This window comes from Actinocorallia longicatena, assembly GCF_039534125.1.
Classification (GTDB): domain Bacteria; phylum Actinomycetota; class Actinomycetes; order Streptosporangiales; family Streptosporangiaceae; genus Actinocorallia; species Actinocorallia longicatena.
On sequence record NZ_BAAAUV010000019.1, the window covers coordinates 113155 to 153765 of the forward strand.

Sequence of the window (40611 nt, forward strand, 5' to 3'; positions counted from 1 at the left end):
CTCGCGCAGCCAGCGGCTGAGCGGCATCAGCAGGTGCTCGCGCTCGGGCGGGACCGGAGAGGCCGTGGACATGGCCGCCCACAGCGTCTCGAAGATCGGGACGAGCTCGGGCCCGCCGATCGGGGGCACGTCGACGATCTCGTGGCCGAGGCCGTCCAGGAGGGCCGACGCGTCCTCGTAAGCGGCCATGACGTCGGGATGGACGACCGCGCCCGGCACGATCGGCTCCGCCCACCGGGCGATCCGCAGCCGTCCCGGCGGGCGCGCGGCCGCCTCGGCATGGCTCCAGGGGGCGGCGGGCGCCCGGTAGAGATCGCCGGGAAGGTGACCGGTGAGCACGTCCAGGAGCGCGGCGGCGTCCCCGACGGTCCGCGCGAGCGGGCCGCTGGCCGACAGGCCGAAAAGATCGGGCATGACCGGCCCCTGCGACACACGGCCGCGTGAGGGCTTGAACCCGAACAGCCCGCAGACGCTCGCGGGGATCCGGATCGACCCCCCGCCATCGCTACCCTGTGCAACCGGTGCCAGGCCCGAGGAGACCGCCGCGGCCGCCCCGCCGGACGATCCGCCGGCACTTCTCGACAGGTCCCACGGCGTCCGCGCGGGAGCGGACACGCCGTTCTCCGTATAACAGGGCAGCCCGAATTCCGGAGTTGAGGTCAGCCCCAAATGCGGATTACCCGATTGCTCGAGAAGTGTCACGATGTGGTCGTCGGCGAATCCCACCAGATCATCGAAGGCCAGGCTGCCGAATGTGGTCGGCAGGCCGTTGACCATGTTCAGCCCCTTGACAGGCACCGGCACGCCGAACAGCGGCGGCAGCGAGGCGCGGTCCTCCGTCTCGCCGAGGATCTTCTCGGCGCGGCGCGCCTGCTCGCGGGCCCTGTCGACCGGCACGTGCGAATACGCTCCGACCTGCGGATTAAGGGCCTCGATCCGGGAAAGGTAGTAATCGAGGACCTCGACGGGCGAGAGTTCACGGCGGCGTACGGCGGCACCCAGCAGCAGCGCGGTCAGATGATGGATCTCGGTCACACGCCCGAATATGTCACGTGCAACACTGGTTAGGGCAGACAAACTTACCCACCAGTACGGGTAGTGAATCGCCGGAAACGGGCGACAAAACTAGTACCGAAGGTGCCTAGGCGGCCGTCCGGCCGGTGGTTACTCTGCGCAAAGAGGATCATGGCCGTGGAGCGCGTGAACGCGGTCCACGGAGTGAGCAGTGGGAGGGAAGAGCGATGGCCCTTATCGAGCGCGGCGAGGTAGGCAGCGCACGCGGTCAGCCACCGGGCAAGCCGGGCGGCGACGGGGAGACCTCCACGTACGGAGACGTGCTGGGAAACCCGCAGCTGCAGAGATGGGCGCTGCGCATCGGGGTCGCCACGGTGATCGGCGTGCTGTTCGCGATCGTCTTCGACCTCCGGGTCGGCGTGACGGTGGCGATCATCGCGGTCATCGCCGACACCGTCAGGAAGGCCAGGAGCGTCCCGTCCGACCAGGCCCACCGGAGAGCCTCGGCGGCGGAGCGCAAGACGGCCAGGCAGCTGCGCGGCCTCACCAAGCAGGGGTGGCACATCCTGCACGCCAGAGCCGTCCCGCGGGACAGCGAAGGCGTCAGCGACGGCAAGATCGACCATCTGGTGATCGGGCCGACCGGGGTGTACGCCATCGACTCCGAGCAGTGGGACAAGCGGCTCCCTGTCCGGACCCTGTCGCATCTCAAGCTGTTCCACGGTCCCTTCGAGAAGAAGGACCGGCTCGACGAGGCACGCTGGGAGGCCAACCAGGCCAGCCGGCTGCTGAGCAAGGCGATCGGGGTCGAGATCCCCGTTCAGCCGTCCGTCGCGATCTACGGACCCGCGATCCCCTGGCGGATCATGACGGTCCGGAACGTCGACGTCTACGCGGGCGGCACGGCAAGGAAGTACCTGCGGAAGAAGCCCAAGGTCCTCACCGCGGAAGAGGTCGAGCGCATCGCCGAGGTGGCGAGGACCGCTCTGCCCTCGAAATTCCCTGAATAGCGCTCAGGGCACCCCGCCGAAGTCGCCGGGGTGCCGCTGACGGGTAGGCTTGGTGACACCGTTTCGTCGCCAGCCCCTTCACCCCTTGGGGCCACCCACCATCTCAAGATCCACGGTTGGGAGAGTCCCCGTCATGCCAGCGCTCAGGTCTCGCACTGTCACCCACGGACGGAACATGGCGGGCGCCCGCGCCCTCATGCGCGCCACCGGTGTCGAACGCGAGGACTTCGGCAAGCCGATCATCGCCATCGCCAACAGCTTCACCGAGTTCGTGCCCGGCCACGTCCACCTGCGCGAGGTCGCGCAGGTCGTGGCGGCGTCGGTGAAGGCGGCGGGCGGGATCCCCCGCGAGTTCAACACGATCGCGGTCGACGACGGCATCGCCATGGGTCATGGCGGCATGCTCTACTCCCTGCCCTCGCGCGAGCTCATCGCCGACGCGGTCGAGTACATGGTCGAGGCGCACTGCGCCGACGCCCTGATCTGCCTGTCGAACTGCGACAAGATCACCCCCGGCATGCTGATCGCCGCCCTGCGCCTCAACATCCCGACGGTCTTCGTGTCCGGCGGCCCGATGGAGGCCGGGAAGGTGACGGTCGTCAACGGCACGGCCTCCCTGGTCCGCAAGCTCGACCTCATCGACCCGATGATCGCCGCCGCCGACGAGTCGGTGTCCGACGAGGACCTCGCCGAGATGGAGGAGAACGCCTGCCCGACCTGCGGCTCCTGCTCGGGCATGTTCACCGCCAACTCGATGAACTGCCTCACCGAGGCCATCGGCCTGGCGCTGCCCGGCAACGGCACCACCCTCGCCACCCACGCCGCCCGCAAGGCCCTCTTCGAGGACGCCGGCCGCGTGGTCATGGACATCAGCCGCCGCTACTACGAGCAGGACGACACCTCGGTTCTCCCGCTGTCCATCGCCACCCGCGACGCCTTCGAGAACGCGATGGCCCTGGACGTCGCGATGGGCGGCTCCACCAACACGATCCTGCACCTGCTGGCCGCGGCCCGCGAGGCGGGCGTCGAGTTCGGCCTCGACGAGATCGACGCCGTGTCCCGCCGTGTCCCCTGCATCTGCAAGGTCGCCCCGGCCACCTCGAAGTACCACATCGAGGACGTCCACCGGGCGGGCGGCATCCCGGCCCTGCTGGGCTCCCTCGACCGGGCCGGGCTCCTGCACCGCGACCTGCCCACGATCCACAGCGCGACCCTCGGCGAGTTCCTGGAGAAGTGGGACATCACCTCGCCGACCGTCACGGCCGAGGCGGTGGAGCTGTTCCACGCCGCACCCGGCGGCGTCCGCACCACCAAGGGCTACTCCCAGACGACCCGCTGGGACGACCTCGACGGCGACCGTGAAGAGGGCTGCATCCGCTCGGTCGAGGCGGCCTACACCAAGGACGGCGGCCTCGCGGTCCTGCGCGGCAACATCGCCCCCGACGGCGCCATCGTGAAGACGGCGGGCGTCGAGGAGGAGCTGTGGAAGTTCACGGGCCCGGCGATCGTCTTCGAGTCCCAGGAGGACGCGGTCGACGGCATCCTCGCCAAGCAGGTCAAGCCCGGGGACGTCGTGGTGATCCGCTACGAGGGCCCCAAGGGCGGCCCCGGCATGCAGGAGATGCTCTACCCGACCTCGTTCCTGAAGGGCCGCGGCCTCGGCAAGGCCTGCGCCCTGATCACCGACGGCCGCTTCTCCGGCGGCACCAGCGGCCTGTCGATCGGCCACGCCAGCCCCGAGGCGGCGGCGGGCGGCACCATCGCCCTGGTCGAGAACGGTGACGAGATCATCATCGACATCCCCAACCGCGTCCTGGAGCTGAACGTCCCGGCCACCGTCCTGGCCGAACGCCGCGCCAAGCTGGAGGCCAACACCGGCTACCGCCCGGCGAACCGCGTCCGCCACGTCAGCGCCGCCCTGAAGGCCTACGCCGCCATGGCGACCTCGGCCGACACCGGCGCCGCCCGCGACATCAGCCTGCTCGACCGCTAACGTCACTCCGAAACGGCGGCCCCCTCGGGGTGCCCGCCGTTTCGCCGTCCGCGCACCGTGGAGCCCGGGGGCAGGATGATCCGGCCCGCCTCGTCACGGAACCCGCGGTCCCGGTGGACGGCGGGCACCCGGGAGGATCTCCGTGAACCAGGGAGGCGGGCCGGCCGTCCAGGTGATGGCGGGTGGCCGGACGGCGGCGCAGATCGGGCGGCCCAGGGGATCGGTCAGGCTCAGGTGTGCGGTGAGCAGGCCCGTCTCCGCCGCCTCGGTGAGGGTCTCGCCCGGCACGGCGTCGAACATCAGCTTGGCGCGGCGGAAGACCGCGGCCACGGCGCCGGACCCGTCACCTAGCCAGGAGAGGTAGAGGAAGCGGTCGCCGGGCCTGCCCTGCACCTGGTCGCCGGTCACGTCGGGGCCCGCGGCCTTCGCGGTGACCCGGACCTCGATCTCCCAGACGGCCTCGGCGACGTCTCCCGGAACGACGCCCAGAAGCTCACGCGACGGCGCCTTGCGCTGAAGCCCCACCCTGACGTCGGTGTACCCGGGAAAGCCCGTCCCGGCCGGGCAGTCCCGCCCCGGCCCCGCCGTCCCGATCACCCGAACCCGCATCCCGTCCCCTTCCGCGATGGGTGCAGTTTTCCTACGATATGTCGGTGCAACGCGATCACAGCTGCGAATCCGGCCGCCACTATCTTCGGCACGGCCGATTCGAGCTTCGGACCCCGCATCCCTACGAGGAGGCGGCGGCGGTCTCCGCCATCTGCGACGACGAGGCCCAGAAGTGGCTCGGCTGGCCGCCCGAGCTGGTCGTCCCCGCGGAGCAGCGGGACCGGTGGCTGTCGATGGAGCTGCCCGATCCGCACTTCTACCGCGAGCCTCCGGGCAGCGGCGACACCTACGCGCTCGTCGACCGGGAGGAGGCCCGTGTCGCCGGGATCCTCATCCTCTCCACCTGCCCCGATCACCGCAGGTGGGAGCTCGGCGGCGGGCTGGCGCCCTCCCACCGGCGGCGCGGTTTCGGGGCCGTCCTCTTCCGGCTGGGCCTGACGCTGGCCCACGAGCACTACGGGCTGCCCACCGTCCACGCGGGCACGGAGGAGGCCAACGCCGGCTGCTGCGGCAGCCTGCTCTCCGCGGGGTTCACCGCTTCCGGGGCCTCGGCGGTCCACCGGCTGCCGGACGGGCGCGAGGTCGAGGCCCTCTGGTTCTCCAGCACCGTGCCGGATCCCGTCTCGTGCCGGCGGCGCCGGTTCGGATGGGCGTCCTGGCGCTGACCGGAGGGGGTCAGCCGCAGCAGCCGCCGCCACAGCAACCGCCGCCACCGCCGCCGGAGGGGCGGGGGACGGGGGCTCCGCCGGTCATGGCGACCGTCGAGAGGAGCTTGACGGTGTCCTCGTGGCCGGACGGGCAGGTGGCGGGGGCCGAGGAGTCGGCCATCGGGCGGGTGAGCTCGAAGGTGTCGCCGCAGGCTTTGCAGCGGTAGTCGTAGCGAGGCATGAGGGCAGTCTAAGCGGCGGGTTCGGTGACATAGGCGGCCCACTGCGGGTCGCCGTCGGTGCCGATCAGGCCGATGAGACGCCAGTGGGCGCCGCGCGGGACCGCGGGGGGGATGTCGAGGGTCCAGCCGAGCTCCTCGAGCAGCCTGTCCGCCTTGCGGTGGTTGCAAGGGGTACAGGAGGCGACGCAGTTCTCCCAGGCGTGCTTGCCGCCCTTGCTGCGAGGCTGCACGTGGTCGATCGTCTCGGCCTTCTTGCCGCAGTAGACGCACCGGTAGTTGTCACGGCGCATGAGCGCGGCACGGGTCAGCGGGATGCGGGTGCGAAAGGGGATGCGCACATAGCGGCGGAGGCGGATCACCGAGGGGATCTGCATCTGCACGTTGGCGGATCGGAGGGAGGCGCCCGAGGAGTCGTGATGGACCACCTCCGCCTTCTCCCGGAGCACGAGACAGACGGCCCGGCGGAGGGGCAGCGTCGTCAGCGGTTCGTACGTCGCGTTCAGGAGAAGGACCTGGCGCATCAGCGGGCCTCCTCCCATGGAGAAGGCGGGTGCGAGCACCCTATGTGCGGTGGCACGCTGAAGACAGCGTGCCATGGCCGGGCCCCTGGCTCGGCCGGATCCGATACAACCGCCACGAGGACCTCCTCTGGGCGTTGACGACCCCGAGCAGTCAACAGTGTGACCAATGGGATGCGCTTCGCGCTACCCCTATATGCCCCGATCCGGGCGTCCGCAGACACCCCGTGGGGGTGAGGCTCCCTTGACCGGGGAGCCTCACCGACACGTCAGTTGCCCGCGGGCGCGGAGACCACGGTCGGCGTCGTCGCCGCCGGGGCGGCCGCGACCGGGTCCGGGGCGACGTCCCTCCGCCAGACGATCCGGCCCTTGATGTTGACGGTGCCCATCAGGTTCTCGGGCAGCTCCGCCTTGATCACACCCCGGGCCGACCGGCCGCCGGCGAGGGTGGCCCACCGGCACCGGACGGTGTCGCCGGCCGCCTTGCACGGCCCCGACACGGAGGTGACCGGCAGCGCCGGGAGCAGCTTGTGCGTCATGACGACGTCGTGGGCCGCCCTGCTGCCGCGGTTGGTGACCGTCCACTTCCAGAGGACGTGGTCCCCATCCTCCGAGATCTCCGGAGCGGAGTAGCCGAACTCGACGTCCCCGGCGGCGCGCAGGTTCTGCTGCCGCACGGACGCACTGGCCGGAGCCGTGGACAGCAGCGCGAAAGCCACCGCCCCCAGACCCGCGGTAAGGATCCTCATCGTTTGCGCTCCCCGAATGGTTCAAGATCGTTCGAACAGGGACAGTGTTAGCGGAGCCCTCCCAGAGTTCCAAGATCATCGGCGTGCCCTTGCGAAATATGAGAAGTGGATCTCACCGCCACCGCACACGAGGGCCGCCGCGGCGACGGTTAGGCTGGCGGACATGGACTACCCGGTCGCACCCCGTCAGGACATCGTCGAAGATCTTCACGGCCACCGGGTGGCCGATCCCTACCGGTGGCTCGAGGACCCCGCGAGCGCCGAGACCAAGGAGTGGCTCGCCGCCCAGGACGAGCTCTTCCACGCCGAGGTCGACGAGCTTCCCGGCCGCGACCACCTGCGCCGCCGCATCGGCGAGCTGCTCGGCTCGGGCTACATCTCCTCGCCGATCCACCGCGGCGACCGCCGGTTCTTCATGCGCCGCACCGCGGAGCAGGAACTCGGCGCCCTCTACACGATCGACCCCGACGGCTCCGAGCGCACCCTGATCGACCCGATCGCGCTGAACCCCGCCGGGACGACCACCCTCGACTCCTGGCAGCCCGACAAGGAGGGCCGCCTGCTGGCCTTCCAGCTCAGCGAGGGCGGCGACGAGGAGTCCAAGCTGTCGGTCATGGACATCGCGACGGGGGCGACCGTCGAGGGCCCGATCGACCGCTGCCGGTACACGAGCGTGGCGTGGCTGCCGGGCGGTGAGGCCTTCTACTACGTCCGCCGGCTGCCCAAAGAGCAGGTCCCCGAGGGCGAGGACCAGTACCACCGCCGCGTCTACCTGCACCGCCTCGGCACCGACCCCGAGACCGAGGACGTCCTCATCTTCGGCGAGGGTCGCGAGAAGACCGAGTACTACGGCGTCGGCGTCAGCCGCGACGGCCGCTACCTCACCGTCTCGGCCAGCCGCGGCACCGCGCCCCGCAACGACCTCTGGTACGCCGACCTCACCGCCTCCGCGCCCGAGGCCCCGGACCTGAAGCCGATCCAGATCGGCGTCGACGCCCAGACCAGCGTCCGCTTCCACCCCAGCGGGACCGCCTACATCTGGACCGACCGCGACGCCCCCCGCGGCCGCCTCGCCGTCGCCGACCCCGCCGACCTGTCGGTGGAGAACTGGAAGGACCTGCTCCCGGAGGACCCGGAGGCCGTCCTCAGCGACTACGCCATCCTCGACGACCTGGACAGCCCGGTCCTGCTGGCGGGCTGGACCCGGCACGCCGTCTCCGAGATCACCGTCCACGATCTGGCCACCGGCGAGCGCACCGGCGAGGTTCCGCTGCCGGGCCTCGGCTCGATCGGCGGGATCGTCGAACGCCCGGACGCCGGCCACGAGGCCTGGTTCAACTACACCGACAGCGTCACCCCCGGAAGCGTCCAGCACTACGACGCCAGGACCGGCGAGACCACGCTGTGGGCGTCGCCGCCCGGCACCGTCGAGGTCCCCGAGGTCGAGGCCCGGCAGATCGCCTACGCCTCCAAGGACGGCACGACCGTCCGCATGCTGGTCATCGGAAGTCTCGAGGGCGGACCCAAGCCGACCATCCTGTACGGCTACGGAGGCTTCAACGTCTCCCTGACCCCGTCCTACAGCGCGGGCATCCTGGCCTGGGTCGAGGCGGGCGGCGTCTACGTGGTCGCCAACCTGCGCGGCGGCTCCGAGGAGGGCGAGGAGTGGCATCGCGCGGGGATGCTCGGGCACAAGCAGAACGTCTTCGACGACTTCCACGCCGCCGCCGAGCGGCTCATCGCCGACGGCTGGACGACGCCGGAACAGCTCGCCATCTCGGGCGGCTCCAACGGCGGACTGCTCGTGGGCGCTGCCCTCACCCAGCGTCCCGACCTGTACGCGGCGGTCGTGTGCTCCGCCCCGCTGCTCGACATGGTCAGGTACGAGAAGTTCGGCCTGGGCCAGACCTGGAACGTCGAGTACGGCTCGGCGGACGACCCCGAGCAGCTCGGCTGGCTGCTGTCCTACTCGCCCTACCACCACGTCCACGAGGGCACCGACTACCCGGCGACGCTCTTCACCGTCTTCGAGTCCGACTCCAGGGTCGATCCCCTGCACGCGCGCAAGCTGGCCGCGGCGCTCCAGCACGCCACCTCGGGCGGGCGTCCGATCCTGCTGCGCAACGAGGCGGAGGTCGGGCACGGAGCCCGGTCGCTGACCCGGAGCGTGGACCTGTCGGTGGACACCATGTCGTTCCTGGCCCGGCACACCGGTCTCAGCCTGTGAGATGAGCGGGAGGCGAAGCGACCCGGGGGGACGGCACCGCGCCGCCGTCCCCCCGGGCACGTCACAGGAACTTCTCGCCGTAGATGTTGACGATCCCGTTGATGATCTCTCGGCGGAGCTCGGTCCAGCCGTACTTGCGGTACAGCTCGATCGCGGGCCCCTGGAACTCCGTGGTGTCGCCGATCAGGCGGCGGTAGCCGAGCAGCCGTGCCCGTTCCTCCAGCGCCTGGAGCACGGCGGCGCCGTACCCCAGCCGCTGCAGATCCGGCCGCACCCGCAACCGCACCATCTCGGCGGTCGTGTCGTCGTGCCTGCGCAGCCCGCCCATCGCCACGGGCGGACCGCCCGTGATGGGCGTTCCGACGAGGAACTCGCCCGTGCCGTCCCGGAGATAGAGCTCTTCGAGCCGGTGCAGATCGTGTTCGTAGTAGACGCCGTCGCCGGGCCGCAGCCCGATCCTGGCCAGCCCCTCACGGTGCAGGGAGAGCACCGCGGGGTGATCGGCCGGCCGGTAGCGCCTCAGCAGGAGATCGCCGAATGCCCAGGTGGGCGTGGCGGTCGGGCGCCGGACCAGGGTCCTGGCGCCGCTCCCGATGGCCGCCACCCGGTCAGACCATGTCTCTCGGCGGATCGGACCTCGGCGGATCGGACCTCGGCTGGTCTGGTTTCGAAGCGTCGGACGGCGTGCCGCCCTGCCCGAGCCTGCCGTTGCCGAGCGGGCTCTGCACCGACGGACCGGCCAGCGCCTCGCGCAGATCCCGCAGTTCGGAGATCTCGCCGTGGTTCTGGACGACCGTCGCGGCGAGCTGCCGGGCGCGGAGCATGAGGATGTCGGACCGGTGCTCGGGGTCGAGCTCGTTGATGGCGTCCTTCGCCACCGTGGCCGCGCGTCCCGGCTCTCCCGCGTGCAGCGCGCAGTGCGCACGGTCGAGCTTGACGAGCGTCCGGTCGATGACCTCGCTGGGCGAGTACAGGGTGAGCGCGTGCCTGAGCACTTCCTCGCCCTTGGAGTGGTCTCCGAGGTTGGTGTAGGTGTCGCCCTCGTAGAAGGACATCTGGCGGTCGGTGAACCCGAACACCAGATCGGTGGTGTCGTTCTTGGACAGCTGCTCGAACACCGCGCGCCCCCGTACGAGAGCGCGGCGTGCGGTCGGTGCCGCGTCGGAACGCCCGCGCAGCGCGAGCTGGCCGAGCGCCCTCGCCTCGACGGCCGGAGCCATCGCGGCGGCGACGTTCGGCGTCCGTCCCGCCAGATCCTGGGCCTTGCGGGCCAGGTGGAGAGCCTCGCGGGGATCTCCGTAGTAGAGCGGGAGCAGGGCCTCCCTGACGGTCACCCACGCGCGCAGGCCCCGGTCGCCGGTCTCGTCGGCGGCGGTGCGAGCGGTGCGGAAGAACGACCGGGCGAGCCTGTGGTCACCGAGATTGATCATGATGAGGCCGGAGACACCGGAGAGCTGAGCCGCGATGCGGCACAGACGCTCCTGGAGCTCCACCGGCTGCCGCTGGTCACACAGGCGGCGCACCTCGCTGAAATCGAGCAGCACGTCGCAGAGCATGCGCAGGGAAGGCGTCGACTGGTACGACTGACCGTACCCGTGGATCGTCTCCTCCCACTGGTCGAGCATTGTCGGCGACACCGTCGCGTTGACGAGGGTGTCGTCCATCTTCCTGCGGAGCTGATCCACTGCTCCGAGGAACTGGCCGTCGAGCGCCACGCCCGCTCCGGCCAGCAGTTGCAGAAGGGTCCGGCGAAGCACGACGTCCTCCTCTCCTAGGTCAATAGATGGCGGCCTTGCCATCGACCCGGAACCGTCGGCGCGGTGAAGGTTCCCGTCGAGCTGATGGGCCATCCAACTCCGGTCGACGACCGAGCCGACCAGGGTCACGGGTTCGGGGGCCGGCACCGGAGCGGCGGCCGCCGAACGCTGGTCGTGGCCCCTGCCGCAGACGCAGGGGCCTTGATAGCCGAGCTCGCCGGGATCGACGCGATACACCAGGCAGAGGTAGTGCAGGTACTCAGGGCCTGGACGTTTGTAGCCGCTCTCGTAGGCGGACAGCAGCGTCTCCCCGATCTTCGGGGCGGGTTTGCCGTCGACCTCGTAGAGCGCTCGCATCTGGGCCACCACATCCGACAGGGCCACCCCTTGTGCCAGCCGGTGAGCCTTGACTCGGCTCGTACCGAACAGCGGACCGCACTGCTCGGCGATCTCCGTGGCGATCGCCGCGTTGTTCAGTCCTCTGGCCAGACCTTGCGCGCGGATCCAACGCGCCCGATCCGATTCCTTACGGGGGGGTTCTGCCATCGTGCCGGCCTCCTCACCAATCCGCCGGATGTGTGCGCAGTCACTACTGTGCACTCCCCCGGGACTTGGCGACCGGTTTTCTCGGTCAGGTTGCAGGATTTTGATCTGCCCACGGAGCGTAACTCCGGTATCGCGTCCGGCCAACCCATCCCCGGAGAGACCGGGAGTAACTCCACCCACTGGAACACAGCATCCGCACCCCAGGTAGGAGAATCCTTATACCGGGGAGGTGGAAGGTTCGATTTCCCGCCGCACCTCGGCCTTGACCGTCCCCTTTCGGCTTGCAATTCTCGCCATGCAGCCAGTCATCCGGAAGCGCGGATGGCACGGACAAGACGAGGAGGTGCTCCGGTGACCGGCGATCTGAAGGTCGGGTATCTCGAGGAGCTGGTCGGGGAACTGGACGCCTGCGGTCTCATCGCCCGGGTCGTCCGGACCCGTTCCGGTCCCGCCTTCCTCCGCGTCGTCAACCCCAGGGCCGCGAGCCTCACCGAGAACGTGACGTGCGCGCCGGCCCCCGAGTCCCGGGAACACTACTTCTGGTGGTCCTGGGGAGAACGCCTGCACCGGGTCGACGACCCGGGCGCCGCCGCCCGCAAGGTGGCGCGCGTCCTGGAGCCGCTGACCCCCACGAGCCGGGAGGGTTCCGCGAGGGCCTGACGAACCAGGCGCGGTGGCTCGAGCCCCCGCGGAACCCACCCGTACCACCCCAGACGCCCGGGCGGCGACCACGCCCAGTTCTCATCGCCCGGGCGCACCGCGAACGGACTTGCCGGCTCCCCGGAGGGGGGCGGGTCGGGAGGTCCGTTCACCAGACCCTCCCCGGAGACCGCTCCGGGACCGTCCCTCATGATCACCGCCGCGACCGTACAACCCGATCGTTACCGTCCCCTACGATCGGTTTCCGTACAGGTCGCACGTCCACGGTGGTGGTCCGGACGGTTCCCGTCTCGGTCCCGGGGAGGGTCTTCTCTTGTCTTTGTCCATGCCGTTCTCCGATCAGCAGATGCCCGGCGGCACCTGCGCGCCGACGGGCTACGAGGACAAGGCCAGCGTCGCCTGCCGGACGATCTGGAACGTCTCGCACAACCTCGAGGTGACGCGCTTCTTCCACAGCTGGCTCGACGATCTGGTCACCACGCTGCTGTGGGTGATCATGTCTCTGGTCATCGCGCTGGTGGTGAAGTCCTACACCCACCGGCTGATCACGAAGATCACGCAGAAGATGGCCGAGGGGACCATGTCGGAGAAGATCCGGGACCGCACCCGGACCATCTTCGACGGCAGCCCCGCCCTGCTCAGCGAGCGCCGCAAGCAGCGCATGGAGACCATGGGATCGGTGCTCCGCTCCATCGCCTCCGTTGTGATCTTCGGCACTGCCACGTTCACGGTCCTCGGCCAGATGGGGCTCAACCTGACCCCCATCCTCGCCAGCGCCACCGTGATCGGCGCCGCGGTCGGCTTCGGCGCCCAGAACATCGTCAAGGACCTGCTGGCCGGGCTGTTCATGCTGCTGGAGGACCAGTACGGGGTCGGCGACATCGTCGACACCGGGCCCGCCAAGGGCACCGTCGAGGCCGTCACGCTGCGGGTGACGCGGCTGCGCGACGTCAACGGGGTCGTCTGGTACGTCAGGAACGGCGAGATCACCCGGATCGGCAACGAGTCGCAGAACTGGGGACGGGCCGTCCTGGACATCCCGGTGGCCACCGACCAGGACCTCGACGCCGTGAAGGACCTGCTCCAGACCACGGCGGACGACCTGGCCCGCGAGCCCGCCTGGGAGGAGGTCATCACCGAGGAGCCGTCGGTCTGGGGCGTCCAGGCGCTCAGCAGCGACTCGATGATCATCCGGGTGACGCTGAAGACGCTGCCGGGACGCCAGAACGACGTGGCCCGGGCCCTGCGGATGCGCGTCAAGAAGGCTTTCGACGAGGCGGGCATCGTCCTCGGCACCCTGGCATAGGCTGTCTCCTGATGAGCCAACAGGTCACTTACTACGAGGCCATGGGCGGCGACGACACCTTCCGTCGCCTCGTCCACCGCTTCTACGAGGGCGTCGCCACCGACCCGGTGCTGCGGCCGCTCTATCCCGAAGAGGATCTCGGCCCGGCCGAGGAGCGCCTCGCGCTGTTCCTCATCCAGTACTGGGGCGGGCCCACCACCTACAGCGAGCAGCGCGGCCACCCGCGGCTGCGGATGCGCCACCACCCCTTCGTGATCGGCGAGAAGGAGCGGGACGCCTGGCTGCTGCACATGCGCGCCGGGGTCGACTCGCTCGACCTCCCGCCGCATCTCGAAGAGGTGCTCTGGGACTACCTGACGCGCGCCGCGCACAGCCTGGTGAACAGCGAGGGATAACCGGGTAGATCGTCCCCCATGACGACTTCCCCGCACTCTCCGCGTCCGTGGTGGCACGACGCCGTGGTCTACGAGGTCTACCCGCGCAGCTTCGCCGACTCCTCCGGGGACGGTGAAGGCGATCTCGAGGGCATCCGCTCCCGGCTGCCCTACCTCAGGGATCTCGGGGTCGACGCGCTGTGGCTGACCCCGTTCTACACCTCCCCCCTCGCCGACGGCGGCTACGACGTGGCCGACTACCGCGACGTCGACCCGCGGTTCGGCACCCTCGCCGACTTCGACGCCCTCATCGGCGACGCGCACGACCTCGGCCTGCGAGTGATCATCGACATCGTGCCAAACCACACCTCCTCGGCCCACCCCTGGTTCCAGGAGGCGCTGCGCGGCGCCGGCCGGGACCGCTACCTCTTCCGCTCCGGCGACGCCCCGCCCAACGACTGGAAGTCCAACTTCGGCGGCCCCGCCTGGACCCGGGTCGCCGACGGCTCCTGGTACCTGCACCTCTACACGCCCGGGCAGCCCGACCTGAACTGGCGCAACCCCGACATCCGCAAGGAGTTCGAGGACATCCTGCGGTTCTGGCTCGACCGGGGCGTCGACGGCTTCCGGATCGACGTCGCGGCCGGGCTGTTCAAGGACGCGAAGCTCGCCGACCTCGGCGGGCTCGGCACCCACGCGGCCGGGTCTCCGATGTACGGGCGGCCCGAGGTCCACGCGATCTACCGGGACTGGCGGGCGATCCTCGACTCCTACCCCGGCGACCGCATGGCCGTCGGCGAGGTGTGGACCGAGTCCCCCGACGACCTGGCCCTGTACGTGCGCCCGGACGAGCTGCACCAGGCGTTCCAGTTCGCGCTGCTGCTGGCCCCCTGGGACGCCGGCGCGTTCAGGGAGATCGTCACCTCGACGCTCTCCTCGGCGCGGGGCGCGGCGCCGACCTGGGTGCTGTCCTCGCACGACGTGATCCGGCACTCCTCCCGCTACGGCACGCCGGAGCGGGCACGGGCGGCCCTGCTGTTCCTGCTGGCCCTGCCCGGCTCCGCCTACCTCTACCAGGGCGAGGAGCTGGGCCTTCCGGAGGTCTTCGACCTGCCGGACGCGGCGCGCCAGGACCCGATCTTCTTCCAGGGGGGCGGGGTCGGCCGCGACGGCTGCCGGGTGCCGCTGCCCTGGTCGGGGGACGTCCCGCCGTTCGGGTTCTCCACCGCGGGGTCCTGGCTGCCCCAGCCGGCCTCCTGGGCCCCCCTGACGGCCTCAGCGCAGGCCGCGGACCCCTCGTCCATGCTCGCCTTCTACCGGACGGCCCTGGGCCTCAGGCGCCGTCTCAAGGGCGCCCTGCCGGACTCGCTGGAATGGCTGGAGGGCTATCCGCAGGACGTGCTGGCGTTCCGGCGGGGCCCGCTGACCTGCGTCGTCAACTTCGGCACCGAGCCGGTGCCGTTCGCGGGCACAGAACCGTTCACCGGCACGGTGCTGCTGGCGGCGGGCGACGTCACGGACGGTTCCGTGCCCGGCGGCGGCGGGGTGTGGCTGGAGGCCTGAGCGCGGCCCGGCCGGGACGCGGCCGGGCCCTTCGCCCTCCGGAGCCGCTCGGCCGGCCCGGAGCTACTTCACGGTCCAGCAGTCTTCCTTCTCCAGGTAGACGTAGTGCGGTCCCTTGATCTTGTAGTTCTTCGACAGGACCCGCTTCCCGCCCTTGAACGCCTGGACGTCGAGGATCCGGGGCCTGACCTTGGCCCCCTTGACGTTCGCGACGGCCTTGCGCGCCGCCGCCAGCGCCTTCTTCTTCGTCTTGGCGTGGATCTCCACGAACACCGCGTCGGGATCACCGCCCCAGTCGCACCGCTGCTTGATCCCCTTGCACGGCTTCGGCTCGACGATCTTCACGCACTTGGCCTCGCACGCCTGGGCGCCGGGCGAAACGGCCATGATGAGGGCGAACGCGGAAACGAGGGCGAGCAGAATGCGGCGCAAAGGTCCTCCAGGCATCCGGTGGGCTCTCACCCTACTCCGCACCGTCAAGCCCAAATTGCCTCTCAGAGAAGGCTTTAACCCTCCCTCAGGGCTCGATCGGCGGCAGCGGAGCCGGCTCCAGCCCGCGCGGCACCGGCGGTGACGTGGGGACGACCGAGACCGTGTAGGTCTCGTCCCCGTAGAGCGACTGGTACCGGATCTCCAGGGCGATCCGGCCCCTGATCAGCTCCCAGAACCAGGCGTCCTCTTCCGGCCGGTAGCCGCGGACGCCCAGAAGGAACTCGGCGTACCCCACCGGGAGGATCGTGCCGCCCGCCTCGTGGAAGGTCACGGCCGAGGGGCGCCGGGGCAGGCCGTCCCTGAGGCCGTTGACGTTCCGCTCCGTCCAGGGGCCGAGCGGACGGCCGTCGACCGTCAGGGCGGAGCTGATGATCACTGCGGGGCCGAGGCCGTGGTTGGCCAGGTGGAGGCCGGTCACCGCTGCGGAGTTCCGCTTGAACTGGAACTGGAGATGGGGCCGGACCGACTGGCGGTTGTGCCGGCGCGCCGCGCCGGACTGGCGGATCGAGACGACGAGGGAGGCGACGGCGATCACCGTCGCGCTGATGGCCGTGATGGTGTCGGCGTCCATGAGCCGTCCTGTCGGCGAGGGGATGTCCCCCTTCGACCGATCCGGCGGGCGTCCGGTTCCCTCGGATCGGTGAACCCGGCGAAGGCTCCGGCCGTCCTACGGGACATGGGAGGTCACGAGGTGTCCGGGCGCTACGGGCGGGGCAGGCTCCTGCTGCTCGCCGCACTGCCGCTGGTGCTGACGGTGGTGATGGTGGTCGTGCTGGCCGCCGAGGACGCGGGCTTCAGCGGCTTTCTGCTGCTGGTGCTGGTGGCCCTGTGGGGGCCGGTGGTGTTCCTGCTGGTCGCGCCGCCGGTGATCAGGGTGGAGAACGAGCGGCTGTTCGTCCGCAACGGCTTCGGGCGGGCGATCCGGTGCCCGTGGGCCGACGTGTCCGGGATCGAGATCCGGCTCAGGGCCGTGCGGACCGCACCGGATCCGGTCGGCTGGCTCATCGTCTCCTACAGGGGGCGCGGCTTCACCACCGACGTCGAGCTCTCCTGTTTCCCCGGCACCGCTCAGGAGATCGCGGCGGAGCTCGGCCCCGAGCTGCCCTCGTCCATCCCCTTCACCGCGCCGGAACCCTGACCCCGGCCGCCGACGGCGGGGGCCTTCAGGGCTTTTCCCGGGCGGGGACGAAGCGGGAGATGTATTCGCGCTCGGCCGGGGTGTAGCGGCGGAGGCGGGCGTTCTCCACGTCGAAGGCGACCAGGGTCGAGGTGGCGGTGGCGTAGACGTGTTCGTCGTCGCGGATCTCGTAGGCGAGCTTGAAGGAGGCGGCGCGGAGGTCGGTCACCCAGGTCTCGACGCGGATGGCGTGCAGGACGCCCGTCAGGGGGACCTTGTAGTCGATCTCGTGGCGGGAGACGACCATGCCGCGGACGGGTTCGAGGCCCGCGAGGACCGGGTCGGCGTGGAACATCACCAGGCGGGCGTCCTCGAGGTAGCCGAGGAACTTCACGTTGTTGACGTGCATCTGGGAGTCGATGTCGCCGAAGCGGATGTGGAACTCGTAGATGTGCCGGTGGGACCGGGAGGAGTCCTGCTGCGGGAGCAGCGTGGCGGTGTCTTCCATGTCCTGCCTTCTGATCGGGCGTACCGGGGCAGAACACAGGGTACCGGGCGGGGTCGGGGCCCTCGTAACCGCCGGAAGCCCACAAGATCCGTGGATCTTGTGGGCTTCCGGCAAAAAAAAGCGATCTTCGGGCGTCCTGGGAGGCCGTCCTAGTCGCGGGTGAGCTTGCGGTAGGTGACGCGGTGCGGGCGGGCCGCTTCGGCGCCGAGGCGCGCGATTTTATTCTTTTCGTAGTCCGCGAAGTTGCCCTCGAACCAGAACCAGTTGGACTCGCCCTCCCACGCCAGGATGTGCGTGGCGATGCGGTCGAGGAACCACCGGTCGTGCGAGGTGATCACGGCGCAGCCCGGGAACTCCAGGAGCGCGTTCTCCAGGGAGGAGAGCGTCTCGACGTCCAGGTCGTTGGTCGGCTCGTCCAGCATCAGGACGTTGCCGCCCTGCTTGAGGGTCAGCGCCAGGTTGAGGCGGTTGCGCTCGCCACCGGACAGGACCCCGGCCTTCTTCTGCTGGTCCGGGCCCTTGAAGCCGAACGCCGCCACGTACGCGCGGGACGGCATCTCGACCATGCCGACCTTGATGTGGTCGAGACCGTCGGAGACGACCTCCCAGACGTTCTTGGCCGGGTCGATGCCGCCGCGGCCCTGGTCGACGTAGGAGAGCTGGACGGTGTCGCCCAGCCGCAGCACGCCGGAGTCCGGGGTCTCCTCGCCGTTGATCATCCGGAACAGGGTCGTCTTACCGACACCGTTCGGGCCGATCACGCCGACGATGCCGTTCGGCGGCAGGTTGAAGGAGATGTTCTCCCACAGCACCCGGTCGCCGAAGCCCTTGGTCATGCCCTCGGCGACGATCACCGTGTTGCCCAGGCGCGGGCCCGGCGGGATCTGGATCTCCTCGAAGTCGAGCTTGCGCATCTTCGAGGCCTCGGACGCCATCTCCTCGTAGCGGTCGAGGCGGGCCTTGGACTTGGTCTGGCGGGCCTTGGCGTTGGAGCGGACCCACTCCAGTTCCTCTTCCAGGCGCTTCTTGCGCTTGACGTCCTTGTTGCCCTCGACCTTGAGCCGCTCGGCCTTCTTCTCCAGGTAGGTGGAGTAGTTGCCCTCGTAGGGGAAGCAGCGGCCGCGGTCGAGCTCGAGGATCCAGGTGGCGACGTTGTCGAGGAAGTACCGGTCGTGAGTGACCGCCAGGACGGTGCCCGGGTACTTCTCGAGGTAGGACTCCAGCCAGTTCACCGACTCGGCGTCCAGGTGGTTGGTGGGCTCGTCGAGGAGCAGCAGGTCGGGCGCTTCGAGCAGGAGCTTGCACAGCGCCACGCGGCGGCGCTCACCACCGGACAGCTGGGTGACGGGCAGATCGGGGGCGGGACAGCGCAGGGCGTCCATCGCCTGGTCGAGCTGCGAGTCGAGGTCCCAGGCGTTGCGGTGGTCGAGCTGCTCCTGCAGCTTGCCCATCTCGTCGAGGAGCTCGTCGGTGTAGTTGGTCGCCATCTCCTCGGCGATGGCGTTGAACCGCGCCAGCATCCCGATCGTCTCGGCGACGCCCTCCTGGACGTTCTCCAGGACGGTCTTCTCCTCGTTGAGCGGGGGCTCCTGCTGGAGCATGCCGACGGTGAAGCCCGGCATGAGCTTCGCGTCGCCGTTGGAGGGCTGCTCGAGACCGGCCATCATCCGCATGAGCGTCGACTTACCGGTGCCGTTCGGGCCCACAACGCCGATCTTGGCCCCGGGCAGGAAGTGCAGTGTGACGTCGTCCAGGACAACCTTGTCACCGTGCGCCTTGCGCACACGCTGCATCGTGTAGATGTACTCGGCCATGGTCCTAGGCTAGTGGGTTCTCCCGGCCGCTATTGACGTGCGCGAGATCACAGGTCCGGATCGCGGGTCCGCCCGGGGGCCCGGTCAGCCCGCTTTGCGGACGGCCGGGAGGCAGACCCGGTCGCGGCCCGACTCCTTGGCCCGGTAGAGGGCCAGGTCGGCGGAGGCGAGCAGCTCGATGAGGTCCTGGCCGTGGGTGCGGAACAGCGCGACGCCCACCGAGATCGTCACGCTGACGGTGCTCTCCTCGGCGGGGACGGCCAGCCGGCGGACCCTCGCCCGCAGCCGCTCGGCGACCCGGCAGGCCTCGACGGTGTCGGCGCCCGGGAGCAGGACGGCGAACTCCTCCCCGCCGAACCGGCCGATCACGTCGTAGTCGCGGAGCTGGTGGACCAGGGTCGAGGAGACGCTGATCAGGACCTGGTCGCCGATCAGGTGGCCGTAGGTGTCGTTGACCCGCTTGAAGTGGTCGATGTCGACCAGCAGAACGGCCAGCGGCTCGTGGGAGCGCTGGGCCCTGGACAGCTCGGTGTCCGCCTCGCGCTGCCAGGCGCCCGCGTTCAGCAGGCCGGTCTTGGCGTCGGTGCGGGCGGCGGCCTGGAGCTGCTGGTGCATCAGGCTCCGCTGGAGCAGCACCACCGGCGGCAGGGCCAGCAGGAGGAGCGCCGGGGAGATCACGCAGGTGATCGCGACGATCACTCCGACGCAGAGCTCCACGACGTCGAGGAGCAGGCTCTCGCGGGTCCACAGGACGTCGCGCCAGCGGCCCTCCTGGGTGGCGGCGTGCGCGGCGACCGCGACGAGCATGGTGTTGAGGACGATGAACAGGACCGCGCAGCCGATGGCGACCAGGATCGAGCGCTGGTCGTCGGTGACCCAGCGGCCCGGCCCGGCCAGGGGGTGCGGCACGGCCTGGTGGAAGACCAGCGAGGCCGCCGCGCCCGAGAGCCCGAGCGCCGCGGCGGCGAAGACCCGCCGGTGCGGCATCGTGGCCCGCACCCGGTACTGGAGCAGCATCTGGAGCGGCAGCGGCACCAGCAGGGCGTAGACCGGCGGCAGCAGCAGCGCGACCGGCAGCCACCACGCGGACAGCAGGTCCCGTGCCACGCCCGCGGGCATCCCGAGCCGCCGGGACGCCTCGATGCAGACCGCCCCGCAGAGCCCGAGCGCCACGAAGGTGAGCGCGTCCTCCCACCGCCAGGCGGTGTGCGCCGCGGCCCAGACCGTGATCCCCACGTATCCGGTCACGACGAGGAAGACGTACCCCACCAGCGGCAGCGGCTGGGCGAGCAGAGGCCACCGGGCGGGCCCGCGGCCGGGCTCACCCTCCCGGCGATGCTCGTCGGCGGCTGACTGGTGCACTGCCGTCATGCTTCCCCCACCCCGGCCACCTATCACTTTAGGTAACACGATAGTTGCAAGGCGTGCGCCGCGGGGCGGAAAGCGATACCTTCTTCGAGCACTTCCCGCGCACCCCTTTCCCCGACCCCACCGACCTCAGGAGGCCCTCATGCACGGCGTCTCCTGGATCTAGGGCCCCGGCCCCGGGGGCCTCGATCCCTCCCCTCACGGTGAAGTGGCGTTCGAGCCCGCCCACCCGGTCATGGCCGTGACCGGGTGACCGGGTGACCGGGTGACCGGGTGGGCGGAGGCTCGGCGGACGGCGGTGGAGGGGCCCGCCGCCTCGGGGCTCCGAGCCCCCGCCCCTGGAGGGTGGTCCGAGGGGATCGCGCCGTGGTCAGGCCGCTTCCTCAGCCTCCTCTCTCTCCACGGGCTCCGTCTCTCCGGGGGACGGGGCGGCCGGGCGCAGGGGGACGGCCCGGCCGGCCACCTGTTCGGTGAGTTCGGCGGCTTCCTCCAGGTCGGTGACGGTGGTGGGGGCGTTCTTGACGACGCGCTGGAAGTAGGCCTTGCCGCGGTTGAGATCGGGACCCAGGGCGATCGCCTCCAGTTCCACGGTGTAGCGGCGCTCGCCCGCGTGCTCGTATTCGCGGACGCGCAGCCGGCCCTGGGCGATGATCGGGGTACCGGGACCGAACTCCGAGGCGTTGACGTTCTCCGCCAGGGCCTTCCAGCAGCTGATCGCGACGAAGGTGGGCGGCTGCTCGGTCCACAGGCCGGTCTCACGGACGAAGCGGCGTGGGGTGATCCCGGCTCGTAAAGACAGGAACGGGACCCCGTTACTGGTGATCCGGTACTGGGGCTTCGCCGCCACCCAGCCGATCAGGGTCGTGTAGGCCTCGTCCATGACTCCTCCGGGGAGCCGGGGGTTCCCGTCGAACCCCGTCCACCCCCAACACTCGCCGACCCGCGAGATCATCGGGAGCCCGCTCCCGGATCTGTGGACAACTCCGCCGAGCCTCCGGCGGCCGCGACGAGGCGAGAGATCAGGAGCGGGCGGCGTCGAGGGTGGTGCGGTAGGTGGCGTAGGAGTCGAGCTCGTCGGCGACCGGGGCCAGGACCTGGGTGTCGGCCACGGTGGCGATGCTGTCGCGCATCCGGCGTTCGATGCGCTCGCCGTGGCGGGCCGCCGACAGGGCGACGACGTTGCGGCAGGCCGCGGCCGTGAGGGCGCCCATGCCGAACATGCAGGCCGTGAGGACGACGACCCACGGCAGGATCGCCCGGTCGTCGAGGAGGCTGGTCGGGGTGTCCCCGACGTCCACCAGCGCGAACGCGACCAGGAGACCCGTCCAGGTCAGCCCGAGCGCGGCCCCGGCGACGAGCAGGTACTGCCACCCCTTCACCAGCCACCACCAGCGCGGGACCTGGTTGAGCGACGGCAGCGTCTCGCGGAGCGCGGTGCCGAGCGCGTCGGGCAGATCGGCCGCGTGGACGCGCGCAGCGTCGCGGACCGAGCGCCGCCACGGCGCCGGAAGATCGAAGGCGACGCCGTCGGTCACCCCGTGCAGGGCGTTGTCCACATCGCCCTGCTGTGCCCCGACGGGCCCGGTGAACGAGCCCCTCAGCTCCTCGCGGAGCTCGGTGAGCCGCATCATCCGCAGCGGATCGCGGCGGAAGCGCCGCACCCAGCGGGCGAACGGCCAGCCGACGTAGTCGGAGGCCCGCAGCTCGTAGGCGCTCTCCATGGCCTCGGCCACGGCGGGCACGCCGGCCGCGACGGTCAGGGCGTCGACCAGCGCCTCGCGCCGGGAGTCCTCGACCTCGGCGGCCGGCTCCTCCTCCCCCGCGAGGTCGGCGAAGCGCTCGACGACCTTGTCGAGGTCGGCCCCGAGCCGTTCGGAGCGGGCGTTGCGCGTCGCGACGGTCGTGGACAGGACCGCGCGCAGCTCGTCGACCCCGCCGGGGGCCACCGCGGAGGTCGTGATGATGTGCGGATCGCTGAGGCCCTCGGCCTCCAGCAGGCGCCGCAGGTCGCTGACGCAGTCCTTGACCTCGGCCGGTCCCAGCCGGTCCACCTGGTTGAGGACGATCAGCGTGACGGCCGCGTGCCGGGCGAACGGCACGATGTAGTCGCGGTGCAGGGCGGCGTCGGCGTACTTCTGCGGGTCGACGACCCAGATCAGGAGGTCGGCGACGGCCGTGAAGCGGTCGACCTCGGCCCGGTGCATCGCCTGGATCGAGTCGTGGTCGGGCAGGTCCAGCAGGACGAGCCCGCGCAGGGAGTTCTCGGCCCGTGCGCCGTTGCGGTCCAGCGCACTGGCCCTGGCGTACCGGAACCGCTTGTCGACGGCCAGCCAGTCCAGCAGCGGCGCGGCACCGTCCAGGCCCCAGACGCAGGCGTGGGCGGCGGAGGTCATCGGGCGGCGCATCCCCGTCGGCGAGAGCTCGAGCCCGCACACGGCGTTGAACAGGGAGGACTTGCCGGATCCCGTGCCGCCAGCGAGCGTCACGACGGTGTGCTCGCCGGACAGGCGCATCCGCTCCCCTGCGCGCGACAGCACCGCCGTGGCCTCGTCGAGCAGTTCCTCGTCCACCCGGCCGAGGCCCAGGGAGACCAGCCGTTCGAGCGCTTCGAGCCGCTCGCCGACGTCCCCGCCTACGGGCGTCTCGTCCTTGGCCGCCCCGGCTTCCGGCGCTTCGTCCGTGGACGTCCCGCTCCCTGCCTTCTCGTCCCCGGATGCTCCGTCCTCGGGCTCATCATCCCCGGACGTCCCGGCTTCGGGCTTCTCGTCCTTCGATGTTCCGCTTTCGGCCTTCTCGTCCGTGGAAGTCCCGGGCTCTCCGTCCTGCGGCGTCTCGTCAACCACCTCGCCGTCGACGGACGCCTCACCCGGCTCCTCGACGGCCTCGGGCTCGTCGGCCTCGGCCTCCGCGAGCGTCGCGTCCTCGGCGGCGACGGCCGCTTCCGGGGCGTCGTCTCCGGGCTCCTCGACGATCTTCTGGTCTCCGGCGGGCTCCTCGGCCTCGGTCTCGGCACGGGCGTCGCGCTCGGCCAGCGCGGCCTGAGCCGCGAGCTCGGCGGCGAGATCGCCGGTGCCGTCGGCGACGGAGCGCTCTACGGCCGGTTCCTCCGGAAGCGAGGGCTCCTCCGCGGCGGACGCTTCGGGGGATTCCTGTTCGAGGGGCTCCGGTTCGAGGGTTTCCGGCAGGTCGCCGGGCTCGTCCGCGGTCTCGTCGGCGGCCGGTTCGTCCTCGGGACGCTCGGCGGGTTCGGGCTCGGGGGCCTCCTCCGGCACGACCTCGACGCTCCGCAGCGCGGCACGGGTCCGTCCGGCGGAGGCCACGTCGGTGGGCTTCTCCTGGCTGATGATCGTCTCCGCGGAGGCCGTCCCGTCCTCAGCCGCGGGCTCCTCGACGACGGGCTCGGCGGTGACGGGCTCGGCGGTGACGGGCCTCGCGGACGCGCCCCGGGTCCGCCGGGAGGCGGCCGGAGGGGCTCCCAGCCCCAGCGGATCGGCCGGGTCGATCTTGGAGGCGTCGAAACGGGGCCTCCGGCCCGGCCGAACGGCGACCTCTTCGGCCGGAGCGGCGCCCTCGGCGGAAGGCTCGGCCTCCTCGGCGGGCCCCACGCCGTTCCCCGACGGCTCCGCGGCCGTCTCGGCGGGCTTCACGACGCTCTTCCCCCGGGCCGCGCGACGTCCACCGCGGGCCGCAGGGCTCTCCTCGGCGGGCTCCGCGACGTCCGCGACGGGCTCCTCGACGTCCTCGGACGCCCCGACGAGGTCCTCGATCGGACGGGCGGCGTCCTCGAACGGCCGCCCGATCTCCGCACCGGAGGCCCGGGAATCCTCCTCGGCCTCACTCCCGGAAGCGGAGACGGAGGCCTCGGGCTCCTCGGCCACGGGAACGTCCTTCCCGGCCGCCGGAGGCACGGGAGCACCCAGGTAGGGGTCCTCGGAGGCGAAGGACAGGGCGGGAAAGATCTCGGTGTCGGCGTCCGGCCGCGGCGCGGACGCACGGGACAGGCCCAGGCCCAGCGGGTCGGCGGGGTCGATGGCGGACTCGTCGAAGGCCGCCTTGCCGGTGCGCGGCAGCGGTGACCACTCGTCGGAGTGCTCGGCCTTCCCGAGCTCTTCCTTGGCCTCGGTGGCCGGATCTGACTCGGGAAGGGTCATCGGGCGACCTCGAGGTTGTACGTGGCCTGGTAGAGGGCCACTGCGGTGCCCTCGTCGGGAATGTCCGCCTGGTCCAGAACCTGGCCGAACCGAAGGCTCTCCTCGTCGAGGAGCATGGTGACGCGGGCCCGCAGGTCCGCCTTGGCCTTGGCGGACATGCCGCGCAGGGACTCGGCGCCGAACAGCGACTTGAGCAGCCGCTGCGGGACGGCGCTGGTGCCGCCCTCGACGACGACGTCGCTGGTGCCGTAGCCGAGGATGCCGACCATCAGCACCACCGACAGCGCCTCGGAGTCGAAGCTGACCAGCTTGGCGATCGACCGCTTGATCACGCCCTCGTGCCGGACGAGCTCCAGCACGTGGTCCTGCCAGCCGCTGACGGCCCGGGTGACCCGGCGCGACAGCTCGGGCGAGGCGGTGCCCAGCACGGCGGCCTTGTCGGCGAGCACGAGCACCCCGGCGGGGTCCCCCTGCCAGCGCGCGACGGCCTGCTCGGCGCCCTGCTCGGCGGCGGCGACGATCAGTGATTCGAGGGCCGAGCGCAGGGCGGCCTTCAGCGCCCGCACCCGGGGCGCGGAGCGGCGGCGCCGGGTGGACGGCTTGGGCACGTCCTTGCCCCGCCGGACGTGCAGGGCCCGCAGGAGATCGCCCGTGCCGGCGAAGTCCTGCCAGCGCGCCAGCACCTCGCCCTGGAGCAGGGCGCCGTTGCGGGTGGCCTCGTCGAGCTCGGCGAGCGCGGTCGAGTAGGCGGACTCGACGATCCTGGCGAGGTCGTCGCGCCGGTCGACCTGGTCCTCGACCTGCCGGGCCAGGGCCGGGATCCGGACGCGGAAGGAGTCGAGGACGCCGCCGAGCGTCTCGACGATCACCTCGTCGCGCACCTCGGTGTTGTCGACGAAGCCCGTCAGCCAGGCCCGGATGTCGGAGATGTCGTCCTCCGGCAGCCGCGACTCCACGACGGTCGTCTCGGGGATGGTGAAGCGCGGGGCCTCGCCGAAGCCGCGCTCGTCCAGCATCTCGGCGAAGTGCTCGGCGACCTCGCGGCCGGGCCCCGGCTGCACCCGGGAGAGCACCACGCCCAGCGACGCGCCCTGCTCGCGGGCACGCTGGAGCATCCGCCAGACCTGGGCGTCGGCGTAGCGGGCCGCTGTGGTGACGCAGATCCAGAGGTCGGCCGCGGCCATGAGCTTGGTCGCGAACTCGTAGTGGTCCTCGAAGAGGGAGTCGAAGTCGGGGCTGTCGAGCAGGGCGACGCCGCGCGGGACGGCCTCCGTCCTGATCACGACGAGCTGGTCGCCGACGACCGCGTCGGGCGCGGGGCCCTCGACCCGTCCCATGGTCGGGACGACGCCGGGCGGCGTGTCCTCGGTGCCCATGAACCAGTCGAAGTTGTCGGGATGGCAGACCAGGATGGGGCTGGACGTGGTGGGGCGCAGCACTCCGGTGCCCGAGACGCGGGCCCCGACCAGGCTGTTGACCAGCGTGGACTTGCCCGCGCCGGTGGAGCCGCCGAACACCGCGAGCAGGGGCGTCGCCGCCGCCCTGACCCGCGGCAGCACGTAGTCGTCGAGCTGGTCGCGGATCTCCTTCGCCGCCAGCCGGGCCTCTTCGGCGCCGGGTACGTCGAGAGTGAAGCGCAGTGCGTCGATCTGATCGCGCAGATCGGCCAGGAGCCGGCTCAGTGGTGCCGGGCCCTCTCCTCCCCCCGCAACGGGGTTCTGCGTCGTCAGTGCGCTCTGGTCCGCCGGGGATGTCACGGGTCCCGCCCTATATCCGCCGTCAACTTGCCGAGTTCCTGAGCCACCCGCACGACCTCGCCGACCACGACGATCGCCGGTGGACGCACCCCCTGCGCCGTCATGTCGTCCGCCACCGTGGCCAGCGTCGTGTGAAGCGTGCGCTGGCCGGGGAGGGTGCCGTCCTGGATCACGGCCACGGGAGTGTCAGTCGCCCGACCATAGCGCATGAGAGCGTCAGCTATCAGACGCATTCGCTCGACAGCCATCATCAGGACGAGCGTGCCGTTGTTGGACGCCAGGACGGGCCAGTCGACGGTCGAGTCGGGGTGGCCCGGGGGCACGTGCGCGGAGACGACGTGGAACTCCTGGGCGACCCCCCGGTGGGTCACCGGGATGTTCGCGTAGGCCGGGGCGGCGATCGAGCTGGTGATCCCTGGGACGACCGTCACGGGGACGCCGTGGGCCGCGCAGTACAGGGCCTCCTCACCGCCGCGGCCGAAGACGAAGTTGTCGCCGCCCTTGAGCCTGACCACGAACTTGCCCTGTCTCGCGTGCTCGACCAGGGCTTCGTTGATCTTGTCCTGGTGCAGGGCCCGGCCATAGGGGATCTTGGCGGCGTCGATCACCTCGACGTCGGGCGAGAGCTCGTCCAGGAGGTTGCGGGGGCCGAGCCGGTCGGTCACCACCACGTCGGCCTGGGCCAGGAGCTGGCGGCCGCGGACGGTGATCAGGCCGGGGTCGCCGGGTCCGCCGCCGACCAGGGCGACGCCGACGGGCTTCTTGCGGGAGTGACGGGCCTCGAGGGTGGCGTCGCGCAGGCCGTCGACGATGGCGTCGCGGATCCCGGCGGCCCGGCGGGGGTCGCCGCCGCTCAGGACGCCGACGGTGGCCTCGCCGACCTGCCCGGTCGCGGGGGTCCAGGCGGCGGAGGCCTCGGCGTCGTCGGCCCGGACGCACCAGATCCGCAGCGCGTCGGCCTCGGCCGCGACCCTGACGTTGGTCTTCGCGTCGTCGGCACAGGCCTGGACCAGCCAGGCCCCTTCGAGATCACCGCTCTCGTAGGCCCTCCGGTGCCAGACGATCTGCTCCAGCAGGTCCTCGAGAGAGGGGGTGATCTCCGGCGCGATCAGCTCGACGGCGGCGCCGGCGGCCAGCAGCGTCGGCACGCGGCGTTGCGCCACGCGCCCGCCGCCGACCACGACGACGCGTCGCCCGGCGAGGCGGAGACCAAGGAGGTACGGCGGCACCGGTGAGCTCTTCCCATCTGCAGGAACGGCCAGGAGACGACTAAGGGGAACTGCTGAGACAAACGTTACTCGGCCTCCCAACCGAGAACAGACGAGACCACCCCGCCAACGCCACATCGTGACGATGTCGGAAGAAACCGGCACCTTTTGTTCGCCAAGCCGTGACGTTCACTCCTACCCCTCATGGCTCATACGGAACATTCCGGAGAGAGCGTTCATGAGGGGTTTCCAGTCCTCCCGGACCGCGATCCTGATCCATTCGGGGCCGAGCCCGGGAAAGGTGTCGCCGCGGCGGACCGCGATCCCCTCGGCGCGCAGGGCCTCCCGGACGCCGACGCCGGCGCGCACGCACAGGAAGGAGGCCGACGCCCCCGGGACGACCGGCAGGCCCAGGGCCTCCAGCGCCTCGGTCATCTCGGCCCGCTGGACCGCCAGCTCGCGCGTCCAGGCCTCGGCCTCGGCGACGGCCCGGTCGGACACGCAGGCCTCGATCGCCCGGAGCGCGGGGGTCGAGACCGCCCAGAGCGGCTGGGCCTCGGCCAGCGCGGAGATCATCCCGGCCGGGGCCAGCACGTATCCGGCGCGCAGGCCGGCCAGCCCCCAAGTCTTGGTCAGGCTCCTGAGCACGACCAGGCCGGGTGCCGCCCGTGCGGCGAGGGACTCGGGCTCGCCGGGGACGCAGTCCATGAACGCCTCGTCGACGACGACCGTCCGGCCGGGCCTGAGCAGCGCGGTGATCGTCTCCGCGGGATGCAGGACCGAGGTCGGGTTGGTCGGGTTGCCGATCATGACGAGGTCGGCGTCCTCCGGCACGAGGGCCGGGTCGAGCCGGAAGCCGCCGGTGAGGACCACCCGCCCGACCTCGTGGCCCGCCGCCCGCAGCGCCGCCTCGGGCTCGGTGAACTGGGGATGGACGACCACGGCCCGCCGGGGGCGCAGGACCCGTGCCAGCAGCACGAAGGCCTCGGCGGCACCGGCGGTCAGCAGGACCTCGCCGACGGGACGGCCGTGCCGCCGGGCGACGGCCGCCGTCGCCGCGGTGGCGTCGGGGTAGGCGGCGAGATCGGCCAGCGAGTCCGTGATCACCTCGGCGAGCCAGCCGGGAGGGCCGCCCCTGACGTTGACGGCGTGGTCGATCAGCCCGCCGCCGACCTCGGCGTCGCCGTGGTGGCGCAGGTCCTCCATCCCGGTCCCGTCAGCCTTCGAAGTACAGCAGGGCGTTGATCGCGGCGGCGGCGACGGTCGCGCCGCCCTTCTCGCTGACGTTGCTGACCTGCGGGAGGCCGCTGCCGCGCAGCTTGGCCTTGGCCTCGGCGGCGCCGACGAAGCCCACCGGCAGCCCGATGACCAGCCCCGGCCGCACCCCGCGCAGGACGATCTCCTCCAGGGCGCTGGAGGCGCTGCCGACGACCCAGACGGCGCCGGGCCCGACCTCGGCGTAGGCCAGCCGGACGGCCGCCGCGGCCCGGGCGATGCCCGCGGCCTTGGCCATCCGCGCCGCGGCCGGGTCGTCGATCGGGCAGATCGTCCGCCGCTCGGTGATCCCCGCGGCGACGGTCGGAACGTCCGTGACGATCGGAGCCCCCGCCCGCAGGGCCCTCAGCCCGTGCTGGAGCTGGCGTTCGTCGGTCACGAGATCGACCGCGTACTCGAGGTCGGCACTGGCGTGGATCACCCGTTCCACGACGGCCCGCCACAGCGGCGGCATCGGCGTGAGATCCACCCGCGAGCGCAGGATCTCGTACGACGCGACCTCGATCGGGTGGGGCTGACGTACGTTCATCCTGGTGCCTCCTCCAACGCCGTTACCCGTGCCAGTGCCGCGGTGGCCCGCGCCGACCGCCGTTTCCCGACGATCAGTTCCGCGCGCACCCCGGCTCCCGCCAGCGCCGCCGCCTCGGCCACACTCGGCGTCCCGACCGCCCGCGCCACCCTGATCTCGGGCGCCGGAACCGGCACAGCGGCCAGCGTATCGGCCCGGAAGATCCGAAGTTCCCACCCATACCGCTCACAAGTGGCGGTGACCGCCGTTTCCGCCTCTTTCCCCTCCAGCGTGGCCAGCGCCGTCACCCGTTCGTGACCGATCCCGGCCTCCGCCAGCACCGCGGCCACCAGAGCGTCCAGGTCGGCCTCGCCGGTCCCTCTCCGCAGCCCCACCCCGACGACGTACATCCCGTCAGGGCCTGGTGCCCGAGACCACGAAGATCGGGTTCAGGGCGTCCAGGCGGTGGGTCAGGTCGGGGAGCGGCTTGAGGCGGGCGGCCGAGAGCTGCACGGCCTCGGCGGTGTGGCCGTGGTCGCGGAGGACGGCCAGGGTCTGCGGGACCCGGTCGACGGCGGCGAGGGTGACGACCGTGGTGCGCAGGGCCCGCCGGGCGCACTCCTCGATCGCGGGCATCCCCCCGCCGCCGACGAAGGCCGTGTCGGGATCGGGAAGGTACTGCAGGACGTCCGGGGCGGTGCCGCGCGAGACCGCCACCTTGACCCCGTGGGCCTGGACGTTCCGCCGGATCCTGGCGCACGACTCCTCGTCCCGCTCGACCGCGATCACGGCCGCGCCGAACCGGGCGCACTCGATGCCGACCGAGCCGCTGCCCGCGCCGATGTCCCAGACCAGGTCGCCGACGCGCGGCCCGATCCGTGCCAGGACCAGGGCCCTGACCTCGGCCTTGGTGATCTGCCCGTTCCGCGCCTCGAAACCGTCCTCCGGCAGTGCCCAGGCACCCGGTCCCGGACGCCCGCCGGCCAGCCAGCCCATCGGCCCGACCGCCCGGCGCGGATCGTAGACGATCACGATGTTGGGGTCGCGCCACGGCCGGGTGGTCGCCTCGGCGGGCCGCACGACCGTGACCCGCTCGTCCGGGCCGCCCAGGTCCTCGCAGACCACGAAGGTCCGCGGCGTCTGCGGATGGAGTTCGCGGGCAAGCTCCGCGGGGCCCGCGCCGGGAGCGGTCAGCACGGCGACCTTCCCGAACGCCCTGCACACGTTGACGGCCCGCCGCAGCTCCCGGCCGTGCGCCGAGACGACCATCGCGTCGTCCCAGCTCATGCCCGCGTGGGCGAAGGCCCGCGCGACCGACGACAGCGCCGGGACGACGCTCACCCGCAGGCCGCGTTCGCGCAGCGCCCGCACGATGCCGAAGAACCCGGGGTCGCCGCTGGCCACCACGACGGCCGCGCCCTCGTGCTCCCCGATCGCCTCGAACGCCGGATCGAGGGCGCCGAGCACCACCGTCCGCGCGCCGTCCGGGACCCCGGCCAGCTCGAGGTTCCGGCGCCCGCCGACGACCAGGGTCGCCGCGTCGATCGCGGCGCGCGCCTCGCCGGACGGCTCGCCGCCGTCGATCCCGACGACGGTCACCCGGATGCTCATCAGGTCCTCCCGCAGGCGTCGGCGAAGCGGCGGGCGAACCAGGGCGTGCCCGCCCAGTGCAGGTGCAGGTAGGACGCCAGGAGCGTCCCCTGGACGAAGCCCTCGGCGCCCTCGGTGCTCCACTGCCAGGCGGCGACGCCGCCGCGGCCGGGGGTCACCGCCGTCCGGTGGAACTCATGGCCCCGCACCCGCTCCCCCGCCCGTGCGACGACCGAGTCCGCGACGGCCACCGCGCTCCGGTAGCCGAGCGTCAGCCGTGCCGTCATCTCCGCCGAGGCGTCCACGACCCCGGCCAGCGGGACCCCGTCGAGCGCCTTCGTCAGGTACAGCAGCCCGGCGCACTCGGCGTAGACCGCGCCGGAGAACCGTCCGACCTCCGCCAGCAGCGCCCGGTTGGCGGCCAGCTCGGAGGCGTACACCTCGGGAAACCCGCCGCCGATCACCAGGCCGCCCGCCCCCTCGGGGAGACGCTCCTCGCGCAGCGGGTCGAACGTCACGACCTCGGCGCCCGCGGCCCGCAGCAACTCGACCTGCTCGGCGTACCCGAACGTGAAGGCGGGACCGCCCGCGACGGCCACGACCGGGCGGCCCGGACCGGCTTCGACGGCGTCCCCGGCCGACCACGGCCGCACGGTCAGCGGTGGCGCGCCGTGCGCCAGCTCCAGCAGGGCGTCCAGGTCGCAGGTCTCCGCGATGAGCCCGCCCAGCCGCGCGACGGTCTCCACCGCGTCGGCGTGCCGTTCGGCGACGGGGATCAGCCCGAGGTGCCGGGACGGCGTGGCGATGCCGTCATGGCGGCGCAGCACCCCCAGCACCGGGACGCCCAGCGCCTCGACGGCCTCCCGGCAGATCTCCTCGTGCCGGTCGGAGCCGATCCGGTTGAGGATCACCCCGCCGAGCCGCACCCTGCCCTCGGAACCGGAGTCGAAGGTCATGAACCCGTGGACGACCGCCGCGATGGACCGCGCCGCCGAGGAGGCGTCGACCACCAGCACGACCGGCGCCCGCAGCAGCTTGGCGACATGCGCGGTCGAGGCGAAGTCGCCCTGCCCGACGGCCCCGTCGTACAGCCCCATGACCCCCTCGACGACCGCGATGTCCGCCCCGGCGGCTCCGTGCAGGAACAGCGGCCCGATCAGCTCCTCGGACGTCAGGTAGGGGTCGAGGTTGCGCCCCGGACGCCCCGTCGCCAGCGAGTGGTAGCCCGGATCGATGTAGTCGGGCCCGACCTTGTGCGGGGAGACCGCCAGGCCCCGCGCGCTGAACGCGGCCATCAGCCCGGTCGCCACGGTGGTCTTGCCGCCGCCCGAGGCGGGCGCGGCGACGACCAGGCGCGGAATCCCTACCACTCGATGCCCCGCTGGCCCTTCTGGCCCTGGTCCATGGGGTGCTTCACCTTCGTCATCTCGGTGACCAGATCGGCGGCCTCCACCAGGCGCGGATCGGCGTCGCGGCCGGTGATCACGACATGCTGGCGTCCGGGCCGGTCGCGCAGCACCGCGACGACCTCCTCGACGTCCACCCAGCCCCACTTCATCGGGTAGGTGAACTCGTCGAGCACATACATGCCGTACTTCTCCGCCGCGAGATCACGCTTGATCTGCTCCCAGCCCTCGCGGGCGTCGGCGGCGTGGTCCTCCTCGCTGCCGGGCCGCTGGATCCACGACCATCCCTCTCCCATCTTGTGCCAGTCGACCGGCGCGCCCTCCCCGGACGCCCCGAGCGCGACCAGCGCCCGCTCCTCGCCGATCCGCCACTTCGCCGACTTCACGAACTGGAAGACCCCGACCGGCCACCCCTGGTTCCAGGCCCGCAGCGCCAGCCCGAACGCCGCGGTCGACTTGCCCTTCCCCGGCCCGGTGTGGACGATCAGCAGCGCCCGGTTCCTGCGCTGACGCGTCGTCAGCCCGTCCTCGGGCACATACTCCGGCTTACCCTGCGGCATCTCCGGTCACCTCTCGCAGAAGAAGAAAAGACGTCAGGCCGCGCGGCGCGAACGCCGCACCACGCCCGCGAGCGCGTCGAGACCGTCCAGCGGGACGACCTCGGCGCCGAGCCCGGCCCCGAGCCGGGCCGCGAGACCCAGCCGCACCGGCCCCGTCTCGCAGTCCACGACGACGGTCCGCACGCCCGCCAGCAGCGGCGCGGCCAGCAGCGGGTCGGGGCCGTGGGTGGCCCTGCCGTCGGTGACCAGCACGAGCAGCGCCCGCCGGGACGGGTCGCGCAGCCGCTCCACGCGCAGCACCTCGGCGGCCCGCAGCAGCCCCGCGGTGAGCGGGGTCCTGCCGCCGGTCGGCAGCCGCTCCAGCCGCCGCGCCCCCGCCTCGACCGACGACGTGGGCGGCAGCGCGAGCTCGGCCGACGTCCCCCGGAACGTGATCAGCCCGATCTTGTCGCGCCGCTGGTAGGCGTCCATGAGCAGGGACAGCGCCGCGCCCTTGACGGCCGTCATCCGGCGGCGCGCCGCCATCGAGCCGCTCGCGTCCACGACGAACAGCACGAGATTGCCCTCGCGGCCCTCCCGGACCGCACGCCGCAGGTCCTCCCCCGCGATGACCAGGCCCCGGCCGTCCCGGCCGCGCGCCCGCTGGTGCGGGGCGGCGGCGCGCAGGGTCGCGGTCAGGTGCAGTCCCCGTGCGCCCGGCACCGCCCCCGACACCCGGCCGTAGGGGCTGCGCGCCTTGGACCTGCGGCCCGGTGCGCCCTCCCCGATGCCGTCGACGGTGAACAGGCGCGGCCTGAACACCCCGCCGGGCGCCGCCACCACGCCCTCACCCGCACCGCTGTGACCGGCCTCATCCGCCGCGTCCTGGCCGGCGGGGGGACGGCCGCCGTCCCGGCCTTCCGTGCCGTCGTCGCGGGACGGGCCGGAATCCGCGCCGTCCTCGCCCGGTCCTCCGCCGTCCTCGGGTTCCGTGCCGCCGCCGTCCGGCGGGGTGCCCTCCGGCTCTGGTTCGGGTTCGGGTTCGGGCTCGAAGTCGTGCTCGTCGAGCAGCGCGTCGAGCTTGGCCTCGTCCAGTCCCGGCGCGTCGAACGGGTCGCGGCGGCGGCGGTGCGGCAGCGCGAGCCCGGCCGCCTGCCGGACGTCCTCGCGGGTCACCGAGGTCCGGCCGTGCCAGGCCGCCAGCGCGAGCGCGGCCCGCGCGGTGACCAGGTCGGCGCGCAGCCCGTCGACCTCGAATCCGGCGCACACCGCGGTGATCGCCCGCAGCGCCCTGTCGCCGAGCACGACCGAGGGCAGCAGGGCGCGGGCCGCGGCGATCCGCTCCCCGAGCCCGTGCTCGGCGCCCTCGAAGGCGACGGCGAACCGGGCGGGGTCCTCCTCGTAGCGCAGCCGTCGCCGCACGACCTCGGCCCGTTCGGCGGGCTCGCGGGTCGCGGCGACCTCGACGGTCAGCCCGAACCGGTCGAGGAGCTGCGGCCGCAGCTCGCCCTCCTCCGGGTTCATCGTCCCGACCAGCAGGAACCGTGCCGCATGCCGGACCGAGACCCCCTCGCGCTCCACGAACGAGCGGCCCATCGCGGCGGCGTCGAGCAGCAGGTCCACGAGATGGTCGTGCAGCAGGTTGACCTCGTCGACGTAGAGCACGCCCCGGTGCGCCCCCGCCAGCAGGCCCGGCTCGTAGGCCTTGACCCCCTCGGTGAGCGCGCGCTCCAGATCGAGCGAGCCGGTCAGCCGGTCCTCCGACGCCCCGACCGGCAGCTCCACCAGCCGCGCCGGACGCACGGCGCCGGGCCCCTCCTCGTGGGGGCCGTCCGGGCACTCGGGGTCGGGTGCCGCCGGGTCGCAGGCGAACCGGCAGCCCGGCACCACCGCGATCGACGGCAGCAGCGAGGCCAGCGCCCGGACGATCGTCGACTTGGCCGTCCCCTTCTCGCCGCGCACGAGCACCCCGCCCACGGACGGCGACACGGCGTTGACGAGCAGGGCCAGCTTGAGATCGTCCATGCCGACGACGGCGGAGAACGGATACGGCGTCACGACGTCCTTTCCGGGACCGGGTCTCCTCGCCCGATCGACCACGAAACGGCGCGAAGGAGTTCCTGACTCCCAGGATCTCCCTGGTCACAGTTGCGGGACAGCCCCGGATTCCCACCGGGTTCCTCCGATTCGCGCCGTCATGAGCATGCCACAGCTCTTCACCGGAGCGCCGGTCCGGCCTACCATCGTTCATAAGTGAACGCTTACGCGAGGTGCGGCATGCGCGACACCCTTCCCTTCCGCAGGGGCGACGTCTCCTGGACCGTCGGCCGTGAACCCGTCCTCGGCCTCGCGGCGGCGCCGACCCTCCTGCTGCAGGTCTGCCATCCGCTGGTCGCGGCCGGGGTCGCGCGGTACTCGGAGTTCGAGTCCGATCCGTTCGCGCGGCTCTGGCGCACCCTCGACGTGCAGCTGAAGCTGGCCTACGCCCGTCCCGAGGTGTCGCGGCGGCAGGCCGAGCGGCTGCGCCGGGTGCACGAGCGCGTCCGGGGCTTCAGCGACGAGGGCATCCCCTACCGGGCGCTCGATCCCGAGCTGCTGCTGTGGGTGTGGGCGACGCTGGTCCACGGCCAGATCACCGTGTTCGAGCTGGCCTTCGGACGGCTGCGGGAGGACGTCCGCGAGACCTTCTACCAGGAGCAGAAGCTCATCGCGCACGCGTGCGGCGTGCCCGAGGGCTACTGTCCCGACTCCTACGCCGGCTTCCGCCGCTACTTCGACCGGGTGCTGAGGACGGAGCTGCGGGCGACCCCGACCGCGCTCCGGGTGATCGAGCTGGGCCGGTCGGCCCCCGGCCTGCCCCGCCCGCTCGGCGCGGCCTACGGCCAGGTCAACCTGGTGGCCGCCGGCGCCCTGCTGCCGCGCGGCCTGCGCGACGCCCTGGGCGTTCCCTGGTCGCCGCGGCGCGAGCGCGCGTTCCAGGCGATGCTGTCGGCGAACCGGGCGGCCGCCCGCCTGATCCCCGCGGCGATCCGCCACCGCCCGGCCGACCACCTGGTCAACCGCGACGGCCCTCTGCGCCTGTTCGCCGCCGGGAAGGCGCTCGCGGAACCGCGCGCCTGACTCCCTGTGATCGTCCCGTCGTGTTCCAGCGAGCGCAGGCTCCTCAGCGGGGGCAGACGAACCAGACGGCCTTGCCGCGGACGCGCGGGTCCATGCGGGCGCGGGCCGGCGAGGTCCCCCAGCGGCCCTTCGACAGCTCCGCGACAATCGACAGGCCGCGCCCGTAGTCACCCCTGTCGACGTCGAGTTCCTGGTCACGGGCGGCCATCCCGTCGAACACGGCGCAGCAGAACTCGTATTCGTCGACGAAGTAGAGCCACAGCTCGTGCGGTGGGTGCGCCGGAGCGTGCTGATGGGCGTTGGTGGCGAGTTCGCTCGCCATCAGTGCCGCGTCCGAGGCTGTGTCCCCGGGCACACCCAGATCACTCAGCGCCTGCCGAAGATGCCGCCTTGCGGCTCCGGCACAGGTCGCGTCGGGTGGCAGCACCCAGGTCCACGAACGTCCGAGGCCTTCTGCGAGCTCCACTTGCCGCCCTTTCGCCAGCATGAAAACTACAGCCGGTCCCCGTGCCGTCACGAAAGACAATCTCCCGTGAGATTCCCACCATCGCAACCGACTTGCCGAAGATTCTTGGTTTCTCACCAATCACGGCGCATTCGGCAGCACACTCGTCACATGACTTACCGTCCGACCGTGCGAGGCCGCAGGCTCGCGCGGGAATTGCGCCGCCTGCGAGAATTGCAGGGGCTGACCCTGCAGGATGTCGCCGACCGCCTCGGCTGGTCGCGCGCGACCGTCTCCCGGCTGGAGACCGGGCAGACCCGTCCGCGTGACGTGGCCGAGCTCCTCGACCTCTACGGGGTGCCGAGCCCCGACCGGGACGCGCTGCTGACGCTGTCGCGCGAGGCACGCCAGATGGGCTGGTGGACCGCGTACGTCGACGTCTTCAACGGCACATACGTCGGCCTCGAGGACGAGTCCTCGGAGATCCGCGCCTGGGACGCCCAGCTCATCCACGGCCTGTTGCAGACCGAGGCCTACATGCGGGCGGTCATCGAGGCCGGGCGGATGCTGCCGAGCGCCGCCGACGTGGAGCGCCGGATGCACGCGCGCAAGCAGCGCCAGGCCCTGCTCGACCGCGACGGCGCGCCGAAGCTGCACGTCGTTCTCGACGAGGCCGCCATCCGGCGGCCGATCGGTGGTGAGGAGGTGATGCGGGACCAGCTCTCCCATCTGGCGACGGCGGCCGAACGGCCGAACGTCACCATCCAGGTCCTCCCGTACGCGCAGGGTGCGCACGCGGGGCTCGACGGGAGATTCACGATCCTGTCGTTCTCGGACCCCGCGGACCCGGATATCGCCTATGTAGAAGGGACCATGGGCGACGTGTACGTGGAGAGCGCAGAGGCAATAACCCAACATAGGAACCGGTTCGAGCGCATCGAGAACGAGGCGCTTTCACCCGCACAATCCGTCCGGCTGATCGCCGAGGCGGCAAAGGAGTAGTTCCGTGGTCGAACTCACCTGGCGCAAGTCCACTCACAGCGGTAGCGGAGACCAGTGCGTTGAGGTCGCCGCGCTGCCCGAGGGCGGTCGCGCGATCCGCGATTCGAAGAACCCCGACGGACCCATGCTGATGATCAACCGTTCCGAGTTCACCAAGTTCGTCCAGGGTCTTCACGGCTAACTAGAACGTGTTCTAATCTCCAGTACACCCGTACTGGAGGAGACAGAACCGTGAAGCTCGGGATCAACGTCGGCTACTGGCAGCGCAACCCGGAGGACGCCACCGAGACGGTGCTCGCCGCCGAACGGCAGGGTTACGACTCGGTTTTCACGGCCGAGGCCTACGGCTCGGACGCCTTCACCACCCTCGCCTGGTACGGAGCCAGGACTTCCCGGATCAAGCTGGGAACCGCGGTGGTGCAGATGTCCGCTCGTACTCCGGCGGCGACCGCCATGCACGCCCTCACCCTGGACGCGCTGTCAGGCGGCCGGCTGATCCTGGGCCTCGGCGCGTCCGGGCCGCAGGTGGTCGAGGGCTGGTACGGCCAGCCCTTCCCCAAGCCGCTCGCCCGGACGCGCGAGTACCTCGACATCCTGCACAAGGTCTGGGCGCGCCAGGAGCCGGTCACCAACGACGGCCCGCACTACCCCCTGCCCTTCCCGGGCGGGACGGGGCTCGGGAAGCCGTTGAAGTCGATCGCGCACCCGGTGCGTTCCAGCATCCCCATCTACATGGGGGCCGAGGGACCGAAGAACATCGCGCTGTCGACCGAGATCGCCGACGGCTGGCTCCCCCTGTTCGTCGACCCGCAGAAGATCGACTCGCTGTTCGGCGAGTCGCTCAAGGACCGCAAGCCGGGCTTCGAGATCACCGCGACCGTGACGACCGTCGTCGCCCCGCTCGAGGAGGCCCTCGGCTGGGCGAAGGTGCCGATGGCGTTCTACATCGGCGGCATGGGCGCCAAGGACACCAACTTCCACCTCGATCTCATCGGCAGGCTCGGCTACGCCGAGGAGGCGGCGCGCGTCCAGGAGCTCTTCCTCGACGGCCGCCGCGACGAGGCGATCAAGGCCGTCCCCGACGAGCTCGTCGACGCGATCTCGCTGCTCGGCCCGCTCGACCGCATCAAGGAGCGCCTGCAGCTGTGGCGCGACAGCCCCGTCGGCACCCTGCTCATCGCGGGCGTCAAGGACGAGCCCACGCTCAAGGCCATCCGGGAACTCGCCGACGCGTGATGGAATGACCCCATGGAAGACGTGCTGGGGCCGGACTACGAGGCCATCGAGATCGACCTCGGAACCGACGCCGAAGGCGAGGTCGTCGCCACGCTGGTCAAACGGACCGGCCCCGGATCGTCGCGCAGGGCCGTGCTGTACGTGCACGGCTTCGTCGACTACTTCTTCCAGACCCACCTCGCCGACTTCTACGTCGAGCGCGGCTACGACTTCTACGCCCTCGACCTGCGCAAGTACGGCCGGTCGCTGCGCGCGCACCAGACCCCCAACATGATCCACAGCCTCACCGACTACTACGCGGAGATCGACGAGGCCGTCCGGATCATCCGCGAGGACCACGACGTCCTGCTCGTCAACGGCCACTCCACCGGCGGTCTCATCACCGCCCTGTGGGCCGACCGGGTCCGCGGCCAGGGGCTCGTCCAGGGGCTGTTCCTCAACAGCCCGTTCTTCGACGTCAACGAGGCGGCCTGGCTGCGCGCCGTCGGCACCGGCCTCGCCGGGGCGCTGCGGCGCCGGGCGCCCAACGCCGCGCTCCCCGCCGCGCTGTCCTCGGTCTACGTGACGACCATCCACCGCGACTTCGGCGGCGAGTGGGACTTCGACCTCACGCTCAAGCCGCTCAAGGGCTTCCCCGTCCGGGCCGGCTGGTTCGCCGCGATCAGGCGCGGCCAGAAGCGCCTGCACGCCGGGCTCGCCATCGACGTCCCCGTGCTGGTCATGTGCTCCACCAAGACCGTCAAGGCGAAGAAGGACGGCGAGGGCATCGACAGCAGCGACATCGTCCTCGACGTCGAGCACATCGCCAAGTGGGCGGTCGCCCTGGGCCGCCACCTCACCCTCGTGCGCGTCGAGGGCGGCGTCCACGACCTCGTCCTGTCCGCCAAGCCCGCCCGCGACGAGGTCTTCACCGAACTCGACCGCTGGCTCACCGGCAACCTCTAGGGTCTGTTTCGAAGTCGGCGCCCGTGGCGAGCGGCGTCCAGGTGCGTGCCTCGCGGGGGCGGAGGAGGGAGTCGACCTGGTTGGGTCGGCGACCGACGACAACCTCGCGAGGTGCGTGCCTGGGCGCCGCGCAGTAGGGCAGTTGACTTTGAAACAGCCCCTAGTCCCCGAAGCCCTTGAGGATCTCGGGGCGGAGGACGTTCCTCATGCGCTCGTAGGCGATCGCGAAGGGGCGGCAGCGGCCCCACTCGTAGCGGACGCCCGTCTCGGTGAACATCGGGAGATAGGTCCGCAGGGCGAGGGCGTCGACGATCTGGAGGTCGGTCGCGCACAGCGGGTCGGAGGTCCTGGCGGTGCCGTTCAGCAGGGCCGTCACGCGGCCGAGCCCGGCCTTGCGCAGGGTCTGCGGCCGGTAGATCCCGGACGCCGTCAGCAGTTTCCCGGTCCTCAGGTCGAAGACGGCCGACTGGGGCTGCCACCAGCTCGCGTGCTGGGCGGCGGTGCCGGCCGGGGTGAAGCCGTAGCGGATCGACAGGTAGCCGTCCGTGCGCCGGACGAGCCGGGCCGAGGTCGTGAGGACCGTCCGGCCGGTGAGCGGGGCGAGGGTGGCGGCGTTGGTCGCGGCGAACCGGGTGACGTAGCCGAGGATGGGGCGGGCGAGGGAGGCGTCCAGGACCTTGGTGATCCGCTCGTCGCCTCCCGTCGCGTGCGGCACGACCGCGGTGTAGGTGATGCCCTGGTCGCCGCGCTGCTCGGTGGTGAACGTGAGGGTGAGGCCCGCCGGTGCGGCCGCGACCGGCGGGGGCGGCGGGGACGTCGGCCGGGGCGGGTCGTCGGGCGAGCCGCCGCGGGCGAGAACCGTCACCGCCGCGGCGCCGATCACCAGCACGGCCGCGCCCGCGACGGCCGTCTGGA

The 40611-nt window shown here is 71.6% G+C and carries 39 protein-coding genes and 1 riboswitch (1 of these 40 only partly in view); of the genes, 14 read left to right on the top strand and 25 right to left on the bottom strand.

What is annotated here, in order from left to right; all coding sequences use genetic code 11:
* Positions 1-1035 carry the 5' portion of an amidase gene (locus ABD785_RS29680; RefSeq protein ID WP_344834950.1) on the bottom strand. Its footprint begins 384 nt before the window's first position, so the window shows 1035 of its 1419 coding nt (coding positions 1-1035); it begins with the start codon at positions 1033-1035; its stop codon lies off the left edge, out of view.
* A 206-nt stretch (positions 1036-1241) separates the two neighbouring features.
* Here ABD785_RS29680 and ABD785_RS29685 point away from each other — a divergent pair, with 206 nt between their 5' ends.
* On the top strand, positions 1242-2024 hold the full coding sequence (locus ABD785_RS29685) for a nuclease-related domain-containing protein (protein ID WP_344834953.1): 783 nt from the start codon (positions 1242-1244) through the stop codon (positions 2022-2024).
* Between the two features lie 133 nt (positions 2025-2157).
* Positions 2158-4017, top strand: coding sequence for a dihydroxy-acid dehydratase (gene ilvD / locus ABD785_RS29690; protein ID WP_344834957.1), 1860 nt, complete (start codon positions 2158-2160; stop codon positions 4015-4017).
* Between the two features lie 93 nt (positions 4018-4110).
* Here the strand turns inward: ilvD and ABD785_RS29695 are convergent, their stop codons facing one another.
* Complete coding sequence (locus ABD785_RS29695) at positions 4111-4626, bottom strand: DUF5990 family protein (protein WP_344834960.1); 516 nt, start codon at positions 4624-4626, stop codon at positions 4111-4113.
* Positions 4627-4670: 44 nt separating this feature from the next.
* On the opposite strand from ABD785_RS29695, the gene ABD785_RS29700 reads away from it, so the two are divergent.
* Positions 4671-5291: a GNAT family N-acetyltransferase gene (locus ABD785_RS29700; RefSeq protein WP_344834963.1), complete on the top strand. Its 621-nt coding sequence runs from the start codon at positions 4671-4673 to the stop codon at positions 5289-5291.
* A gap of 10 nt (positions 5292-5301) precedes the next feature.
* Here ABD785_RS29700 and ABD785_RS29705 read toward each other — a convergent pair whose 3' ends face one another.
* The 3 genes from ABD785_RS29705 to ABD785_RS29715 form a co-directional block, all read right to left on the bottom strand.
* Positions 5302-5514, bottom strand: coding sequence for an FmdB family zinc ribbon protein (locus tag ABD785_RS29705; RefSeq protein ID WP_344834966.1), 213 nt, complete (start codon positions 5512-5514; stop codon positions 5302-5304).
* A 9-nt stretch (positions 5515-5523) separates the two neighbouring features.
* Positions 5524-6036: an HNH endonuclease gene (locus tag ABD785_RS29710; protein WP_344834970.1), complete on the bottom strand. Its 513-nt coding sequence runs from the start codon at positions 6034-6036 to the stop codon at positions 5524-5526.
* A 266-nt stretch (positions 6037-6302) separates the two neighbouring features.
* Positions 6303-6782, bottom strand: a complete 480-nt coding sequence (locus tag ABD785_RS29715) for a hypothetical protein (protein ID WP_344834973.1) — start codon at positions 6780-6782, stop codon at positions 6303-6305.
* A gap of 163 nt (positions 6783-6945) precedes the next feature.
* On the opposite strand from ABD785_RS29715, the gene ABD785_RS29720 reads away from it, so the two are divergent.
* Positions 6946-9009, top strand: coding sequence for a prolyl oligopeptidase family serine peptidase (locus ABD785_RS29720; RefSeq protein ID WP_344834977.1), 2064 nt, complete (start codon positions 6946-6948; stop codon positions 9007-9009).
* Positions 9010-9070: 61 nt separating this feature from the next.
* Here the strand turns inward: ABD785_RS29720 and ABD785_RS29725 are convergent, their stop codons facing one another.
* Complete coding sequence (locus ABD785_RS29725; protein ID WP_344834980.1) at positions 9071-9613, bottom strand: GNAT family N-acetyltransferase; 543 nt, start codon at positions 9611-9613, stop codon at positions 9071-9073.
* A gap of 4 nt (positions 9614-9617) precedes the next feature.
* On the bottom strand, positions 9618-11123 hold the full coding sequence (locus ABD785_RS29730) for an NsdA family TPR-like regulatory protein (RefSeq protein ID WP_344834983.1): 1506 nt from the start codon (positions 11121-11123) through the stop codon (positions 9618-9620).
* Positions 11124-11663: 540 nt separating this feature from the next.
* Between ABD785_RS29730 and ABD785_RS29735 the strand changes: the two genes are divergently transcribed.
* The 4 genes from ABD785_RS29735 to ABD785_RS29750 all read left to right on the top strand — a co-directional run bounded on the left by ABD785_RS29735 (position 11664) and on the right by ABD785_RS29750 (position 15215).
* Positions 11664-11972, top strand: coding sequence for a hypothetical protein (locus ABD785_RS29735; RefSeq protein WP_344834986.1), 309 nt, complete (start codon positions 11664-11666; stop codon positions 11970-11972).
* 325 nt (positions 11973-12297) lie between these two features.
* Entirely contained in the window at positions 12298-13278 is a 981-nt protein-coding gene (locus ABD785_RS29740) for a mechanosensitive ion channel family protein (RefSeq protein WP_344834989.1), read from the top strand.
* Between the two features lie 11 nt (positions 13279-13289).
* A complete protein-coding gene (locus ABD785_RS29745) occupies positions 13290-13673 on the top strand; it encodes a globin (RefSeq protein WP_344834992.1) in 384 nt (127 codons plus the stop codon).
* A gap of 18 nt (positions 13674-13691) precedes the next feature.
* Positions 13692-15215, top strand: coding sequence for a glycoside hydrolase family 13 protein (locus ABD785_RS29750; protein ID WP_344834994.1), 1524 nt, complete (start codon positions 13692-13694; stop codon positions 15213-15215).
* 63 nt (positions 15216-15278) lie between these two features.
* Here ABD785_RS29750 and ABD785_RS29755 read toward each other — a convergent pair whose 3' ends face one another.
* Together ABD785_RS29755 and ABD785_RS29760 are read right to left on the bottom strand one after the other, a co-directional pair.
* The gene (locus ABD785_RS29755) at positions 15279-15647 is read right to left on the bottom strand and encodes a hypothetical protein (RefSeq protein WP_344834997.1); all 369 of its coding nucleotides are present in this window, start codon (positions 15645-15647) and stop codon (positions 15279-15281) included.
* Positions 15648-15732: 85 nt separating this feature from the next.
* Positions 15733-16278, bottom strand: a complete 546-nt coding sequence (locus ABD785_RS29760) for a hypothetical protein (protein ID WP_344834999.1) — start codon at positions 16276-16278, stop codon at positions 15733-15735.
* 120 nt (positions 16279-16398) lie between these two features.
* Between ABD785_RS29760 and ABD785_RS29765 the strand changes: the two genes are divergently transcribed.
* Positions 16399-16845, top strand: coding sequence for a hypothetical protein (locus tag ABD785_RS29765; protein WP_344835001.1), 447 nt, complete (start codon positions 16399-16401; stop codon positions 16843-16845).
* A gap of 25 nt (positions 16846-16870) precedes the next feature.
* Here the strand turns inward: ABD785_RS29765 and ABD785_RS29770 are convergent, their stop codons facing one another.
* The 14 genes from ABD785_RS29770 to ABD785_RS29835 all read right to left on the bottom strand — a co-directional run bounded on the left by ABD785_RS29770 (position 16871) and on the right by ABD785_RS29835 (position 34973).
* Positions 16871-17332: an acyl-CoA thioesterase gene (locus ABD785_RS29770; RefSeq protein ID WP_344835005.1), complete on the bottom strand. Its 462-nt coding sequence runs from the start codon at positions 17330-17332 to the stop codon at positions 16871-16873.
* Positions 17333-17481: 149 nt separating this feature from the next.
* Positions 17482-19146 (bottom strand): energy-dependent translational throttle protein EttA, encoded by a 1665-nt coding sequence (gene ettA / locus ABD785_RS29775; RefSeq protein ID WP_344835009.1) that lies wholly within the window; start codon positions 19144-19146, stop codon positions 17482-17484.
* A gap of 84 nt (positions 19147-19230) precedes the next feature.
* A complete protein-coding gene (locus ABD785_RS29780; protein ID WP_344835012.1) occupies positions 19231-20517 on the bottom strand; it encodes a GGDEF domain-containing protein in 1287 nt (428 codons plus the stop codon).
* A 367-nt stretch (positions 20518-20884) separates the two neighbouring features.
* Positions 20885-21394 carry a single-stranded DNA-binding protein gene (locus ABD785_RS29785; protein ID WP_344835016.1) on the bottom strand — a complete coding sequence of 170 codons (510 nt, stop codon included), beginning with the start codon at positions 21392-21394 and terminating at the stop codon, positions 20885-20887.
* Between the two features lie 139 nt (positions 21395-21533).
* Positions 21534-24665, bottom strand: a complete 3132-nt coding sequence (locus ABD785_RS29790) for a hypothetical protein (RefSeq protein ID WP_344835019.1) — start codon at positions 24663-24665, stop codon at positions 21534-21536.
* Positions 24662-26422: a GTPase family protein gene (locus tag ABD785_RS29795; protein WP_344835022.1), complete on the bottom strand. Its 1761-nt coding sequence runs from the start codon at positions 26420-26422 to the stop codon at positions 24662-24664. The genes ABD785_RS29790 and ABD785_RS29795 overlap by 4 nt, the downstream gene beginning before the upstream one ends.
* Positions 26419-27651, bottom strand: coding sequence for a uroporphyrinogen-III C-methyltransferase (cobA, locus tag ABD785_RS29800; RefSeq protein WP_344835024.1), 1233 nt, complete (start codon positions 27649-27651; stop codon positions 26419-26421). The genes ABD785_RS29795 and cobA overlap by 4 nt, the downstream gene beginning before the upstream one ends.
* A 174-nt stretch (positions 27652-27825) precedes the next feature.
* Complete coding sequence (gene cobC / locus ABD785_RS29805; protein WP_344835026.1) at positions 27826-28836, bottom strand: Rv2231c family histidinol phosphate aminotransferase CobC; 1011 nt, start codon at positions 28834-28836, stop codon at positions 27826-27828.
* A gap of 10 nt (positions 28837-28846) precedes the next feature.
* Complete coding sequence (locus ABD785_RS29810) at positions 28847-29434, bottom strand: precorrin-8X methylmutase (protein WP_344835029.1); 588 nt, start codon at positions 29432-29434, stop codon at positions 28847-28849.
* Positions 29431-29823 (bottom strand): cobalamin biosynthesis protein, encoded by a 393-nt coding sequence (locus ABD785_RS29815; protein WP_344835032.1) that lies wholly within the window; start codon positions 29821-29823, stop codon positions 29431-29433. The genes ABD785_RS29810 and ABD785_RS29815 overlap by 4 nt, the downstream gene beginning before the upstream one ends.
* Before the next feature lie 4 nt (positions 29824-29827).
* A complete protein-coding gene (gene cbiE, locus ABD785_RS29820) occupies positions 29828-31024 on the bottom strand; it encodes a precorrin-6y C5,15-methyltransferase (decarboxylating) subunit CbiE (protein ID WP_344835034.1) in 1197 nt (398 codons plus the stop codon).
* The gene (locus tag ABD785_RS29825) at positions 31024-32373 is read right to left on the bottom strand and encodes a cobyrinic acid a,c-diamide synthase CobB (protein ID WP_344835038.1); all 1350 of its coding nucleotides are present in this window, start codon (positions 32371-32373) and stop codon (positions 31024-31026) included. The genes cbiE and ABD785_RS29825 overlap by 1 nt, the downstream gene beginning before the upstream one ends.
* Entirely contained in the window at positions 32367-32969 is a 603-nt protein-coding gene (gene cobO / locus ABD785_RS29830; RefSeq protein ID WP_344835040.1) for a cob(I)yrinic acid a,c-diamide adenosyltransferase, read from the bottom strand. Before cobO ends, ABD785_RS29825 begins: the two co-directional genes overlap by 7 nt.
* 33 nt (positions 32970-33002) lie before the next feature.
* The gene (locus ABD785_RS29835) at positions 33003-34973 is read right to left on the bottom strand and encodes a magnesium chelatase subunit D family protein (RefSeq protein ID WP_344835076.1); all 1971 of its coding nucleotides are present in this window, start codon (positions 34971-34973) and stop codon (positions 33003-33005) included.
* Positions 34974-35017: 44 nt separating this feature from the next.
* Positions 35018-35155, bottom strand: a riboswitch (adenosylcobalamin (AdoCbl) riboswitch).
* Positions 35156-35225: 70 nt separating this feature from the next.
* Between ABD785_RS29835 and ABD785_RS29840 the strand changes: the two genes are divergently transcribed.
* Positions 35226-36068, top strand: coding sequence for an oxygenase MpaB family protein (locus ABD785_RS29840; RefSeq protein WP_344835044.1), 843 nt, complete (start codon positions 35226-35228; stop codon positions 36066-36068).
* A 43-nt stretch (positions 36069-36111) separates the two neighbouring features.
* Here the strand turns inward: ABD785_RS29840 and ABD785_RS29845 are convergent, their stop codons facing one another.
* Positions 36112-36555 carry an ATP-binding protein gene (locus tag ABD785_RS29845; RefSeq protein WP_344835048.1) on the bottom strand — a complete coding sequence of 148 codons (444 nt, stop codon included), beginning with the start codon at positions 36553-36555 and terminating at the stop codon, positions 36112-36114.
* A gap of 129 nt (positions 36556-36684) precedes the next feature.
* Between ABD785_RS29845 and ABD785_RS29850 the strand changes: the two genes are divergently transcribed.
* Genes ABD785_RS29850 through ABD785_RS29865 form a run of 4 tightly spaced genes read left to right on the top strand, consistent with a single transcriptional unit; the run spans position 36685 to position 39696 of the window.
* Complete coding sequence (locus ABD785_RS29850) at positions 36685-37515, top strand: helix-turn-helix domain-containing protein (RefSeq protein WP_344835050.1); 831 nt, start codon at positions 36685-36687, stop codon at positions 37513-37515.
* Positions 37516-37519: 4 nt separating this feature from the next.
* Positions 37520-37696 carry a DUF397 domain-containing protein gene (locus ABD785_RS29855; RefSeq protein WP_344835053.1) on the top strand — a complete coding sequence of 59 codons (177 nt, stop codon included), beginning with the start codon at positions 37520-37522 and terminating at the stop codon, positions 37694-37696.
* Between the two features lie 50 nt (positions 37697-37746).
* Positions 37747-38751: an LLM class F420-dependent oxidoreductase gene (locus tag ABD785_RS29860; RefSeq protein WP_344835056.1), complete on the top strand. Its 1005-nt coding sequence runs from the start codon at positions 37747-37749 to the stop codon at positions 38749-38751.
* A gap of 12 nt (positions 38752-38763) precedes the next feature.
* Positions 38764-39696 (top strand): alpha/beta hydrolase, encoded by a 933-nt coding sequence (locus ABD785_RS29865; protein WP_344835060.1) that lies wholly within the window; start codon positions 38764-38766, stop codon positions 39694-39696.
* Between the two features lie 160 nt (positions 39697-39856).
* Here the strand turns inward: ABD785_RS29865 and ABD785_RS29870 are convergent.
* Positions 39857-40611 (bottom strand): hypothetical protein (locus tag ABD785_RS29870; protein ID WP_344835063.1); only part of this gene is annotated, 755 nt, incomplete at its 5' end.

Coding starts and splice junctions, on each gene's coding strand:
- ABD785_RS29685 (WP_344834953.1), top strand. CDS start 1,242: ATGGCCCTTATCGAGCGCGGCGAGGTAGGCAGCGCACGCGGTCAGCCA.
- ilvD (WP_344834957.1), top strand. CDS start 2,158: ATGCCAGCGCTCAGGTCTCGCACTGTCACCCACGGACGGAACATGGCG.
- ABD785_RS29695 (WP_344834960.1), bottom strand. CDS start 4,626: ATGCGGGTTCGGGTGATCGGGACGGCGGGGCCGGGGCGGGACTGCCCG.
- ABD785_RS29705 (WP_344834966.1), bottom strand. CDS start 5,514: ATGCCTCGCTACGACTACCGCTGCAAAGCCTGCGGCGACACCTTCGAG.
- ABD785_RS29710 (WP_344834970.1), bottom strand. CDS start 6,036: ATGCGCCAGGTCCTTCTCCTGAACGCGACGTACGAACCGCTGACGACG.
- ABD785_RS29715 (WP_344834973.1), bottom strand. CDS start 6,782: ATGAGGATCCTTACCGCGGGTCTGGGGGCGGTGGCTTTCGCGCTGCTG.
- ABD785_RS29720 (WP_344834977.1), top strand. CDS start 6,946: ATGGACTACCCGGTCGCACCCCGTCAGGACATCGTCGAAGATCTTCAC.
- ABD785_RS29730 (WP_344834983.1), bottom strand. CDS start 11,123: ATGCGAGCGCTCTACGAGGTCGACGGCAAACCCGCCCCGAAGATCGGG.
- ABD785_RS29740 (WP_344834989.1), top strand. CDS start 12,298: ATGCCGTTCTCCGATCAGCAGATGCCCGGCGGCACCTGCGCGCCGACG.
- ABD785_RS29745 (WP_344834992.1), top strand. CDS start 13,290: ATGAGCCAACAGGTCACTTACTACGAGGCCATGGGCGGCGACGACACC.
- ABD785_RS29750 (WP_344834994.1), top strand. CDS start 13,692: ATGACGACTTCCCCGCACTCTCCGCGTCCGTGGTGGCACGACGCCGTG.
- ABD785_RS29760 (WP_344834999.1), bottom strand. CDS start 16,278: ATGGACGCCGACACCATCACGGCCATCAGCGCGACGGTGATCGCCGTC.
- ABD785_RS29770 (WP_344835005.1), bottom strand. CDS start 17,332: ATGGAAGACACCGCCACGCTGCTCCCGCAGCAGGACTCCTCCCGGTCC.
- ettA (WP_344835009.1), bottom strand. CDS start 19,146: ATGGCCGAGTACATCTACACGATGCAGCGTGTGCGCAAGGCGCACGGT.
- ABD785_RS29780 (WP_344835012.1), bottom strand. CDS start 20,517: ATGACGGCAGTGCACCAGTCAGCCGCCGACGAGCATCGCCGGGAGGGT.
- ABD785_RS29785 (WP_344835016.1), bottom strand. CDS start 21,394: ATGGACGAGGCCTACACGACCCTGATCGGCTGGGTGGCGGCGAAGCCC.
- ABD785_RS29790 (WP_344835019.1), bottom strand. CDS start 24,665: ATGACCCTTCCCGAGTCAGATCCGGCCACCGAGGCCAAGGAAGAGCTC.
- cobC (WP_344835026.1), bottom strand. CDS start 28,836: ATGGAGGACCTGCGCCACCACGGCGACGCCGAGGTCGGCGGCGGGCTG.
- ABD785_RS29810 (WP_344835029.1), bottom strand. CDS start 29,434: ATGAACGTACGTCAGCCCCACCCGATCGAGGTCGCGTCGTACGAGATC.
- ABD785_RS29815 (WP_344835032.1), bottom strand. CDS start 29,823: ATGTACGTCGTCGGGGTGGGGCTGCGGAGAGGGACCGGCGAGGCCGAC.
- cbiE (WP_344835034.1), bottom strand. CDS start 31,024: ATGAGCATCCGGGTGACCGTCGTCGGGATCGACGGCGGCGAGCCGTCC.
- cobO (WP_344835040.1), bottom strand. CDS start 32,969: ATGCCGCAGGGTAAGCCGGAGTATGTGCCCGAGGACGGGCTGACGACG.
- ABD785_RS29835 (WP_344835076.1), bottom strand. CDS start 34,973: ATGGACGATCTCAAGCTGGCCCTGCTCGTCAACGCCGTGTCGCCGTCC.
- ABD785_RS29840 (WP_344835044.1), top strand. CDS start 35,226: ATGCGCGACACCCTTCCCTTCCGCAGGGGCGACGTCTCCTGGACCGTC.
- ABD785_RS29845 (WP_344835048.1), bottom strand. CDS start 36,555: ATGCTGGCGAAAGGGCGGCAAGTGGAGCTCGCAGAAGGCCTCGGACGT.
- ABD785_RS29850 (WP_344835050.1), top strand. CDS start 36,685: ATGACTTACCGTCCGACCGTGCGAGGCCGCAGGCTCGCGCGGGAATTG.
- ABD785_RS29865 (WP_344835060.1), top strand. CDS start 38,764: ATGGAAGACGTGCTGGGGCCGGACTACGAGGCCATCGAGATCGACCTC.